Annotated in this window: 57 protein-coding genes and 1 other annotated feature (2 of these 58 running past the window's edge); of the genes, 7 read left to right on the top strand and 50 right to left on the bottom strand. The window is 42.6% G+C overall.

Features of this window, described 5'->3' with window-relative positions; genetic code table 11:
* From DFO72_RS01775 to rnz, 3 genes are all read right to left on the bottom strand, one after another.
* On the bottom strand, positions 1-464 hold the start of the coding sequence (locus DFO72_RS01775) for a sodium-dependent transporter (protein WP_113884537.1). It extends 874 nt beyond the left edge of the window; 464 of the gene's 1,338 nt are visible here — the first part of the coding sequence; the start codon lies at positions 462-464; its stop codon lies off the left edge, out of view.
* A 132-nt stretch (positions 465-596) separates the two neighbouring features.
* Positions 597-812, bottom strand: a binding site (T-box leader).
* A gap of 88 nt (positions 813-900) precedes the next feature.
* Positions 901-1,446, bottom strand: coding sequence for a histidine phosphatase family protein (locus DFO72_RS01780; RefSeq protein ID WP_113884434.1), 546 nt, complete (start codon positions 1,444-1,446; stop codon positions 901-903).
* Positions 1,447-2,385 carry a ribonuclease Z gene (rnz, locus tag DFO72_RS01785; RefSeq protein ID WP_113884433.1) on the bottom strand — a complete coding sequence of 313 codons (939 nt, stop codon included), beginning with the start codon at positions 2,383-2,385 and terminating at the stop codon, positions 1,447-1,449.
* Positions 2,386-2,751: 366 nt separating this feature from the next.
* Between rnz and zwf the strand changes: the two genes are divergently transcribed.
* Positions 2,752-4,221 (top strand): glucose-6-phosphate dehydrogenase, encoded by a 1,470-nt coding sequence (gene zwf, locus DFO72_RS01790; protein ID WP_220182007.1) that lies wholly within the window; start codon positions 2,752-2,754, stop codon positions 4,219-4,221.
* Between the two features lie 109 nt (positions 4,222-4,330).
* Here the strand turns inward: zwf and gndA are convergent, their stop codons facing one another.
* The 6 genes from gndA to mce form a co-directional block, all read right to left on the bottom strand.
* Positions 4,331-5,740 (bottom strand): NADP-dependent phosphogluconate dehydrogenase, encoded by a 1,410-nt coding sequence (gene gndA / locus DFO72_RS01795; RefSeq protein ID WP_113884431.1) that lies wholly within the window; start codon positions 5,738-5,740, stop codon positions 4,331-4,333.
* A 390-nt stretch (positions 5,741-6,130) separates the two neighbouring features.
* Entirely contained in the window at positions 6,131-7,429 is a 1,299-nt protein-coding gene (locus DFO72_RS01800; RefSeq protein WP_113884536.1) for a DNA polymerase IV, read from the bottom strand.
* A 121-nt stretch (positions 7,430-7,550) separates the two neighbouring features.
* Positions 7,551-8,027 carry a chemotaxis protein CheW gene (locus tag DFO72_RS01805; RefSeq protein WP_113884430.1) on the bottom strand — a complete coding sequence of 159 codons (477 nt, stop codon included), beginning with the start codon at positions 8,025-8,027 and terminating at the stop codon, positions 7,551-7,553.
* 139 nt (positions 8,028-8,166) lie between these two features.
* Positions 8,167-9,279: a tripeptidase T gene (locus DFO72_RS01810; protein ID WP_113884429.1), complete on the bottom strand. Its 1,113-nt coding sequence runs from the start codon at positions 9,277-9,279 to the stop codon at positions 8,167-8,169.
* A 77-nt stretch (positions 9,280-9,356) separates the two neighbouring features.
* On the bottom strand, positions 9,357-10,907 hold the full coding sequence (locus DFO72_RS01815; protein ID WP_113884428.1) for an acyl-CoA carboxylase subunit beta: 1,551 nt from the start codon (positions 10,905-10,907) through the stop codon (positions 9,357-9,359).
* A 3-nt stretch (positions 10,908-10,910) separates the two neighbouring features.
* Complete coding sequence (gene mce / locus DFO72_RS01820; protein ID WP_181782382.1) at positions 10,911-11,324, bottom strand: methylmalonyl-CoA epimerase; 414 nt, start codon at positions 11,322-11,324, stop codon at positions 10,911-10,913.
* Positions 11,325-11,500: 176 nt separating this feature from the next.
* On the opposite strand from mce, the gene prli42 reads away from it, so the two are divergent.
* Complete coding sequence (gene prli42 / locus DFO72_RS30330) at positions 11,501-11,596, top strand: stressosome-associated protein Prli42 (RefSeq protein ID WP_113884426.1); 96 nt, start codon at positions 11,501-11,503, stop codon at positions 11,594-11,596.
* Positions 11,597-11,781: 185 nt separating this feature from the next.
* Here prli42 and DFO72_RS01830 read toward each other — a convergent pair whose 3' ends face one another.
* The 17 genes from DFO72_RS01830 to DFO72_RS01910 form a co-directional block, all read right to left on the bottom strand.
* Complete coding sequence (locus DFO72_RS01830; protein WP_113884425.1) at positions 11,782-12,318, bottom strand: L,D-transpeptidase; 537 nt, start codon at positions 12,316-12,318, stop codon at positions 11,782-11,784.
* Positions 12,319-12,339: 21 nt separating this feature from the next.
* Positions 12,340-13,332, bottom strand: coding sequence for an aromatic acid exporter family protein (locus DFO72_RS01835; protein ID WP_113884424.1), 993 nt, complete (start codon positions 13,330-13,332; stop codon positions 12,340-12,342).
* 116 nt (positions 13,333-13,448) lie between these two features.
* A complete protein-coding gene (locus tag DFO72_RS01840) occupies positions 13,449-14,171 on the bottom strand; it encodes an amino acid ABC transporter ATP-binding protein (RefSeq protein WP_113884423.1) in 723 nt (240 codons plus the stop codon).
* Positions 14,164-14,823 (bottom strand): amino acid ABC transporter permease, encoded by a 660-nt coding sequence (locus DFO72_RS01845; RefSeq protein ID WP_113884422.1) that lies wholly within the window; start codon positions 14,821-14,823, stop codon positions 14,164-14,166. Before DFO72_RS01845 ends, DFO72_RS01840 begins: the two co-directional genes overlap by 8 nt.
* A 95-nt stretch (positions 14,824-14,918) precedes the next feature.
* Positions 14,919-15,710 (bottom strand): transporter substrate-binding domain-containing protein, encoded by a 792-nt coding sequence (locus DFO72_RS01850; RefSeq protein WP_113884421.1) that lies wholly within the window; start codon positions 15,708-15,710, stop codon positions 14,919-14,921.
* Positions 15,711-16,044: 334 nt separating this feature from the next.
* Complete coding sequence (locus tag DFO72_RS01855; protein WP_113884420.1) at positions 16,045-16,482, bottom strand: BrxA/BrxB family bacilliredoxin; 438 nt, start codon at positions 16,480-16,482, stop codon at positions 16,045-16,047.
* Positions 16,483-16,717: 235 nt separating this feature from the next.
* Positions 16,718-17,833 (bottom strand): methylmalonyl Co-A mutase-associated GTPase MeaB, encoded by a 1,116-nt coding sequence (meaB, locus tag DFO72_RS01860; RefSeq protein ID WP_113884419.1) that lies wholly within the window; start codon positions 17,831-17,833, stop codon positions 16,718-16,720.
* Complete coding sequence (gene scpA / locus DFO72_RS01865; RefSeq protein WP_113884418.1) at positions 17,834-20,026, bottom strand: methylmalonyl-CoA mutase; 2,193 nt, start codon at positions 20,024-20,026, stop codon at positions 17,834-17,836.
* Positions 20,016-21,878: a methylmalonyl-CoA mutase subunit beta gene (locus DFO72_RS01870; protein ID WP_113884417.1), complete on the bottom strand. Its 1,863-nt coding sequence runs from the start codon at positions 21,876-21,878 to the stop codon at positions 20,016-20,018. Before DFO72_RS01870 ends, scpA begins: the two co-directional genes overlap by 11 nt.
* A gap of 198 nt (positions 21,879-22,076) precedes the next feature.
* Positions 22,077-23,396, bottom strand: coding sequence for a dihydrolipoamide acetyltransferase family protein (locus DFO72_RS01875; protein ID WP_113884416.1), 1,320 nt, complete (start codon positions 23,394-23,396; stop codon positions 22,077-22,079).
* 126 nt (positions 23,397-23,522) lie between these two features.
* Positions 23,523-24,506 carry an alpha-ketoacid dehydrogenase subunit beta gene (locus tag DFO72_RS01880; protein WP_113884415.1) on the bottom strand — a complete coding sequence of 328 codons (984 nt, stop codon included), beginning with the start codon at positions 24,504-24,506 and terminating at the stop codon, positions 23,523-23,525.
* Positions 24,507-24,518: 12 nt separating this feature from the next.
* Complete coding sequence (locus tag DFO72_RS01885) at positions 24,519-25,514, bottom strand: thiamine pyrophosphate-dependent dehydrogenase E1 component subunit alpha (protein WP_113884414.1); 996 nt, start codon at positions 25,512-25,514, stop codon at positions 24,519-24,521.
* An 81-nt stretch (positions 25,515-25,595) separates the two neighbouring features.
* Positions 25,596-27,017: a dihydrolipoyl dehydrogenase gene (gene lpdA, locus DFO72_RS01890; protein ID WP_113884413.1), complete on the bottom strand. Its 1,422-nt coding sequence runs from the start codon at positions 27,015-27,017 to the stop codon at positions 25,596-25,598.
* 14 nt (positions 27,018-27,031) lie between these two features.
* The gene (gene buk / locus DFO72_RS01895; RefSeq protein WP_113884412.1) at positions 27,032-28,141 is read right to left on the bottom strand and encodes a butyrate kinase; all 1,110 of its coding nucleotides are present in this window, start codon (positions 28,139-28,141) and stop codon (positions 27,032-27,034) included.
* Positions 28,142-28,303: 162 nt separating this feature from the next.
* Entirely contained in the window at positions 28,304-29,398 is a 1,095-nt protein-coding gene (gene bcd / locus DFO72_RS01900) for a branched-chain amino acid dehydrogenase (protein ID WP_009332881.1), read from the bottom strand.
* Between the two features lie 106 nt (positions 29,399-29,504).
* A complete protein-coding gene (gene yqiS, locus DFO72_RS01905) occupies positions 29,505-30,407 on the bottom strand; it encodes a phosphate butyryltransferase (protein ID WP_113884411.1) in 903 nt (300 codons plus the stop codon).
* 206 nt (positions 30,408-30,613) lie between these two features.
* Positions 30,614-32,680 (bottom strand): sigma-54 interaction domain-containing protein, encoded by a 2,067-nt coding sequence (locus DFO72_RS01910; protein ID WP_113884410.1) that lies wholly within the window; start codon positions 32,678-32,680, stop codon positions 30,614-30,616.
* A 154-nt stretch (positions 32,681-32,834) separates the two neighbouring features.
* Here DFO72_RS01910 and DFO72_RS01915 point away from each other — a divergent pair, with 154 nt between their 5' ends.
* Together DFO72_RS01915 and DFO72_RS01920 are read left to right on the top strand one after the other, a co-directional pair.
* Positions 32,835-33,071: a DUF2627 domain-containing protein gene (locus DFO72_RS01915; protein ID WP_113884409.1), complete on the top strand. Its 237-nt coding sequence runs from the start codon at positions 32,835-32,837 to the stop codon at positions 33,069-33,071.
* Between the two features lie 18 nt (positions 33,072-33,089).
* Positions 33,090-33,230: a YycC family protein gene (locus tag DFO72_RS01920; RefSeq protein ID WP_113884408.1), complete on the top strand. Its 141-nt coding sequence runs from the start codon at positions 33,090-33,092 to the stop codon at positions 33,228-33,230.
* 135 nt (positions 33,231-33,365) lie between these two features.
* Here the strand turns inward: DFO72_RS01920 and spo0A are convergent, their stop codons facing one another.
* From spo0A to spoIIIAA, 22 genes are all read right to left on the bottom strand, one after another.
* Positions 33,366-34,154 (bottom strand): sporulation transcription factor Spo0A, encoded by a 789-nt coding sequence (gene spo0A, locus DFO72_RS01925; RefSeq protein ID WP_113884407.1) that lies wholly within the window; start codon positions 34,152-34,154, stop codon positions 33,366-33,368.
* 371 nt (positions 34,155-34,525) lie between these two features.
* On the bottom strand, positions 34,526-35,815 hold the full coding sequence (spoIVB, locus tag DFO72_RS01930; protein WP_113884406.1) for a SpoIVB peptidase: 1,290 nt from the start codon (positions 35,813-35,815) through the stop codon (positions 34,526-34,528).
* Positions 35,816-35,997: 182 nt separating this feature from the next.
* Complete coding sequence (gene recN / locus DFO72_RS01935; RefSeq protein WP_113884404.1) at positions 35,998-37,680, bottom strand: DNA repair protein RecN; 1,683 nt, start codon at positions 37,678-37,680, stop codon at positions 35,998-36,000.
* A gap of 81 nt (positions 37,681-37,761) precedes the next feature.
* Complete coding sequence (gene ahrC / locus DFO72_RS01940) at positions 37,762-38,211, bottom strand: transcriptional regulator AhrC/ArgR (RefSeq protein WP_009332889.1); 450 nt, start codon at positions 38,209-38,211, stop codon at positions 37,762-37,764.
* 269 nt (positions 38,212-38,480) lie between these two features.
* Entirely contained in the window at positions 38,481-39,326 is an 846-nt protein-coding gene (locus tag DFO72_RS01945; RefSeq protein WP_113884403.1) for a TlyA family RNA methyltransferase, read from the bottom strand.
* Positions 39,327-39,329: 3 nt separating this feature from the next.
* Entirely contained in the window at positions 39,330-41,222 is a 1,893-nt protein-coding gene (gene dxs, locus DFO72_RS01950; RefSeq protein ID WP_113884402.1) for a 1-deoxy-D-xylulose-5-phosphate synthase, read from the bottom strand.
* Positions 41,223-41,612: 390 nt separating this feature from the next.
* Positions 41,613-42,503 carry a polyprenyl synthetase family protein gene (locus DFO72_RS01955; RefSeq protein ID WP_113884401.1) on the bottom strand — a complete coding sequence of 297 codons (891 nt, stop codon included), beginning with the start codon at positions 42,501-42,503 and terminating at the stop codon, positions 41,613-41,615.
* Positions 42,504-42,505: 2 nt separating this feature from the next.
* Positions 42,506-42,739: an exodeoxyribonuclease VII small subunit gene (gene xseB, locus DFO72_RS01960; protein WP_113884400.1), complete on the bottom strand. Its 234-nt coding sequence runs from the start codon at positions 42,737-42,739 to the stop codon at positions 42,506-42,508.
* Positions 42,740-42,744: 5 nt separating this feature from the next.
* A complete protein-coding gene (gene xseA, locus DFO72_RS01965) occupies positions 42,745-44,085 on the bottom strand; it encodes an exodeoxyribonuclease VII large subunit (protein ID WP_113884535.1) in 1,341 nt (446 codons plus the stop codon).
* A gap of 161 nt (positions 44,086-44,246) precedes the next feature.
* Positions 44,247-45,104: a bifunctional methylenetetrahydrofolate dehydrogenase/methenyltetrahydrofolate cyclohydrolase FolD gene (gene folD / locus DFO72_RS01970; protein WP_113884399.1), complete on the bottom strand. Its 858-nt coding sequence runs from the start codon at positions 45,102-45,104 to the stop codon at positions 44,247-44,249.
* Between the two features lie 107 nt (positions 45,105-45,211).
* Positions 45,212-45,601, bottom strand: a complete 390-nt coding sequence (nusB, locus tag DFO72_RS01975; protein ID WP_113884398.1) for a transcription antitermination factor NusB — start codon at positions 45,599-45,601, stop codon at positions 45,212-45,214.
* A gap of 275 nt (positions 45,602-45,876) precedes the next feature.
* The gene (locus DFO72_RS01980; protein ID WP_009332897.1) at positions 45,877-46,284 is read right to left on the bottom strand and encodes an Asp23/Gls24 family envelope stress response protein; all 408 of its coding nucleotides are present in this window, start codon (positions 46,282-46,284) and stop codon (positions 45,877-45,879) included.
* A 21-nt stretch (positions 46,285-46,305) separates the two neighbouring features.
* On the bottom strand, positions 46,306-47,658 hold the full coding sequence (gene accC, locus DFO72_RS01985) for an acetyl-CoA carboxylase biotin carboxylase subunit (RefSeq protein ID WP_113884397.1): 1,353 nt from the start codon (positions 47,656-47,658) through the stop codon (positions 46,306-46,308).
* Positions 47,659-47,671: 13 nt separating this feature from the next.
* Positions 47,672-48,172 carry an acetyl-CoA carboxylase biotin carboxyl carrier protein gene (accB, locus tag DFO72_RS01990; RefSeq protein ID WP_113884396.1) on the bottom strand — a complete coding sequence of 167 codons (501 nt, stop codon included), beginning with the start codon at positions 48,170-48,172 and terminating at the stop codon, positions 47,672-47,674.
* Positions 48,173-48,556: 384 nt separating this feature from the next.
* Positions 48,557-49,096, bottom strand: coding sequence for a SpoIIIAH-like family protein (locus DFO72_RS01995; RefSeq protein WP_113884395.1), 540 nt, complete (start codon positions 49,094-49,096; stop codon positions 48,557-48,559).
* 3 nt (positions 49,097-49,099) lie between these two features.
* On the bottom strand, positions 49,100-49,768 hold the full coding sequence (gene spoIIIAG, locus DFO72_RS02000; RefSeq protein WP_113884394.1) for a stage III sporulation protein AG: 669 nt from the start codon (positions 49,766-49,768) through the stop codon (positions 49,100-49,102).
* Entirely contained in the window at positions 49,761-50,393 is a 633-nt protein-coding gene (spoIIIAF, locus tag DFO72_RS02005) for a stage III sporulation protein AF (protein ID WP_113884393.1), read from the bottom strand. The genes spoIIIAG and spoIIIAF overlap by 8 nt, the downstream gene beginning before the upstream one ends.
* A gap of 12 nt (positions 50,394-50,405) precedes the next feature.
* The gene (gene spoIIIAE / locus DFO72_RS02010) at positions 50,406-51,605 is read right to left on the bottom strand and encodes a stage III sporulation protein AE (protein WP_113884534.1); all 1,200 of its coding nucleotides are present in this window, start codon (positions 51,603-51,605) and stop codon (positions 50,406-50,408) included.
* 92 nt (positions 51,606-51,697) lie between these two features.
* Positions 51,698-52,087 (bottom strand): stage III sporulation protein AD, encoded by a 390-nt coding sequence (gene spoIIIAD, locus DFO72_RS02015; protein WP_172581968.1) that lies wholly within the window; start codon positions 52,085-52,087, stop codon positions 51,698-51,700.
* 15 nt (positions 52,088-52,102) lie between these two features.
* On the bottom strand, positions 52,103-52,309 hold the full coding sequence (gene spoIIIAC / locus DFO72_RS02020; protein ID WP_009332905.1) for a stage III sporulation protein AC: 207 nt from the start codon (positions 52,307-52,309) through the stop codon (positions 52,103-52,105).
* 55 nt (positions 52,310-52,364) lie between these two features.
* Positions 52,365-52,880: a stage III sporulation protein SpoIIIAB gene (gene spoIIIAB / locus DFO72_RS02025; protein ID WP_113884392.1), complete on the bottom strand. Its 516-nt coding sequence runs from the start codon at positions 52,878-52,880 to the stop codon at positions 52,365-52,367.
* The gene (spoIIIAA, locus tag DFO72_RS02030) at positions 52,881-53,804 is read right to left on the bottom strand and encodes a stage III sporulation protein AA (RefSeq protein WP_113884391.1); all 924 of its coding nucleotides are present in this window, start codon (positions 53,802-53,804) and stop codon (positions 52,881-52,883) included.
* Positions 53,805-53,995: 191 nt separating this feature from the next.
* Here spoIIIAA and DFO72_RS02035 point away from each other — a divergent pair, with 191 nt between their 5' ends.
* The 3 genes from DFO72_RS02035 to DFO72_RS29235 all read left to right on the top strand — a co-directional run bounded on the left by DFO72_RS02035 (position 53,996) and on the right by DFO72_RS29235 (position 56,391).
* Positions 53,996-55,378: an alkaline phosphatase gene (locus tag DFO72_RS02035; RefSeq protein ID WP_113884390.1), complete on the top strand. Its 1,383-nt coding sequence runs from the start codon at positions 53,996-53,998 to the stop codon at positions 55,376-55,378.
* Between the two features lie 73 nt (positions 55,379-55,451).
* A complete protein-coding gene (locus DFO72_RS02040) occupies positions 55,452-56,138 on the top strand; it encodes an SIMPL domain-containing protein (RefSeq protein ID WP_113884389.1) in 687 nt (228 codons plus the stop codon).
* Positions 56,139-56,223: 85 nt separating this feature from the next.
* Complete coding sequence (locus DFO72_RS29235) at positions 56,224-56,391, top strand: hypothetical protein (protein WP_166672405.1); 168 nt, start codon at positions 56,224-56,226, stop codon at positions 56,389-56,391.
* A gap of 36 nt (positions 56,392-56,427) precedes the next feature.
* Here DFO72_RS29235 and efp read toward each other — a convergent pair whose 3' ends face one another.
* Both efp and DFO72_RS02050 read right to left on the bottom strand, forming a co-directional pair.
* Positions 56,428-56,985, bottom strand: coding sequence for an elongation factor P (gene efp / locus DFO72_RS02045; RefSeq protein WP_113884388.1), 558 nt, complete (start codon positions 56,983-56,985; stop codon positions 56,428-56,430).
* Positions 56,986-57,010: 25 nt separating this feature from the next.
* Positions 57,011-57,671: the 3' portion of a M24 family metallopeptidase gene (locus DFO72_RS02050; protein ID WP_113884387.1), read on the bottom strand. 401 nt of this gene lie beyond the right edge of the window; 661 of the gene's 1,062 nt are visible here — the last part of the coding sequence; its start codon lies off the right edge, out of view — the gene reads right to left on this strand; it ends in the stop codon at positions 57,011-57,013.

Here is a 57,671-nt window from a genome sequence, read left to right on the forward strand (position 1 = left end):
AAAACAGTTATGAATAAAAAGAGCCCTTGTGCCGCTACAACAGACACAGAGTCTGACACGGATGTGCCAAATAGCTCTTCATAATTGCCGGCTCCATTCATAGAACCGGTAACCCCGTATACAATGTACTTCAGAATCCACCCGCCTATTACACTATAAAACGATAAAAGCAGAAAACAGGTAAATACGCCAAGGTAGCCAATCCAGTGCCATTTAGTTCCCGGAGCAATATCCTTGTATGCCGAGATTGCCTCTTTCCCCGTGCTGCGGCCGATCACAAACTCAGCCAGCAAAAGCGGAAAACCAATTAATAGGGAAAATAGCAGAAATAATAATATAAATGCTCCGCCACCGCTTGTCCCGGTAACATACGGAAGCTTCCAGATAGCTCCAAGTCCGATTGCCGAACCGGCCGAGGCTAAAATAAATCCAATCTTCGATGACCATTGCTCATTTTGCTGCATGCCTGTACCTCCATAATTTACAAAATAGATACTGCCTGGCTCCAGGCTGGCGCCTGGAGCTTTTCTTAATAGAAACCGGCCGGATTTCCATTTTAAGAACCTTTCCAAAAAAACAAAAAAGCCACATACTTCAAAAGGGACGCGAAACAGATTCACGCGGTACCACCCTTTTTGAAAGTATGTGACTTTCCACTCGAAATATAACGGATTAACCGTCTTTCCTGCTATAATGCAGAAAAGAAAAGCTCCAAGATGAAATTCACCTTATCTTTGTGCCAGTTTCCACCATCCACTGGCTCTCTATAAACAGGGAGATAAGACTTAATAGAGTCTCTTCATAGCTTTTTAATATAATGTTTTAAAGTATAAGTGTGATTATATTATGCCTGCAGGAAACCGTCAATGCCAAATTTGAAAAATTCAATTTTTCCAGACATTACTTTTCGATCCAAATCCGCCTCCATGCCGCACCCTCACTATCCGCCTTAATTTCGAAAACATCGGGATTGCTCATCTTCATAAGATGCTCAAAGCCTGCATTTTCATCAAAATAGCGAAGCAGCAAAGTGGATAAATTGCCATGACTGACCAGAACAATATGATTTTCACTAGAAGCGATTAATTCATCCAGCAGGGAAGCAGCTCGTTCCATGCCTGATGAATGGGATTCTCCTCCTTCAAAAACCAGTTCAAAATCGGAGAAGCTTTGCTTAAGCTTCTCCTGCCAATCATCAAAAAGAATGGAGGATAGCACCCTTTCCCCCAAACGGCTTTCCTCAACAATCTCAAGGTTTCTCGACTGTGCGAGCGGCCGGATAGTTTCCATCGCCCGCACAAAAGGGCTTGAGTAGATGCGATTAATTTCCTTGTCTTTAAAAAAATCAATTAATTTTAATGCCTGTTCCCTTCCGCTTTCTGTCAATTTGGCAGAAAAAGGCTGGCCCTCAGCCTTTGCATGGCGCACGATATAGAAAGTTTTCAATTAACTCACCTCTCCTTTATCAAGCGGTATATGAACTTCTTTAAAGTCCTCAGCAATTACCGTATTGGGGAAAATTGTCTGCGATTCCTTCACAAGCTGTTCCCAATCCTGGCGTTCATATCGTGAACTGATATGATTCAGGCAGAGTTTCCTTGCATTCGCCTCGCGCGCGACTTGGGCAGCCTGCAGGGTTGTGGAATGGAAATAATCGTATGCAAGCTTTTCTTCTCCTTGTGAGAAGGTTGCCTCATGAATTAATAAATCTGCATGAGCCGCTAATTCTATTGCCGCATCGCAAATCCTGGTATCTCCCAGTACCGTGATGATTCTACCCTTTTGAGCCGGGCCCAGAAAGTTTTTTGCTTCCAGTATACTCCCATTCTCAAGCTCTATGTTTTCGCCATTTTTTATTTTCTTATATATCGGACCCGGTTTGATTCCCGCTTCAGCAAGCTTATCCGCGAGCAATGTTCCCGGACGGTCCTTTTCAATAACCCGGTAGCCATATGAAGGAATCCCGTGCTCGAGCAAGCGGGCTTCCACCTTAAAATCTTTTTCATCCAATACATCGCCATCACTGATTTCAGCAACTTTCAAAGGGTATTTAAGGTATGTGCCGCTGACAGAGAGCGAGACTTTAATATATTCTTTTAGCCCTCTTGGCCCATAAAGTGTCACCTCAGTATCACCGCCCTGAAAAGAGCGGCTGGACAGCAATCCGGGCAAACCATAAATGTGATCTCCATGAAGATGGGTAATAAAGATTTTTTCAATTCTCCTCGGTTTAATGCTTGTATGTAAAATTTGGTGCTGGGTAGCCTCCCCACAGTCGAAAAGCCATATACTCCCTCTTTCATCCAGGAGCTTTAAAGCCAAGGAAGATACATTCCTCAGTTTGGCTGGAATTCCTGCACCTGTTCCCAAGAAAACAACATCCATTGAAAAAACAACCTCCTATCCTGCAGTCGGATTAAAAATCTGTCAGGCCTTGCCAGCTTTGAATATAAACAATATACCATAGCATCCGCGGAATTCATTCTAAAACAATCGTTTTTTGTTTTATTTGAGAGGATAGTTCAGGGCCTTTAGAAAGAAACTATGTTAAAAAGGGCAAACTTAATATTTGCGAAAATAGCTTTAAACAGATACAATTTTATACTTGTACAGGCGTTTTTTACGAATGCAATATAACAGCTTTTAATCAAGCTGCCGGCGGACAATGATTGTCCAGCCATACATACAGAAACTTTGTCGAAGAGAGGTTCTAGAATCGTGAAACTAAACGAAAAACCGACCGCATTAATAATGATATTTGGAGCAACGGGAGATCTGGCAAAAAGAAAACTATTTCCCTCACTTTACCGCTTGTACAAAAAGGGCAGGCTGTCTGAGCGCTTCGCGGTAATTGGGGTTGCCAGAAGGCCGCTAACGAATGATGAGTTTCAGGCAAGTGTCAAAGCCTCTGTTGAGTCAGCTATCAAAGATAGCGGAGAACTTGAGGATTTTATTTCCCATTTTTACTACCATTCGCATGATGTGACGGATTCAAGTTCATATTTGGCATTAAAGAGTATGGCCGAAAAATTAGATACTCATTATTCCCTTGAAGGCAACCGCATTTTCTACCTTGCCATGGCTCCTGAATTTTTCGGAACCATTGCAGAGCATTTAAAAGCAGATGGCCTGACGGATGTGGATGGCTTTAAGCGTCTTGTCATTGAGAAGCCTTTTGGCCATGATTTGGAATCAGCGAAGCAGCTTAATAAGCAAATTCGAAAAGCTTTTTCAGAAAATGAGATTTACCGGATTGACCACTACTTAGGGAAAGATATGGTGCAAAATATTGAAGTTATCCGTTTTGCCAATGCCATTTTCGAACCTTTATGGAACAATCGCTACATCTCAAATATCCAGGTTACATCAAGCGAAGTACTGGGTGTAGAAGAACGCGGCCGTTACTATGAAAAAAGCGGCGCCCTTCGTGATATGGTTCAAAACCATATGCTGCAAATGGTTGCCCTCCTGGCAATGGAGCCGCCAATCCGCCTGACAACAGATGAAATCAGATCTGAAAAAGTGAAGGTACTAAGGGCCATGCGTCCGCTTGAAGGGGACCAGGTGAAAGAATACTTTGTCCGCGGCCAGTATGGAAAAGGCATATTAAATGAAAAGGAAGTCCCAGCGTATAATGAAGAGCCGATGGTGGATGAAGAATCAAACACCGAAACTTATGTAGCAGGCAAGCTGATGATTGACAATTTCCGCTGGGCAGGTGTGCCAATCTATATTCGTACAGGAAAAAGAATGGCTGCAAAATCAACGAAAATTGTTATCCAGTTCAAGGATATTCCGATGAACTTGTATTATCAGACTGAGCAAACGTTAAATCCAAACCTGCTGGTCATCCATATTCAGCCTGAAGAAGGCATCACCCTATATTTGAATGCCCAAAAATCAGGACAAAACATGGAAGCCACACCGGTAAAATTGAACTTTGCCAACAAAGGCATCGATGACATGAATACGCCTGAAGCTTATGAAAGGCTTTTATATGATTGCATGCGCGGAGACGCAACCAACTTTACCCATTGGGATGAAGTGGCCCTTTCCTGGAGCTTTGTCGACAAAATTTCTGACGTATGGGAAAACAAAAAAGAAGAAGGCTTCCCTAACTACGAATCCGGTTCAATGGGTCCAAAAGAAGCAGACCTGCTGCTTGAAAAAGATGGCTTCTTCTGGTGGCCCGTAACTGACCTTGATGTTGAACAGTGTTAAATAATTTTCGAACCCCCCTGCAGCGGCAGGGGGTTTTCGTTTAGGGAATGCCATGATCCGGCTTCCTGCAATTACAAAAAAACAGCGCCTTTTGAGCGCTGTTTTTATATTATTCCATCCAATTTGTATGAAAGATGCCTTCTTTATCAGTACGCTGATAAGTGTGTGCTCCAAAGTAGTCACGCTGTGCCTGAAGTAGGTTAGCAGGCAATGTTTCAGTGCGGTAGCTGTCGTAATAGGACAGCGCAGCAGAGAAGCATGGTACAGGGATTCCGTTCTTCACAGCTGTACTGATAATTTCACGGGTAGCATCCTGGTAGCTTTCCACAATTTCCTGAAAATACGGATCAAGAAGCAGGTTCTTTAAACCAGGCTCACGGTCATATGCTTCCTTAATTTTTTGGAGGAATTGGGCACGGATAATGCATCCTCCGCGGAAAATCATCGCAATATCGCCGTATTTAAGATCCCATCCATATTCTTCGGATGCTGCTCTCATTTGAGCAAAACCTTGTGCGTATGAGCAGATTTTGCTCATGTAAAGGGCTTTGCGGACACTTTCGATAAAGGCTTTTTTATCGCCGGTGAATTCCGATGCAGCTGGCCCGCGAAGAACTTTGCTTGCGTTGACACGCTCTTCTTTCATGGCAGAGATGAATCGGGCAAATACGGATTCAGTAATGATTGGAAGCGGTACGCCAAGATCAAGCGCACTTTGGCTTGTCCATTTGCCGGTTCCCTTTTGGCCGGCTGTGTCCAGGATGACATCTACCAGCGGCATGCCGGTTTCATCATCTTTTTTCGTGAAGATATCAGCCGTGATTTCAATTAGATAGCTGTCAAGCTCACCTTTATTCCAATCGGCAAATACTTCATGAAGCTCTTCAGCAGTCAAACCAAGCACATTTTTCAACAGAAAATAAGATTCGGAAATAAGCTGCATATCGCCGTATTCAATGCCGTTGTGGACCATTTTCACATAATGGCCTGCCCCATCCGGACCGATGTAAGTTGTGCATGCTTCGCCATTAACCTTTGCCGCGATATCTTGAAAAATAGGGGCAACCAGCTCGTAGGCTTCCTTTTGGCCGCCAGGCATAATGGAAGGACCTTTTAACGCGCCTTCTTCACCGCCGGATACCCCAGTACCGATGAAGTGGATGCCCAGCTCACTTAATTCCTTATTGCGGCGCTGTGTGTCCACAAAGAAGGTATTTCCGCCATCAATCAAAATATCCCCTTTATCCAATAAAGGCTTTAACTGCTCGATTGTCGCATCTGTCGGGCCGCCTGCTTTAACCATAAGCATGATTTTGCGCGGTTTTTCCAGGGAATCAACAAACTCCTCAATTGTATATGTACCTTTAAAATTTCTTCCTTCGACTTCTTTAAGCATCTCATCCGTTTTTTCGCGTGACCGGTTAAAAAGGGATACTGAGTAGCCTCTGCTTTCAATATTCATGGCAAGATTTTTGCCCATTACGGCTAAGCCGATAACACCAAACTGTGATTTCGTCATCTTTTATTACTTCCCTTCTAGCCTTTAAGCGTGTAATTGCTTGTTCAAAAAGAAGATCTTATTAAGATTTTTTGAACATTATCCAATAAGTGAAACTTCAATCAGCAGGGGGATGCCTTTTCCCCCACTGATTGTTAGTTGAGGCCCACAGGAGGCGGGTCACAAAGGCGCTGCCACAGGACGTGGCGTTCTTAGTCTTTGTTCTGCTTTTCGGGCTTTTCGGGAAGTTTGATCCCCGCTTCCGCTTATCCTAAATTGATTCATATGAGTCTTAAAATAGGGATCTTACTGCCCGTTAGCCTGCGGTAAAAGAATCCACTTTACTTTAGCAAGATTCCTATTCTTATTCAACTTTCCTGTCTTAGTTTAGCTTATAGCCGCCTGAAAAACTCATGAAATATCATCTTTTTCTTTTTTATTGCCCCTTCCAGGCCTGCTATGCAAAAAATCTTTATTAAAGCTGGTATCTGTGCCGATTTTGGGGCGGGTCAATTTCATTTCCGAAAGTGCACCGGCATTGTCGATTATTTTAGCCCCATATTTCTTTCGCAAAAGATCCATTGTCTGAAATAAAGGCTCCTTTTTGGCATCTTTTTCAAAACTGAATAAATCCAGCTGTTTAACCGCCTGTTCGGGTTCGACAAGGTCTGTTCCTGTAATGCCAAGCAGCCGTACTGCGTTTCCATTCCAATGTTTTATAAAAAGCTCTTTTGCCATTTTATAAATTTCTTCATCCTGCTGAATAGGATTCTTCAGTTTGCGGCTTCTGGTAATGGTTCTTCTGTCCTTATACCTGATGGTAATCCCCAAAGAAACCGCCATTACCTTTTTTCTTTTCAGTCTGGAAGAAACCTGTAAAGCCAATTTTTCAAATACCTGAAGCAGCTCTCTTTGATTTGAAACATCCCTTGGCAGTGTGGTTGAATTTCCCACACTTTTAAATTCAGATGCCGATTCCGGATCAACCTTTCTAAGATCTTGGCCATTGGCTTTTTGTTTCAATCTCGGGCCATTGATCCCCAGAGCTGCTTTTAATACAATTTCATCCGCTTTTGCCAATTCACCGATTGTGGCGATGTTCAGATATCTCAGCTTTTCCCCGGTTTTCCTGCCGACTCCGTGCATTTCTTCCACTTGCATCGGCCATAAAATATGGGGTACATCTCTTTTTCTGAGAACTGTAATCCCCATTGGTTTTTTCATGTCAGAAGCCATCTTGGCTAGAAATTTGTTGGGAGCAACACCGATGCTGCAGGGCAAATCAAGCTGCTGGAAAATCTGCTTCTGTATCGTTTCAGCAATTTCTATTGGGCTCCCAAACTCATAGCTGTCTGTAATGTCAACATATCCTTCATCAATGGATACAGGTTCAACAAGGGATGAATATTCGTGCAATATATCAAACATTCCCATAGAAGCTGCACGATATCTCTCAAAATTCGGCTTCATAATAATCAGCTGTGGACAGAGCTTTTTAGCCTCCCATAGAGGCATGGTGGTTTTTACCCCGAAGCTCCTTGCCTCATAGCTGCAAGTCACGATTATTCCGCGCCTCTCCTCCGGATTGCCTGCGATCGCTAAAGGCTTGCCCTTTAATGTGGGATCAAAGGCCATCTCAACCGAAGCATAAAAACTATTCATATCAACATGGAGGATAACTCTCCCGTTTTTTGGATACATTTGCTTCATGCCGGCACTTCCCTGTAAAATCATTCACCTCTATTTTAGCAGATATTTTTCTTTTCTTTAATTAGGAGGATTATAAAAGTAAAAACAGAGAATATTGCTCCTCTGTTTTTGAATTCGCTCGCTATGCTGTTGTATGCTGTGTTTTCATATACTCTTTTATTTCCCTTATTCCTTCCAGAGATCCCACCAGCTTTGAAGGATCGATTATGGTAATCAGCCTATGATCAAAATTGGCTACCCCTGTAAAATAATTGGTTTTTTGATAGGCAATCAAACCTGGCTGTTTCAGGCAGTCTGCTGGAATATCAAGAATTTCCTTGGCTTCAGTCACCAGCACTGCGAATGATAGCTCTTCTGTCTGCAGCACGATCATCCTTGCCGAGTCGCTATCGGGCAGTGTACGGCTGTAAAGAATTTCTTCAAAATCAACAACAGGAATTAGCTCTCCTCTGACTTTGACAATTCCTCTTACATAACTGGGCAAATGAGGAATCGGTGTTATGCCTTCCATTTTCTCAATGGAGATAACAAAGGGAATAGGCGTGGCATATTCCTCATTTCCTGCCCGGAAAACGACAGCTTTATTATTTTCAGTCATTCCATTTCCTCCTCGGAAACTCTCATGTATAGAACTAATATACCATAGGCATTATTTTCTAACTAGTGAGGAATTTAATTGAATTCAGTAATATAAAAAAGAGAACCGCATCGGGTTCCCTTTCTGTCAGGCTTAGGCTTTAGACTTCTTCAATAATGGCAATGACCATTTCAGCCAGTTTATTTAATTCTTCAATAGGCATACGCTCATTGGTTGTATGAATTTCTTCGTAGCCAACAGCAAGGTTGACTGTTGGTATGCCTAATCCGGCAATCACGTTCGCATCACTTCCGCCGCCGCTGTGAAGAAGCTCGGAGCTCCTGCCAATCTTTGCAGCCGCTTTGCGGGCTACTTCAACGACATGGTCGCCTTCGCCAAATTTAAAGCCAGGGTACATAACCTGAACATCCACTTCAGCTTTGCCTCCCATTTCTTCGGCAGCACTTTCAAAAGCTTCTTTCATTTTAGCAACCTGCTGTTCCATTTTTTCAGGAATTAATGAACGTGCTTCTGCTAAAATAGCAACATGGTCACACACGATATTGGTCTGCTGTCCGCCTTCAAAACGGCCAATGTTAGCCGTTGTTTCTTCATCTATGCGGCCCAGCGGCATTCTTGAGATCGCTTTCGCTGCCATAGTGATAGCCGAAATGCCTTTCTCAGGGGCTACACCAGCATGTGCTGTTTTCCCTAAAATAGCTGCTTTAACTTTAGCTTGTGTCGGGGCGGCAACGATAATATTTCCGACTTTGCCGTCACTGTCCAGTGCGTAGCCAAACTTCGCTTTAACAAGTGAAGGATCGAGAACCTTCGCTCCGACCAGTCCGGATTCTTCACCAACTGTGATAATGAACTGGATAGTTCCATGAGCAATATTCTGCTCTTTCAGGACTTTAACAACTTCAAGCATAACGGCAAGTCCTGCCTTGTCGTCGGCACCCAGGATCGTTGTTCCATCGGTTACAACATAGCCGTCCTTGATGGAAGGTTTAATTCCTTTTCCAGGAACAACCGTATCCATGTGAGAAGTGAAATAAATTGTATCTGTTCCTTCTTTAGTTCCCTGAAGAGTGCAGATGAGGTTGCCTGCACCGTGTCCGGTCTGTGCAGTTGTATCGTCTTCATACACCTCAACCCCAAGATCCCTGAATTTTTTCTTCAGCACTTTTGCAATTTGAGCTTCATACTTTGTTTCAGAATCAATTTGCACCAGTTCCAGAAATTCGTTTAATAAGCGTTCCTCATTAATCATTTATGTACAAACCTCCAAATTTAAGCTTACTAAGCAAGTATAACTCCAATATTTTAGCACAGCAAATCAGGAATCCATTATAGCGGGATATTTCCATGCTTTTTATGAGGCCTGCTTTCTTTTTTATTGCGCAGCATGTCAAGCGCCTGAATGATCTTGATTCTGGTTTCTCGCGGATCGATGACATCATCCACCATGCCTCGGCTTGCCGCCACATATGGATTGGCGAACTTTTCTCTGTACTCCTCGATTTTTTGTGCCCTGGTAGCTTCGGGATCTTCACTATTTTGAATTTCCCTTGCAAAAATAATGTTGGCTGCACCTTGAGGACCCATTACGGCAACTTCCGCATTTGGCCAGGCAAATACAAGATCTGCGCCAATAGATTTACTGTTCAGAGCAACGTATGCTCCCCCGAATGCTTTTCTTAAAATAACAGTAAGCTTTGGCACTGTTGCTTCTGAGTAAGCATAGAGAATCTTTGCGCCATGCCGTATGATCCCGCCATGTTCCTGTTTAACACCTGGGAAAAAGCCTGTAACGTCCTCAAATGTAATAAGGGGAATATTAAAGGAGTCACAGAACCGGATAAACCTTGAAGCCTTATCGGAAGAATCAATATCAAGGCCTCCTGCCATTACCTTCGGCTGATTGCAGACAAGTCCCACCGTCTCACCCTTGATTCGGGCAAGCCCGACTACAATATTTTTAGCAAAGTCACGCTGTACCTCCATAAAAGTATCTTTATCCACTACCTGTCCAATGACTTTTCGGACGTCATATGGACGAAGGGCATCGAAAGGAATGGCGTCTGTCAGATCCGGACGGTAATCATCGTCCTCATCCCGTTCTGACATTGGCGGTTTTTCCTCATTATTCTGCGGAAGGTAGCTTAACAGACTTCGTACCTGCTCAATAACTTCCTCTTCGGACTCGCCTCTAAAGTGTGCGTTTCCGCTGATTGTGTTATGCACACGGGCACCGCCCAGATCCTCCGGTGAAATTTTTTCCCCAGTCACCGTTTCGATTACTTTTGGGCCAGTTATGAACATCTGGCTCGTTTTTTCCACCATGAAGACAAAATCCGTGATCGCTGGAGAATAAACCGCTCCACCTGCACAAGGCCCCATAATGACAGAGATCTGCGGAATCACTCCTGAATAAATCGAATTCCGGTAGAAAATATGGCCGTACCCATCAAGGGAAACAACCCCTTCCTGAATTCTGGCACCGCCGGAATCATTCAAGCCTACAAATGGAGCCCCATTTTCAGCTGCCAAATCCATTACATTGGCAATTTTTTTTGCATGCATTTCCCCAAGGGCGCCGCCAAAAACAGTAAAATCCTGGGAAAACAAGAAGATAGGTCTTCCGTTGACTTTACCATAGCCAGTTACAACGCCATCGCCAGGGCCTTTTTGGTTTTCCAATCCAAAATCCGTGCTGCGGTGCTCAATAAATGGATTCAGCTCTACGAATGTGCCCGGGTCAACTAATAAATCGATTCGTTCACGGGCAGTCAGCTTTCCTTTTTCATGCTGTTTTTGTATACGCTCATCCCCTCCGCCCAGTTCGACTTCCCTGCGGCGGTCGTATAACTCATTTATTTTCTCATAAATGTCTGCCATACTTTATTTCAATCCTTTCTTTTCACAAAATTCATATAATATGCCGCCTGTTGATTTTGGGTGCATAAAGGCTACCTGGGCACCGCCAGCCCCAATCTTCGGTTCATCCTGCAGCATCCTGATGCCCTGTTCCTTCATTTGATTAATACGTTCCTGTATGCTGTCAACACCTAATGCTACATGATGAAGACCTTCGCCTCGCTTCTCTATAAACTTGGCAATTGGGCTTTCTTCACTTGTCGGCTCAAGAAGCTCAAGTTTCGTTTCCCCTGCTTTAATAAAAGCAACCTTTACTCCTTGACTGTCCACTTCCTCAATTCCGAGAAATTCAAGCTGAAGCACTTCAACATAAAATGGAAGCGCTTTATCTAGAGACCTGACAGCAATACCTATATGGTCCACCTTCTTGATCATCATTTTTCCTCCTCATGGATGTCGGAAATTATCAAATTCCCTCAGAATGCAGGCATATTTTGAAGCTATTATTTAAATATTCGTTAAAGATGTCGAAAATCCTTTTAAAAATTGAGCGGTTGTTCAATTTGAAGATTCTTAGTAAAATGATAGTAAGAATTGGGACGAGGAGGAATAGAATGTCAAATAAGAAAATGACAAAAATAGTTGTTTATTTAATGATATTTGCAATGCTTGCATCTACCCTCATTATGGGGATGTCGATGTTTTTATAACAGGAACTATGTGGATTTTTTCAGCTGCTGCGGAGGGCAATTCCGGGCAGTTTTTTTATGTTCTATTTTTTAATTAAGCCTATTCTCAATTCACCTAACATGTATTCCATTTTATTTTACTTCTTAAACGCTTTGCAAGGAGGGGCCATTGCATTGAAAAACTGCATCCATTCAGATGCAGCTGATTATTCTTTCAAATGATTATTTTTTATTGCGCCGTACTCTCTTCCAAGTTCATCAAAATTTCTGGGGGAGGTGACAACTAAAATTTTCGTACCAACCGGTACAGATTCATATAGCGACTCGACTGCTTCATTCTGCAATCTAATACATCCATTGGAGACGTACCTGCCGATCGATGCAGGGTCGTTCGTCCCGTGAATGCCATAAATTCTTCCATCTGTATCCTCTGCGTCAAATCCAATCCATCTTGTCCCGAGAGGATTACGGGGGTCACCGCCTTTAATGTCCTTTTTCCTATAATAAGGATCAGCTGCCTTAACAGTAACAGTAAACATCCCTTCAGGTGTAAGGTCATCCGTTCTCCCGGTTGCAGCTGTGATTACACTTTGTACTTTTTGATCATGAATAAACGCAACTTCATTTGTCCGTTTATTGACAATTAAAAATGGATCTCCAGGCAGCGGGTTGGGTCCCAAAGGCCAGATTGGGGAAAATGAAAAAAACATGATGGCCGCTGCAGCAAACTTCAGCATGATCATTCACGCTCCAATTCCTTTTCCTTAGTTTGCTTCTGCTGTCCGGTCTTGATTCATTTCCCTCTCCTTTAATCCTTTAAAAGAGCTTTTTATAATTAAATACTGTTCCATTTCTTTTACAAAGTGAAGCAGCGCAGCCCGTGCCTCAAATTCCTCTCTTGTCTTGGGGAGCTCCATATTTTCAAAAGAAACTCTCATTCGGTATAATTTCTCCAAAAATTGAATGGCCGTATTCCCTGGATGAATGTGGTCCGATAACTCCTCAATAAAATCAGCAATCATCTCCCCCTGTTCAACAGGCAGTGCAATGGACGTTACACTTGGAAGAACACGCTCAATAATCTCGAATTGTTTTTCCCTCATTTTAAAATAGTGATAATATAAATTATCATTCCTTCGGAAGTGGTTTTCGACATCTCTGAAGGCCAATGTCTTTGCCTTATCGATTAGTTCCATCGTTTCAGTGATTTCCCTGCCATCCCAGCTGCTTTCATGTGTGCGCAAATACTTCACGATTTCATCAAAGATAATCTTAAAGTTATCTTCTATCTCGAGCCTATACTCCTTAAGCTTCGATTCCAGACTGGGCATATAGAGGTTTGCGATGAGGGCCACACCAATTCCGACAGTAATAATGCCCAGCTCATTCAGCAGGAGTTCCTTTGAAACTTCCCCTGCCGAATAAATATGCAGAATAATAACGGAGCTTGTCACAATCCCATCGCTGGCCCTTACCATGACAGCTGCGGGAATAAAAAACAAAAGCAGCAGTCCAATTACAAGCGGATGATAGGCAATACCCTCAAAAAACAAGGAAGAAAATACCATTGCCATTAAGCAGGCAAAAAAACGGTCCCATGAAGCTCGCAGAGACTTTTTCTTCGTTACTTTTATGCATAAAATAGTCAATATTCCTGCAGAGACAAAATTGTCAAGCTGCAGCATCTGTGCAATCATGATGCTAATGGAAGTTCCCACGGCAGTCTTGATTGTCCGGTAGCCAATTCTATATTTCATTTAGTCAAACTCCTATATTCATTTGCCCGCATCTAAGTTTAAAGAAGGCTTTTGTTTTGAGAAAAACGAAAGAGAAGATGATCCTTTTGACCATCTTCTCCCATAGCATATATCGATTATAGCATTTTTTGCAAGAAATCCCTTGCACGTTCACTCTTAGGTTTAGAGAAAAATTCTTTAGGGGAAGAATCCTCTACAAGCACGCCGCCATCCAGGAAAAGCACCCTGTCTGCCACTTCACGGGCAAACCCCATTTCATGGGTAACAATCGCCATTGTCATGCCTGTATGGGCTAAATTTTTCATAACGTCCAGCACTTCTTTCACCATTTCCGGGTCAAGAGCGGATGTAGGTTCATCAAACAGCATAACATCGGGATTCATAGCAAGAGCTCTGGCAATCGCAACCCTTTGCTTCTGCCCCCCCGATAACCGATTTGGATATTCGTATGCTTTGGCTGATAATCCGACCTTCTCCAAAAGCTCGAGCCCTGTTTTCTCAGCTTCCGATTTCGAAACTCCCTTTACCTTCATTGGTGCATAGGTCAGGTTTTGCAGGACTGTTTTGTGCGGAAATAAATGGAAATGCTGAAAAACCATTCCTACATCTTGGCGCACTTTCATAATGTTCGTGCCCTTATCCGTAATGTCCTGCCCGTTAATCATAATCCTGCCGTCTGTAGGCACTTCCAGGAGATTGATGCAGCGCAGCAATGTTGACTTGCCGGAACCTGATGGACCAATAATAGCTACTACTTCGCCATCTTGAATATTAGTTGAAATTCCTTTAAGAACTTCAAGTTTACCGAAATTTTTATGCAAATTTTCCAGTTTAATCACTGCGTCTCATTCTCCTTTCAATCCCTTTTCCAAGCACAGTCAGGATCATTACCATAATGTAATAGATAAGCCCCGCAATCAGTATTGGCTCGAAGTAGGAAAACTTTTCGCCTCCCACGATGTAAGCGCGGCGCATCACGTCTGTTACCCCAATAACCGTTACGATTGCAGATTCTTTTGTAAGGGTAATAAACTCGTTCATTAAAGCAGGCAAAATGTTTTTCATTGCCTGCGGGAGAATAATATCCATCATGGCAGGCCTGTATGGGACACCTAAAGCCATGGCCGCCTCACTTTGGCCCTTATCAACAGCAAGGATGCCGGCCCGGATAATCTCAGAAATATAGGCAGCTGAGTTTAGTCCAAATGACAGGACGGCAGCTGTTGATGGATCAATTTTATACCCGATCAGCTGGGGCGATCCATAATAAATGAGCATCAACTGAAGAACAAGAGGTGTTCCTCTAAAAACGGATGTATAGGCATCTGCTATCCACCCAAGAAGTTTAAATCTGCTGATTTTAAAGAATGATAGAATAATGCCTAATACAAAACCCAATATTCCTGCCATAAAAACTATTTGAAGCGTAACGCCAATGCCTTTAAGTATATATGGAAGGGAGGGAATGAACTGCTGAAAATCGAGATTCACTGTCTTTCCATCCTCTCTATAAATAGTCTATCAGTTTCCGGGAAGAATAAAGCGTCCAAAGGAAAATATGCCTTGGACGCCAATTCCCAGCGGAATTATTTGCTATCAAACCATTCTACGATCAGTTCTTCCAATTCACCGTTTTCTTTCATCTTCACAAGCTCTGCATTAAATTTCTCAGTTAATTCACTGCCCTTTGGAAAAGCAATGGCAGAACCCGCCTCAGCTTCTGCTTCTTCGATTGTAAAACCGGCAAGATCTTCATTCTTTTCAAAGTATCCTTTTGCAACAGTGTCTTCAATCATGGCAGCATCAAAACGGCCTGCCATAATTTCCTGAATCAATTCAGGGATGCGGTTGCGGTTTTCCACAGTCATATCAACTGTCTCACCAATTTCTTCTGCTTTATCAGCCTGAATTGAGGCAAGCTGCACACCTAAAGTTTTCCCGTCCAAATCTTCTAAAGACTCAATTCCGCTTCCTTTTTTCGAAACGATCATGTGACTCGCTGTATAATATACATCACTGAAATCAACGTTTTGTTTGCGCTCTTCAGTAGGTGTCATACCAGCCAGAACAAAATCAACCTGGCTCGTTTCCAATGCAGGAATCAATCCGTTAAAGTCCATATCTTTCACTTGTATCTCATAACCCAATTTTTCAGCGATCGCTTTGGCCAAATCCACGTCAAAACCGATAATTTCTTCCCCTTTTGCGGAATCTACATATTCAAATGGCGGATAATCCGCTGATGTACCCATAGTTAATACTTTTTTATCTGAGTTTTCCCCTGAGCCGCTTCCAGTGCTGGCTTCTTCACTTGTGCCGCATGCAGCTAATACGCCAACTAAAAGTATGCTTAAAGCAATCATGATGACTTTTTTCATTTTAGTTTCCCCCTATAAAATATGAATAATTTCTGCATAACTATTAATAAATATTCACTAAAATGAATTTTAACAGATTTTTATATTTATGCAATAAGATTTTTAAATATTTATCTAAAGTTTAATTATTCTGATAAATAGACACAAAAAAAAGTCCCTTAATTCGGGACCTTTCCTGGTAAAATAAAAAAGAAACTTTGAACATCGAAATCTGTCTAGTTCCACAAGGAATGCTTCGGCAGCTTTATCCTCTCACCACTAACAGCGCTGGCTTTTAGGAGGAGCGTCTGCCCCCTAGAGGTGTCGGGGGGCAGGCGCTTCCGCTTTTCCCTGTTTAAAGCTCTTCGCAATATTTCTCAAAGGTATCCTGCAGTTTTTGAACAACAGCCATTGGCTCATGGCCTTCAATTTCATGGCGCTCGATCATCGTGCATAATTCTCCGTCTTTAAGAAGAGCAAAAGATGGTGATGATGGCGGATAGCCGGTAAAATAAGACCTTGCTTTTTCTGTCGCTTCTTTGTCCTGGCCGGCAAATACAGTAACCAAATTGTCAGGGCGCTTATCATAATGCAGGGAATGCATGGCCGCAGGGCGGGCAATTCCGCCTGCACATCCGCAGACTGAGTTCACCATTACAAGTGTGGTGCCTTTTTTATTTAGGGCTTCATCCACTTCTTCCGGTGTCGTTAATTCTGTATAGCCGGCATGCACGATTTCCTGCCGTGCCTGCCTTACAACATCATTCATAAATAAATTAAAATCCATATTCATAGATCATCGCTCCTCTGCTGATTAATCTTTTTCACTATATACATAATACCAATACAAGAACAAAATTTACAATCAAGTCATTTCTTTGAATAAAAAAGTTTAGCTTCCGGGTAATGGGGGAAAGATAAAACTACAGCTAGATCCATACCCCTAAACTCCCTAGATTCGCCAGTGCTCAAAAGGCACTGGCCATTTTTTTTGCTTTCAGAAAAAGCTGCCCTTTTGAAGGACAGCTTCATTTAGAATAGATATTAAATAATTCTTCCACTGCAGATGTGACCGTCCTGTTTCCCGCAATGACCTCGTTTTCAATTTTCGGAAGGAGCGGCTTTATATCAGGATGATAGAAAAAGCTGAATTGAAGCTGATCCAGGATCATGGAATGGATCCATTGTTTTGTCTGGAGTCTTCTTCTTTCCTCAAACACGCCTGAGGCTTTTGCAGTGTCTTCAAACATTTTGATCACTTTCCATATCTCCGGGATGCCCTGATTAAAAACAGAAGAGCAGGTATAGGCTCTGGTTTGCCATCCTTTTGTAGCAGGCTGGAGAAAATGAAGAATACGGTTATACTCTGCTTTTGTTTTCTCGGCCAATTTTTTATTGCTTCCATCGGCTTTGTTGACAATTACCGCATCTGCCAGTTCCATAATGCCTTTTTTCATTCCCTGCAATTCATCTCCCGCCCCTGTCAGCGTTAATAGCATAAAAAAGTCCACCATGTCCCTGACAATGACTTCACTTTGTCCCACGCCGACTGTTTCAACCAGAATTACATCAAAGCCTGCCGCTTCACACAGGAGCACAGTTTCTCTTGTTTTCCGGTGGACTCCTCCCAGTTTCCCTGCTGAAGGAGAAGGTCTTATGAATGCATTTGGGTTTCTGGAGAGCTGCTCCATTCTCGTTTTATCGCCAAGGATGCTGCCACCGCTCAAGCTGGAGCTCGGATCAACGGCAAGCACAGCTACTTTTAATCCTGCGTCACACAGGTATGTCCCAAACGATTCAATGAATGTGCTCTTTCCTGCTCCCGGCACTCCTGTTATCCCGATCCTAAGCGATTGTCCTGAATGGGGCAAAAGTTTGTGCAGGATTTCCTGTGCATGGCGAAAATGATGTTCTGCGTTACTTTCAATCAGAGTAATCGCTCTGGCAAGCACACCTCTCTTGCCATTTAAAATACCATCTTCAAGAACGTTTAGATCAGGCAGGGAGGCAGTTCTTTTTTGAAACCTGCCTTTTTTCTCAAATTTCAGCCCCGGCTCACCTGTATCCACACCACCGCGAACAATGCTTGTAAAATTATCTGCTTTTTCTTCATCAAACCATTCCGGTTTCTTATCCTCAGTCATTTACTGGGTCACTTCCTCATACCCGAGACGGCTGTAGATCTCCCTGATGACTTTTTGGGCTGCCACTGGAATGACGGTGCCTGGGCCAAAAATGGCAGAAGCACCATGCTCATATAAATACTGATAATCCTGTGCCGGAATAACCCCGCCAATGACGACAATAATATCTTCCCTGTCCAGTTTCTTCAGCTCGGCGGCAAGCTGCGGAAGAAGGGTTTTATGTCCGGCAGCAAGTGAACTGATGCCTATGACATGAACGTCATTTTCCACCGCCTGCATGGCTGTTTCTTCAGGTGTCTGGAAGAGAGGGCCTATATCCACATCAAAACCGAGATCGGCAAAGGCAGTTGAAATGACTTTTGCTCCCCTGTCATGTCCATCCTGCCCCATCTTGGCAATCAAAATCCGAGGTCGCCTTCCTTCGTTTTCAAGGAATTCATCTGTCATCTGCTTTACTTCAGCAATTTCTTCTTCGTTGGAAAAAGCAGAACTGTACACGCCGCTGATAGAACGGATAATTGCTTTATGGCGACTGGCCACTTTTTCAATCGCTTCAGAAATTTCACCGAGAGTGGCTCTCACCCTCGCTGCATTTACTGCAAGCTCAAGAAGGTTGCCTTCCCCTGTATCTGCAGCTCTAGTAATAGCTTCCAAGGCTTCAGCAACTTTCTCATTATCGCGTGAAGCCTTTAACTGCTCCAGCTTTTCGATCTGCTTTAAACGGACAGCTGTGTTATCAATATCGAGGATATCAATCGGCTCTTCTTTTTCCAGCCGGTACTTATTCACTCCAATAATGGTTTCTTTTCCGGAATCAATTTGTGCCTGTCGTCTGGCAGCCGCTTCTTCAATTCTCATTTTTGGCAATCCTGTTTCAATTGCCTTGGCCATTCCGCCAAGATTTTCGATTTCTTCAATATGCTCCCAGGCTCGCTTAATTAATTGATCTGTTAAAGCTTCTACATAATATGAGCCTCCCCATGGATCGATCACATTCGTGACCCCTGTCTCCTCCTGCAGGTACAGCTGCGTATTTCTCGCTATACGGGCAGAAAAGTCTGTCGGCAATGCAATGGCTTCATCCAGTGCATTCGTATGAAGGGATTGTGTATGTCCCATCGCTGCCGCATGCGCCTCAATGAGTGTTCTTGTTACATTATTGAAGGGATCCTGCTCGGTTAAGCTCCAGCCAGACGTTTGAGAATGCGTTCTAAGCGCCATTGATTTCGAATTCCGAGGTTCGAATGTCTTCATCATTTTTGCCCAGATGTAGCGGGCTGCCCTCATTTTTGCCACTTCCATAAAGTAGTTCATGCCGATGGCCCAGAAAAACGAAAGCCTTGGTGCAAATGAGTCGATATCGATTCCAGCTTTAAGGCCGGTTCTTACATATTCGAGTCCATCTGCAAGGGTATAGGCAAGTTCAATATCAGCAGGAGCTCCCGCTTCCTGCATATGATAGCCTGAAATGCTGATGCTATTGAACTTCGGCATATATTTTGATGTATATTCAAATATATCTGCAATGATTTTCATGGACATTTCCGGAGGATATATATATGTGTTGCGCACCATGTATTCTTTTAAGATATCATTCTGGATCGTTCCAGAAAGTTTCTCTTGGCTTACTCCCTGCTCTTCCGCTGTAACAATATAAAAAGCCATGACAGGCAAAACCGCTCCATTCATCGTCATGGATACAGACATTTGATCTAAAGGTATCCCATCAAACAGTGTCTTCATATCCAGGATGGAATCAATGGCCACGCCAGCTTTCCCGACATCTCCCTCGACTCTTGGATGATCTGAATCATAGCCTCTATGAGTAGCAAGATCGAAAGCAACTGATAAGCCCTTTTGACCCATCGCAAGATTTCGCCGGTAAAAAGCATTACTTTCCTCTGCAGTAGAAAAACCGGCATATTGACGGACAGTCCATGGCCTGTTCACATACATGGTTGAATATGGTCCTCTTGTATATGGAGGAAGCCCCGGTTTATCGTTTAGGTGCTCCATGTCTTTAAGGTCTTCATATGTGTACAGTGGCTTTACTTTTATTTGCTCATTTGTTTCAAAGAGAAGATGATCAATGGATGAATTGATTTCTTCCTCCGCTTTTCTTTTCCAGTCATCTTTGTCTGATTGTTTTGCTTCAAGAATATCCAGGCTTTTAAAATCAGGTTTATTGGCCATTGCTTGCCGCCTCCATCTCGTTCAGCATATTTAAGAGAGTTCCATAGCAATCGCTTTTTACATGAATGTATCCGCCGATGCCAGCGTTCTTATATTCATCCTTTTTCCCCTCTTCGGGAAGACCGGCTAAATAGATTTCAGCTGACGGGAAAGCTTCTTTCAATTGTTTAATTAAAGGTACAGCCATGCTTTCGTATTGTTCATTTGATCCGCAAATAAAATAATGCCTGCAATTTGTTTTTTGAATAAATGCTTCAGCATCTTCAGGATTATTTACCGAACCGCTATTAACTGCACCAACCCCGCCAGGAGCCAGGAAGCCTGAAATAAAATCAGCACGCGCTTTATGGTCTTTCAATGCTCCCAAACAGATAAGGCCTGCTTCAGGTCGAATGCCCTTTCCTTTTAATCTTTCAGATAAATTCCGCAAACCCTCGAAGGACTCAGAAAGGCGGACCTGCGGGATAGTCTTGAGATCACTCTTGCTGTTCTGGACGGTTTCCATTTCTGCCTGAAGCGGCTTTTCATCAAGATTTGCATATATATTCGTTCCGATGATACTTTGTTTTCTTGTATGAACATCTTTCTTCTTCTTTTCAAGAACTTGGGTAATCTGATCCTGAATCCATCCTGTTTGAAGGGCATCCGCCATTCCTCCCTGCTCTTCTATCTCAAGGAAAAGTTCCCAGGATTTGGAGCACAGTTCATTTGTCAGATGCTCAATATACCAGGAGCCGCCTGCTGGATCAGAGACCTTTAGTAAATGCGCCTCTTCCCTTAAAATCAACTGAGTATTGCGGGCAATCCGTTCTGAAAAAGGAGATTTGGCTCTTTCCGGGTCATTATATGGACTGACATGAAGGTATTGTATTCCTCCCAATACTGCTGCGAACGCTTCATTCCCCGCTCTCAGCATATTTACATAGGAATCATAGGCAGACTTAGTAAAGAAGGACGTCTCTGCAGAAATGACCATTTTTTTACTGTCACCCTCAGCTCCGAATGCTTCCGCCACATTGCCCCATAATACTCTTGCAGCACGAAGCTTGGCAATTTCCATGAAAAAGTTTGAGCCAACAGCAAACTTAAAGACCATTTTGGATAATATTTGTTCGAGGCTTTTGCCTTTATCAAGAAGATATTGCAGGTGATTTACCCCTGTTGCAAGAGCAAGTGCAAGTTCCTGGACGGCATTTGCACCGCTATTATGGTAAACCGCTGAATTCACCATGATGGTTTTCAGGCTGGGCAGATTTATTGCTGCATCACTCATCGTTTGATTCAAAGTTTCGTATAGTTCATCGATTGAGCGGTCGTTCAATGTATCGGCAGCAGCAATAGCAAGCGGATCTGCTGCAACATATCCAGAGACTTTTTCTCTTTCTTTTACTTTTCCAAGTCCTGCCATTATTAAATGCTGATTTCGTCCGGCATCAACACTGAAAGGGTACCTTTCATAAAGTTCACCAACAGCCAGGCTAATCTTCTCTGGATTCTTTAACTGTTCCGGCTCAAACGCAAGAGCTGTCTGCCCTGTCTTTATGGCAGCAAGAAGTTTATCTGACAGCTCTTCGGAAGAGGAAGCACTAATTTTCTGTGCAACCTTCCATTCTTCCGACAGGTATCCGGCTGCATAGGAACCTCTTCTAAAGTCTTCTGCGCCCGGAAACTGTGATAATGCACCTGTTTCCAGGTCTTCTCTGGAATAAAGCGGTTTCAATTTTATGTTTTCATATGTATTTCGTGATAATGTTTCTAAGGATTTCCCTTTAAGAGCTTTTTCCGCACTTTGTTCCCAATCTTCATTTGTCTGCTGCGGGAATTTTTCTTCAATCATTTTCTTTAATGACATAATTTGCTGTCCTTGTAGCTGACAGCGTTCCCTCCCCTCATGCGGCAGCGGACCCGTTTCATATAAGAAACAATGCCGCAAGAAAATTATAATAAAATTCTAAATTCTCCATATACCTATTTTAGTATACAAAAGAGAAACAAGCAATGAACAATAAGAAACCGCCGCCCCAAAGCAGGGCAGCGGTAATTTTACTTATTAATAAATAGTTGTATTTTCTTTAGATGTGTTCTCCAGAATTTCCTTCACACGCTGCAGGAAGCGGCCGCAAACCAGGCCGTCTAATACACGGTGATCAAGCGACATACAAAGGTTAACCATATCACGGACAGCAATCATGCCATTGTTCATTACTACAGGACGCTTCACAATGGATTCAACCTGAAGAATTGCAGCCTGAGGATAATTGATAATGCCCATTGACTGGACAGAACCGAATGAACCGGTATTATTTACAGTGAAAGTCCCACCCTGCATTTCAGCGGAAGTCAATTTACCAGTACGTACTTTTAATGCAAGATCATTGATTTCACGGGCAATACCCTTAATCGTTTTTTCATCAGCTGCTTTGATGACCGGAACGAATAACGCGTCATCTGTTGCAACTGCAATGGAGATGTTGATATCCTTCTTCTGGATAATCTTATCTCCTGCCCACATGGAATTAATCTGCGGGAATTCCTTAAGGGCCTGCGCAACAGCTTTTACGAAGAAAGCAAAGAATGTAAGGTTGAAGCCCTCTTTTTGCTTAAACTCACCTTTGATGCTGTTGCGGTATTCAACAAGATTTGTAACATCTACTTCCATCATTGTCCAGGCATGCGGGGCTTCATGTTTGCTGCGAAGCATGTTGGCTGCAATCGCTTTACGCACTCCAGTAACAGGGATTTCAACATCACCCGGCATTACTGGAATATTTGGTGCTGGCGCTGCCTGTTTCGGCGCTGCAGGCTGGGCAGGTGCTGGAGCCGGCGCTTCTGTCTTTTCCGGTGCTGGTGCTGAAGCAGCTGCCGCTGTAGGAATATTTCCGGACTCAATGATTTTCATAAGGTCTTTACGGGTAATGCGTCCGCCTCCCCCTGTACCTGTCACCTGATTTAAGTCAATGCCATGCTCTTGAGAAAGCTTTAAAACGGCAGGTGAGTAGCGGACTCCTTTTGGTGCATCTGCCTGAACAGGTGCTGCTGGTGCAGTAGGCGTTGCCCCTGAAGGTGCAGCTTGAGCTTTGTCCTCTGCTTTAGATTCTGATGGAGCTTCCTGAGCAGCTTCTCCGCCGCCTTCAGTTTCAATTGTCAGAATAACCTGGCCAACTTCATAAGTTTCGCCTTCCTCTGCAACCAACTCTTTGATTACACCAGAGAAAGAAGATGGGACCTCAGCATTTACTTTGTCTGTCATTACTTCAGCAAGCGGATCATATTTATTTACTTTATCTCCAACAGAAACCAGCCATTTGCTGATTGTCCCTTCAGTAACACTTTCCCCAAGCTGGGGCATTTTAATTTGTTCAATAGCCATTGGGTAACCTCCTTCTAGCTGCCCGCATTTGCGGGCCTTACAGCCAGTGCAGCTGATCCGGAATGAATTCCAGCCGGAGAGATGCACCATCTGCGCTTTCCATTTTTATTAACTAAGATGCCCTAATTAAAATTCAGCCAATTCACGCATTGCTTTTTCTACTTTATCAGGGTTAACCATAAAGTATTTTTCCATAGTCGGGGCATAAGGCATTGCTGGCACATCAGGACCGGCAAGGCGTTTGATTGGTGCATCCAATTCAAACAGGCAGTTCTCTGCAATAATGGCAGAGACTTCGCTCATAATGCTGCCTTCTTTATTATCTTCAGTAAGAAGAAGCACTTTTCCTGTTTTTGAAGCAGCTTCGATAATTGCTTCTTTATCTAACGGATAAACCGTCCTTAAATCAAGGATGTGCGCTGAGATGCCATCTTTGGCAAGTCTTTCAGCAGCCTGAAGAGCGAAATGAACGCATAGGCCATAAGTGATCACCGTAATATCTTCACCCTCGCGTTTTACATCCGCTTTTCCGATTGGCAGCACATAATCATCATCAGGAACCTCGCCCTTAATCAGGCGGTATGCACGCTTATGCTCAAAGAACAGCACAGGATCCTCATCACGGATTGCCGCTTTCAATAAACCCTTAACATCATAAGGCGTAGAAGGCATAACAATCTTAAGTCCCGGCTGATTCGCAAACACTGCTTCGACAGATTGGGAATGGTAAAGTGCTCCATGTACACCGCCGCCATATGGTGCACGAACAACTATCGGACAGCTCCAGTCATTGTTGGAACGATAGCGGACGCGTGCTGCTTCTGAAATGATCTGGTTAACCGCCGGCATGATGAAGTCGGCAAATTGCATTTCAGCAATCGGGCGCATTCCATACATCGCTGCACCGATTCCAACCCCTGCAATTGCTGATTCAGCAAGCGGAGTATCAATTACGCGGTCTTCGCCAAATTTATCATACAGTCCTTGTGTCGCTTTAAACACGCCACCTTTTTTACCTACGTCTTCACCTAAAACAAATACCTTTGGATCTCTTTCCATTTCCTCGCGGATTGCCATAGTTACCGCATCGATATAAGAAATTACAGCCATATTCTCTCCCCCTTACTGGTCAGCATAGACATGCTTTAAAGCAGATTCCGCTTCTGCATATGGAGCGTTTTCAGCATAATCAGTTGCTTCGTTTACCAATTTCATAATCCGGTCATTAATTTCCTTTTCAATCGCATCATCCATTACGCCATTTTCTTTCAGGTATGCGCCAAAAGTAATAATTGGATCTTTTGTTTTCGCTTCAGCCACTTCATCAGGAGCACGGTAGCTTCGGTCATCATCATCAGATGAGTGTGGAGTTAAACGGTATGAAATCGTTTCGACCAATGTCGGCCCTTCTCCGCGGCGGCCTCTGTCCGCTGCTTCTTTCACAGCTTTATAAACTTCAAGCGGATCATTTCCATCAACTGTTATGCCCGGCATACCGTAGCCGATAGCTCTGTCAGATACGTTTTCACAAGCAAGCTGCTTTTCAATCGGTACAGAGATTGCATATTTATTATTCTCACACATAAAGATAACAGGCAGCTTATGAACACCGGCAAAATTCGCACCTTCATGGAAGTCCCCCTGGTTTGAAGAACCTTCACCAAACGTTACAAAGGTTACCAGATCTTTTCCTTCCAGCTTTCCGCCAAGAGCAACCCCAACAGCGTGAGGCACCTGTGTAGTAACAGGTGAAGAGCCTGTTACGATACGGTTTTTCTTTTGGCCGAAATGTCCTGGCATTTGGCGGCCGCCTGAATTTGGATCTTCGGCTTTAGCAAACCCTGACAGCATTAATTCCTTGGCTGTCATGCCGAACGTAAGGACTACTCCCATGTCGCGATAGTATGGCAGTACATAGTCCTTCTCGCGATCAAGTGCAAATGCAGCACCTACCTGAGCAGCTTCCTGTCCCTGACAAGAAATAACGAAAGGGATTTTTCCAGCGCGGTTTAAAAGCCACATACGCTCATCAATACGGCGAGCTAATAGCATCGTCTCATACATTTCAAGAACTTTCTCATCACTTAAACCTAAATCTTTATGACGGTTTTCAGCCATTTATACAACCTCCTAAGCTAATATGTATCACCGGGCTCCAAATGTGAGCCTGGACTTTTTCTATTTTATATAATTGGAACTTTATCCGTGGATAGCTTTTCCATCAACTGCAAGGGCAGCTTCACCGATTGCTTCAGATAACGTCGGATGAGGATGGATGGTATGTGCTACTTCCCATGGAGTTGCATCAAGAACACGGGCCAGGCCAGCTTCTGAGATCATGTCTGTTACGTGCGGGCCTATCATATGGACACCCAGGATATCATCGGTATCCTTATCTGCTACAATTTTCACAAAGCCGTCGGATTCACCAAATACTAGTGCCTTTCCGATTGCCCGGAATGAGAACTTGCCCGTTTTGACATTATGGCCTTTTTCTTTTGCTTCATCCTCTGTTAATCCTACACTTGCCGCTTCAGGTGAACTATAAATGCATTTAGAAACCAGGCTATAGTCAATTGGAGAAGGATTCTTGCCGGCAATGTGCTCCACGGCAACGATTCCTTCATGAGAAGCAACATGGGCCAGCTGAAGGCCGCCAATGACGTCACCAATTGCATAGATATGGGATTCCTTTGTCTGGAAGTATTCATTTGCTAAAATAAATCCCTTTTCAATCTGAATGTCAGTGTTTTCAATGCCGATGCCCTCTGTATTTGCCTGACGCCCCACAGAAACAAGCAATTTCTCGGCGGAGAATTCCTGCTGAGATCCTTTCACTTCAGCTGAAATCGTAACTCCTTCGCCTTTCTGAAGGGTTTCAGGAAGCACTTTTGCTCCTGTTACAATTTTGACTCCCTTTTTCTTCATAAGGCGCTGCATTTCTTTTGAAATTTCTTTATCTTCCGTAGGTACAATGCGGTCAGCATATTCGATTACTGTTACATCAGCACCAAAGTCTGATAACATCGATGCCCACTCGATCCCGATGACTCCGCCGCCAACAATTATAATGGAGCTTGGCACTTCTTCCAAAGCTAAAGCCTCATCCGAAGTCATTACAAGTTGTCCATCAATGTCCAATCCTGGCAGGGTACGAGGACGAGATCCAGTTGCCACAATAACATTTTTAGGGATCAGCATTTCATTTTCGTCCCCATTGTTCATTTCAACAGAAATTGTCCCCGGCATCGGAGAGAAAATAGATGGTCCAAGTATGCGGCCAGTTCCTTCGAAAACATCAATCTTGCCTTGCTTCATCAAGTGCTGAACACCTTTATGAAGCTGATCAACGATTTTATTTTTTCTTTCCTGTACCTTACTAAAATTGATGGACACATCACTTGTCACTACGCCAAAATCTTCACTGTGCTTAGCGGTAGCAAACACTTCAGCACTTCTTAATAAAGCCTTGCTTGGGATACAGCCTTTATGGAGGCAAGTCCCTCCAAGTTTTCCTTTTTCAACGATTGCCGTTTTTAAACCAAGCTGTGAAGCACGAATGGCAGCTACATAACCGCCTGTGCCTCCGCCTAAAATCACCAAATCATATTCCTGTGCCAAGTTGCTTCCTCCTTCTATTTCAACGCTGCTTTGTCAGCTTTTTTTCCAGGATATTCTTTTTCAGTCTCTTCACCGCGGAGGACTCGAAGAGCGCCTTCTGCGAGTGCCTGCAGTTCATTTTCACCAGGCTGTACCATAACATCTGCAATCCAGTTAATCCGTTCACTGATTTCGTTTACAAAGTCCTTGCCATAGGCAAGACCGCCTGTAAGGATGATGGCATCAACCTTTCCGCCGAGCACTGCACTGGCAGATCCGATTTCCTTAGCCACCTGATAAGCCATTGCGGAGTAGACAAGCTTTGCTTTCTCATCTCCGCCTTCAATCATCTTTTCAACCTTTACTGCATCATTTGTTCCCAGGTAACCAACGAGACCGCCTTGTCCAACAAGCTTCTTCATCACTTCTTCACGATAAAAGCTGCCGGAGTAGCAAAGTCCCACCAAATCACCGGCAGGTACAGTACCTGCCCGTTCCGGACTGAATGGCCCGTCTCCATGAAGTCCGTTATTAACATCAACTACTCTGCCTTTTTTATGAGCGCCTACAGTTATACCTCCGCCCATATGCGTAACAATCAGGTTAAGCTCCTCGTACTTTTTGCCAAGTTCTTTGGCTACTCTCCGGGCAACAGCTTTCTGATTCAAGGCATGGAAAATACTTTTTCTTTCTATCATTGAAAAGCCTGAAATACGGGCAATTGGATCCAATTCATCAACTACAACCGGATCGACAATGAACGAAGGAATATTCAAACCCGAAGCAATCTCATATGCCAGTATTCCGCCAAGGTTAGAAGCATGCTGACCAGCAAAACCGGCACGAAGATCCTCAAGCATTACCTCATTAACTGAATATGTGCCCCCTTCAATCGGTCGAAGCAATCCCCCGCGCCCGCACACTGCACTTAATTTGGAGATATTGATTCCCTCATGATCCAGTGTTTCCAGAATGGTCTGCTTGCGGAATTCATATTGATCGATAATACTTTCATAAGAGTTAATGACATCTGCATCATGGCGCAATGTCTTCTCCAGGACAGAGATCTCATTATCGAAAACTCCAATCTTAGTTGAAGTGGATCCCGGATTGATGACGAGAATTCGATGTTCTTGTTCTAGCACGTTTAAACCTCCATAAAGAGCGGAAATCTCCCTTGTAAAAGCATACTCTTACTCAGGTACAATTAACTGCCGCTGCATTTTTTCTACTCTGTTTTTAAAGGCAAAGACGCTGAATATTCAATTCAGCGCTTTGTATTTCTAGAAAGAAGTCCTCCCTATAGCTTATCTGCGGCTTAGAATATGATGGCCATTTTGGAGGAATTGTCCGCGTGAATTACGCATTCTTTCAATTCTTTCCTCAACCATGCGGTCAGCCGCTTTATATGTCGGAATTCCATCCCTTTTAGCAATCTCAATAACTTTTTCAATATTATTGTATACTGTTTCAACTTTTTTCATTGCTCTTTCGCGGTTGTATCCGTACAGTTCATCCGCAACATTAATTACTCCGCCTGCATTAATTACATAGTCTGGAGCATAAACGATGCCCATCTCATGAATTAAATCACCGTGGCGTGTTTCTTTAAGCTGATTGTTGGCAGCTCCAGCGATTACTTTTGCTTTCAGCTGCGGAATTGTATCATCATTAACTGTCGCACCTAAAGCACAAGGAGCATAAATATCACATTCAACTCCATAAATTTCATTTGGTTCAACTGCTTTAGCACCGAACTCTTCAACTGCACGCTGAACTGCTTCTTTATTAATATCTGTAACAATCAGCTGTGCACCTTCTTCATGCAGATGGCGGCAAAGATTGAACGCAACGTTTCCAACACCCTGAACAGCAATTGTTTTGCCTTCAAGAGAATCAGTTCCGAAAGCCGCCTTTGCTGCAGCCTTCATACCTCTGTATACGCCATAAGCTGTAACTGGTGAAGGGTTGCCGGAAGAGCCGAAAGCAGGTGAAATTCCTGTTACATAGTCTGTTTCCTCATGGATCAGGTCCATATCAGCTACTGTAGTACCCACGTCCTCAGCAGTAATGTAACGTCCATTTAAACCTTGGATATAGCGTCCGAATGCACGGAACATTTCTTCGTTTTTATCTTTGCGCGGATCGCCGATAATAACTGTTTTACCTCCTCCAAGATTTAAACCAGCTGCTGCATTCTTATATGTCATGCCGCGTGCAAGACGCAATGCATCCTCAATAGCTGCTTCTTCAGATTCATAAGTCCACATGCGTGTCCCGCCTAGTGCCGGGCCTAAAGTAGTATCATGAATAGCAATAATAGCTTTTAAGCCTGATTGTTTGTCCTGGCAAAACACCACTTGTTCGTAATCGTATGTTTCTAGGTATTTGAAGATTTCCATGTTATATTTCCTCCCCGGAATTTTTAAAAGTAATATGTTCGTTTTGTTAATAAATTTTTCATTTCGATTTAAAAACACTGAATGAATTAATTTCTATCAGAGCCCATTACTTTGCTGAGCATATCGCTAAAGCCAAGGAATAAACCTTACTTTCTGCCGAATCTGCTCTTGAAGTAAGAACGATCGGCGCTTTGGCACCTGCGATAACAGCTCCTACTTTGGCTTTTGCAAAGTAGACAAGTGATTTATATAAAGTATTCCCAACTTCTATAGTCGGCACCAATAAAATATCTGCCTGTCCTGCAACTTCACTTTTGATTCCCTTATGTTCAGCCGCTTCAAAAGAAATTGCATTATCCAAAGCCAGAGGACCGTCGACAAGACAATCTTTTATCTGGCCCCTTTGGTTCATAAGAGTTAATGCTGAGGCATCCAGAGTTGCCTGCATAGCAGGGTTAACAACCTCTACTGCAGCAATCGGGGCTGCAAGAGGCTTTTCTATTCCTATGCTCCTTGCAATTTCAACCGCATTTTTTAGGATTTGTGCTTTTTGATTGAGATCCGGTGCAATATTCATTGCTGCATCAGTGACAATCGTAAATCGTTCAAAACCTGGAACCTCAAATACGGCCACATGTGATAAAACATTTCCTGTTCTTAAGCCGAATTCTTTATTTAAGACAGCTTTCAAAATACCTGCCGTCGGGATATTTCCCTTCATAAGCACATTGGCTTTCTGCTCTTTTACAGCCCTTACTGCCAATTCTGCAGCATATGCAGACGATTCTGCATGAATGATTTCAAGCTTAGGGCTTTCAGCTGCTTCGCTATGGTTCCGATTTATGATTTCGCGGATTTTTACCTGATCCCCGAATAATAAAAAGCTTGCTAAGTTCAGCTTAATTGCTTCAGCAACTGCTTCGAGAACTTCTTCGTCTTCCGCTGCGGCTACGGCTACAGTTTTCTCACCATATTGGGTTGCTTTCGTTAGAAGCGAATCCAATTTCATCTGTTCAACCCCCTTACTAGAAAAGCGCGCGCCTCGCCCTCCCTCGACACCTCGTGAGGCAGGCTCCTTGTGCTAGCAATTATCGGCGCCTTTTTCTTGATGTCCATCCGTTTATTACACTTGCAAGAAGTGTGCCAACTCAAAAACACTGTGAAAACGCTTTATTCACCGAACTAAAGCGCGCAATTAATTGCACACTATGAAATTTATTGCATGCCATCTTTTGCAATATTGTATTTCTCCAATTTATAGTAAAGATTCCTGACAGAGAGTCCGAGCGATTTAGCTGCCTTGGTTTTATTTCCATCCAACTTGTGAAGTGTTTGTCTAATCATTTTTGCCTCATATTGCTCTACCAGCTGAGTTAATGTTTTAGTTTGAGCTTCTTCACTTATTTCAACATTTGGAGACGGCTTATTGGCACCTATTAAATCCGGAATATGCCGTTCCTCTATTTCCGTTTCGTTGTAATTCATAAAAATAATGGCTCTGCCGAGGATATTATCAAGTTCTCTCACATTTCCCGGCCAATCATAAGCCATTAGTTTATTAACAGCTTGGTCTGTTACACCTTCTACATTCCGTCCATATTCCTGGTTGATCTTTTGAATAAGCCTGCTGCATAGAAGAGGAATATCCTCCTTTCTGCGTCTTAATGAAGGAATATGTATGGGCATTCGATTCAGCCTGTAGTATAAGTCTTCCCTGAAAGTGCCGTCTGCAATTCCTTTTTCTAAATTCACATTGGTCGCAGCAATAATTCGAACATCAATTGAAATAGGCTTGGTCCCTCCCACTCTTGTAATTTCATGTTCTTGAAGAACCCTGAGAAGTTTCGCTTGAGTGTTAGCTGTCAGCTCGCCAATTTCATCCAGAAAGATACTGCCTTTATCAGCTTCCTCAAACAAACCTCGTTTGCCGCCTCTTTTTGCTCCTGAGAACGCCCCCTCTTCATAGCCGAATAATTCGCTTTCCAGAAGAGACTCTGATAATGCGGCACAATTAACCCTGATAAACTTGTTATATTTTCGGTCGCTGGCATTATGTATAGCGTGAGCGAACAATTCTTTGCCTGTCCCTGACTCTCCTCTAAGCAAAACGGTAGCTGGAGTTTTAGCCCCGAGTCTTGCCTGTTCAATTGCAAGCTTCATCTCTTCAGATGTTCCAATAATATCCTCGAATGAATATTTCGCTTCCAATGTACGGATAATCTGTCTTGCCCGGCTTAATTCACGATTCAGATTCTGAATTTCCGATACGTCGTGAATAACTCCCACACTTCCTTTTAACTTTCCATCAACAATGACAGGCGCAACATTTACAATAACATCCTTTCTTTTCGGTCCGACCCTCATGGCCACACCCCTCATTGCCCTTCTCGTTTGAAGAACCTTCATATGAACACTTTCACCTTCGGAAATATCGGCTGTTGCAGGCTTCCCGATCACCTTTTCTTCGGCCAGGCCTGTTAGCCTGGAATATGCCGGATTGATCAAAATTCCTTTCCCATTTTCATCAACCACAGAAATGGCTTCCTCACTTGATTGAATAATCGCCTGAAGCATTGTCTGTATCTCTTTCAAATTCGTAATTTCTTCCGCAAGCGAGACTACTTCTGTTATATCCTTAAAAACAGCAAATGCACCCATTAATTCGTTATTTTCTCCAAGCATTGGTATTCTTGTCGTAATAATTTTCAGGCCATTTGCCAAAGTCATTTCCTGATTCGCTTCAATTCTCCTTGTTGCCATTACTCTGGGAAGCATGCTGTCTGTAATGACTTCATTAACTTTTTTTCCTAAAGCGTCTTTCCTCTTAATTCCTGTCATTCTCTCCGCACTTCGATTAAAGACTGTAATCTCACTAAAGTTGTTGATTACAATCATACCGTCATCAGTCGAATTAAAAATCAAGTCATGCTTATACGTTTCATTCCTGAATTTTGAAATCAGTTCTTCCTTTTCTTCAAGTAATTTCGCGATTAGGAAAGCTACACTTCCAGGAATCAGGACCGTATTTTTGCTCCTGGCTTCCCTGATGTCGATAAATACCTGTTCATTTCCGGTAACTTCAATAATGATATCAATATCTTGATCCATAAAATGACGCCAATCAGCGCTAACCGGGATGCCGCTTTTTTTGGCAATCTGAAGTCCCTCAGCATCCGGATTGATGTCCACCATTGCTTTTACATCCAGAACTGCCGTCTCTTTTATAATTTTAAGGATGGCCGTACCGCCTTTACCTGCACCGACAATCATTACAGTTTGCATTGTTCTACCTGCTTTCATTGAAAATTCTTGCACGTTTGACATTATTCCGTGCAACATTCTTCATGAATTTATTTTAGCATAGCAGCGGTACTTGACAAATTTATTTAATGATTTATGATTTCGGTAGGTAATTCGATTTGAAGGGAATTTTTTTATGATTAGACTAATTGCTTTATTAATTTTACTTCTGCCAGGCATATTGGCTGTCTATGGGATAAAATTAATGAGAGATATGGTCTTTGGCATCCTGCAAAGCCCATTTCCATATTTATGGCTTCAATTTGTTTCAGGTTTCCTTTTCTTAATCATAGGTCTTGGCTTTATCGCAGGATTTATTCTTTATCGCGATCGAAAGAGAAACAAAGTTCAGGATCGATTTAAAACCAAATAAGTTAGTGGGGGATAAAAAGTGAAGCCGCTACAAATATCACCGGAAACAGCATTAAAGCTTGCTGAAAAACTAAATCTTCCTCTTGAGCAAATCATGCACATGCCTCAGCACATCTTGATTCAAAAGATGATGGAGCTTGAGAAAGAAGAAAAGAAATAAATTAATAAGTTCAGTTTGAAAAAAATTTTCAAACTGAACTTATTTGTTTCCGCTGAGTTTTGAGGGACAATAAAAAACGCCCCATAAGGAGCGCAGCATAGCAAATAAATTATTTTGTTATAAGTCCTTACCCTTTCAAGAAGCTTTGTGCTCCAGACGCAGCTTATCTGCAACCATTGCAATGAATTCTGAGTTGGTTGGCTTTGCTTTTGTCATGCTGACTGTATATCCGAAAAGAGATGAAATGGAATCAATATTACCGCGGCTCCACGCAACTTCAATCGCATGGCGGATTGCACGCTCCACACGGCTTGCAGTAGTATTAAACTTCTTAGCAATATCAGGGTAAAGCACTTTTGTAATGGAACCGAGAAGTTCTATATCATTGTACACCATTGAAATGGCTTCACGGAGATATAAGTATCCTTTAATATGGGCAGGAACGCCAATTTCATGGATGATGCTGGTGATGCTGGCATCCAGGTTCTTAGGCTTTGCTTCTGCCTGAGGACGGTAAGATGGAGCTGGCTTGCGGAGAAAAGAATTTGATTTTCCGCTGACCTGACGTATATGACTTGCCAAATTGTCCATGTCAAATGGTTTGAGGATAAAGTATGAAGCTCCCAAATCCACCGCCTTCTTGGTAACATCTTCCTGTCCGAATGCGGTGAGCATGATTACATTAGGGAGTGTTTTCAAATTTAAATCTCTCATTTTTTCGAGTACAGCAAGTCCATCCAAGTGAGGCATGATAATATCCAATACTAGAACGTCGGGCTGTGTCTGCTCTAATATTTCGAGGCAATCCTGTCCATTATGTGCCACACCGGCAACTTCCATGTCTTCCTGGGAAGATATATATTCCTCTAAAAGTCCGACCAGTTCCCTATTATCATCCACAACACAAACTTTTATTTTTTTCACTTACTTTCCTCCTCGGTCCAATTATGGTCTCTTTAACAAATGTTCATTTTCGAACACGCTCTTTTTAATATCTATTTTCTATTCTAAATGAGAAATTCGACAATGCAACAAAAATTCCTCTACTTTTTTGAAATTTTCTTAAAAAACCAACTATATCTCATTTATTCTTTGTTTTTCTTCTGTTTTCGACTGATTTCGCCACACTCTTTATAATTCGTGTATTTTTGTCGAAAAATCTTTATTTTCATTTTAACATAACTATAGCTGTTTTCTTTATAGTTTTTGTTAGGCCTATAATGTGGCCTGTAAACAGCACAAGAACAGACAAAAAAAAGACGGGTTTTACCCGCCTTTTTCAAGACCATTCAGTATTAGGATGCTTTCTCTTCTGCTTTTTCATATATATCAATACCTGCTTCATTTAACATCCATTCAATATGAACACCATATCCTGAAGTAGGGTCGTTTACAAATACATGGGTCACTGCTCCAATAATCTTGCCATCCTGGATAATCGGGCTTCCGCTCATCCCCTGGACTATGCCGCCTGTTTTATCAAGCAGCTTCTGATCCGTCACTTTTATGACCATTCCTTTTGTTGCCGGAAACTTCTGCGGAATCGTACTGACAATTTCAATATCGAACAATTGCACTTCATCATTGTCGACCACAGTTAAAATTTGGGCAGCTCCCTCTTTCACTTGATGAGATAAGGCTATAGGCATCGGTTTGTCAAAAATTCCGTTCTTCATATCCCGGTTTAATTCCCCAAATATTCCGAATGGACTGTTCCTGACAATATTCCCGATTATTTCTTTATCTGAAGAAAATCGTGCCAGTTTTTCACCGGGGTTGCCATTGCTGCCTTTTTCAATTGAAGTAACAGTCGATCTGACAATTTGCCCGTCTTCAACCACAATTGGCTTCTTTGTATCCATATCGGAAATAACATGGCCGAGTGCTCCATATTTTTTTGATTCCGGGTGATAGAAAGTCATCGTCCCAATGCCTGCTGCAGAGTCACGTATATATAATCCAAGCTTATAGGTTTCTTCCCCGTTTTCTTTCAAGGGAGTCAGTTCTGTTTTCACCTTTCCGCTCTCACGGCTTACGATGATTTGGAGCGGATTGCCGCTTTTGCCTGCTTCTTGAACAAAGGGAGCAACATCTGACATTTTTTCTATTTTCTTTCCATTGATTTCTGTAATGATATCTCCAATCTTTATGCCGGCCGTTTCGCCCGGCGAAGCTTTTCCTTCAGCCGTATTAACCTGATGGTGTCCAACTACTAACACGCCTACTGTATTCAGTTTAACCCCGATCGATTGGCCTCCTGGAATTACTTTAAAATCTTTTAAGACATTAACGTCAACTTTCTTTATCGGAAAACCCGCCAGTTCGAGAAGCATTTCATTTTTTCCATTTTCTTTTGCATGAAGAGAAATCGAATGGTTATCTTCATTAAGTGAAACACTTTTATTATCTATGGACAGTCCGGCCGACACTGCTTCTGCCTTTGCAATGTCCAGCTGCTGCCCTTCAAAAAGAGTAATATTTGCAGGTATTTGCAAATATTCCTGAACAGGCTTGGAAAAACCTAAAGCAATTAATGAAACAAGGAGAATTCCACCAATTATTTTGCGCAAAACATCATATGTCAAATTTTTCACTCTCCTCGCTTCTAGTCCATCCACGTCAAATGGCTACATCTTTAATTTTGCCTGCATCGGAGGCATTTATAACAGCCATTCACATAAAAAAAGCTATCCTGCTTTGGATAGCTTTTCAAGGTATTAGATCTGATAGCGCATCTGGTGGGAACAGACCTTATAATTGATCAAAATTACTTTAGCTGATTAGCCAGATGCAGCAGCTCTTTCGCATGCTCTTTTGTTAAATCAGTAATTTCCACTCCTGAAATCATACGGCCGATTTCTTTGACTTTCTCATCTTCGGTCAGCGGTTTTACTGTTGTTTTCGTACGCCCATCCTTTGTGTTTTTAGCAATGAATAAATGAGTATCTGCCATGGCCGCAACCTGCGGAAGATGAGAGATGCACAGCACTTGTGAATCCACGGAAACATGATGGATCTTCTCCGCAATGGCTTGCGCAACCCTGCCGCTCACGCCTGTGTCCACCTCATCGAAAATAATACTTGTGACACCCTGATGTTTTGAGAAAATGCTCTTTAAAGCAAGCATGATTCGGGACAATTCACCGCCTGACGCTATTTTAGACAGCGGCTTGAGCGGTTCTCCCGGATTGGTGGAAATATAGAACTCCGCCCTGTCAATCCCGTTCTTCAGGAAGACTTCGGAATCGGAAAAGAATCTGACCTCAAAAACTGTCTTTTCCATATATAATTCCTTAAGCTCTTTGTGAATTAACTTGGTAAGTTTAAGAGCAGATCTCCTGCGCAGCTTGCTCAATTCTTCTCCTTCAACCAGAAGGTCTTTTTTCAGGGCAGCAACTTCCTTTTGCAGTTTATCAATATGGGTTTCTTTATTTTGCAGGGTTTCAATTTCTTCTTCTATCTGTGCAGCGTATTCCAGCACTTCTTCAACCGTTTTTCCATATTTTCTTTTTAGCCCATTAATTTCATTCAATCTGCTTTCTATTTCATTAAGTCTATGGGAATCATATTCCATGAAGTCCATTTCATTGCGGAGTGATCTGGCTGCATCTTCAAGCAAATAAAAACTGTTTGTCACATTTTCCGCTATTTCTTTATAGGCGGGGTCCAGTTCCGCGGCATCATTCATATAGCCCATAACCATCCCGATCCAATCAAGCCCTTTTTGTTCTCCTTGAAGGGCATTATAGCCTGACTGAAGAGAATCAAAAATACGTTCATAATTGGAAAGCTTTCTTTTTTCTTCAATCAAATCTTCATCTTCGTTCAATTTCAGCTGAGCCGACTGAATTTCATCCAGCTGAAATTGAATTAAATCAAGCCGGTGCGCCATTTGCTGTTCATTCTCACTTAAATTCTTCAGCTTTTTCAGTGTGCTTTCAAATAACCTGTAGATATCCTGGTATTCAGTTAAAGCAGCGGATATTTTGGATCCCCCAAACTGATCGAGGAGAGGAAGATGAAAGGTTTCATCCATTAATTCCTGATGTTCGTGCTGTCCATGTATATCAATAAGGGAACTTCCGATTTCTCTCAATACAGAAATAGTGACAAGTTTTCCGTTCACTCTGCAGACGCTTTTCCCTGTCTTTGATATATCCCTGCGGAGAACAATCATTCCATCTTCAATCTCTATCCCAAATTCAGCAGACCGTTTATAGCAAGGATGTTTAGGATCATCCAGGATAAAAAGCCCCTCAATTTCAGCCTTATCCTCACCATGGCGGACAAATTCTGCAGATCCCCTGCCTCCGGCCAGCAAGTGAATGGCATCGATTATGATAGACTTTCCTGCCCCTGTTTCACCAGTTAAAACAGTTAAGCCCTTTTCAAATGAGACAGAAAGGGCTTCGATTATGGCAAAATTTCGTATGGATATTTCGTTTAACAATCATATCACCTCATAAGAAAAGCGATGAACGCCAGCCTATCGGCTTAAGACCGAAGCGATGGCGCCCGGAGCTTGAATTATCTACAGCATTTCAAGAAAACGGTTTGAAATTGCTTCTGTATCTTCTGGGGTTTTACATATGATCAGGCATGTGTCGTCCCCGCAGATTGTCCCCAGAATCTCTTCCCAGTCAAGATTATCAATAAGTGCGCCAATAGCCATGGCATTACCGGGGAGAGTCTTCATTACAAGGAGATGTCCTGCAGTATCCACTCTGACAAAGGCATCCATTAAATTTCTTTTAAGCTTTTGCAGCGGATTGAACCGCTGGTCCGCTGGAAGACTGTATTTGTATCTTCCGTCCATTAAAGGAACTTTCACAAGGTGAAGCTCTTTAATATCTCTTGAAACAGTCGCCTGGGTTACATTAAACCCGGCGTTTTTCAATTCATCCACCAGGTCATCCTGTGTTTCAATATCGTTATTTGTAATAATCTCTCGGATTTTAATATGTCTTTGCCCTTTATTCATTTTTTCACCTCTATAATCAGCCGCTTGAAAGCGGGCAGAAAAAAATTAATTTAAAGTATTTTGTACTCTAATGTTAGCTGATTTTCTCATTAAAGTACAATTTTTCCCGTATATTAATTATTATAATTCGTTAAAACTCGACAAATTCCTTTTAGAAAAGCGTAAGGGCCTGCCCGCCCCCAACACCTCGAATGTGCAGGCTGCTTGCACTAGACAGTTCTCGAAGCAGACATTATATACCCTTTTTAAAAAAAGGAACAGGCATCAGCCTATTCCTCTTCTTTAACCTGTTTCGTTTTCAATTCGGCGTGGGCTTCTTTTACAACCTCATCTGTCTGGGCTCTAAGAAGGTTTTCTCCTTCTTCTTTGACGCCTGACCAATACAGATGGAGGAGAAATTCTATGTTGCCGTCTCCGCCTGTAATGGGTGAATAGGAAACGTCCTTGACATCATAACCGAGACTTAGTGCAAATTCGATAATTTTATCAAGCACTGCTTCATGTACTTTAGGATCTCTGACAATCCCCTTTTTCCCAACCTGTTCCCGTCCAGCTTCAAACTGAGGTTTCACTAGGGCAACTGTGTCACTACCCGGTACCAGCAGCGTTTTTAATACAGGCAATATAAGCTTTAGAGAGATGAACGAAACATCAATGGAAGCAAAATCAGGCATACCGGCTGAAAGATCGGCCGGGGTTACATACCGGAAATTGGTCCTTTCCATTACAACTACCCGTTCATCCTGCCTTAATTTCCACGCAAGCTGATTATAGCCGACATCTAATGCATAAGACAATTTGGCGCCATTCTGCAGGGCACAATCTGTGAAGCCCCCTGTTGAGGATCCAATGTCAAGGAGGATCTTGCTTTCAACTTCTAAATCAAAAACTTTTAGAGCTTTCTCAAGCTTTAAGCCTCCACGGCTGACATAAGGCATGACCTTCCCCTTTAAAGTAAGCGGAATGTCTGCACTAACCTTCTCGCCCGGCTTATCCAGCCTGCTTTCATTGCTGAACACCAGGCCGGCCATAACTGCTCTTTTCGCTTTTTCTCTAGTCTCAGCAAGACCTCTTTCAACTAATAAAACGTCTAATCGTTCTTTCTTTGTTTTCATTCTTTAAGCCCTTTTTTGTTTTTTTCTTGCCAGTTTTCCCATTCTCTCAACAACATCTTCTGCAGTCATTCCAATTTCTCCCATTAGCTCATTTACACTGCCATGCTCAATAAATTTATCAGGTATCCCCATACGGTCGATTTCCGCTTGATGGAAGCCATGATCATGAGCATATTCAAGAATTGCACTGCCAAAGCCACCCTGCAGCACAGCTTCTTCTATAGTGAGAATAGGCATATTGTCTGCGAACAACTCATGCAGCATCTTTTCATCAAGCGGCTTAATAAACCTTGCATTAATGACTTTAATGGAGTGTCCCTGTTTCTCCAGGATTTGAGCTGCCTTCAAAGCCATTGGAATGGTTGTCCCAAAGGTTAAGATTGCTCCGTCATTGCCATCGCGCAGAACTTCCCATGTTCCAATAGGAATTGGCTTAAGTTCTGTATCCATAGGCACTCCTATGCCATTTCCGCGGGGGAAACGCATAGCGATAGGGCCATCATTATATTCTATAGCTGTTTTTACCATATGCTGGCCTTCATTTTCATCTTTTGGCATCATCAATACCATATTCGGCAAATGCCTTAAAAAGGCAATATCGAATACACCCTGATGGGTTTCACCATCTGCACCCACAAGTCCTGCCCGGTCTATTCCGATAAATACATTTAAGTTCTGGCGAGCAATATCGTGTACCAGCTGGTCATAAGCACGCTGCAGGAATGTAGAATAAATCGCAAGAAATGGCTTCATGTTTTGGGTTGCCAGCCCGGCAGCTACCGTTGCTGCGTGCTGTTCAGCAATACCAACATCATACATCCGATCCGGAAATTCACTTGCAAAGCCTTCAAGCTTCGAGCCAACAGGCATTGCAGGAGTAATTGCAACGATTCTTTCATCTTCTCTCGCAAGCTCCCTGACGGTTTCGGAGACAAGCTTGCTCCATGCTGGCGGTGTACTTACAGGTTTCACAAAGTCGCCTGTCTCCATTTTATAAGGGCCTGTACCATGCCATGTGCCAATCCGGTCGCTTTCAGCAGGGTGATAGCCTTTTCCTTTTTTCGTTATAACATGGAGGAGCACCGGGCCTTCTGTTTTCTTTGCATAGGCAAGGTTCTCGAATAAGGCTTCATAGTTATGCCCATCGACAGGTCCCAAATAGGTAAAACCTAATTCTTCAAAGAACATGCCTGACACAAATAGATACTTTAGGCTATCTTTCAGTCTTTCAGCAGTTGAGGCCAGCTTTCCGCCGACTGCCGGAACCTTTTTTAATAAATATTCAAGTTCATCTTTCACCCAATTATACTTGCCTGCAGTCCTTAATCTTCCAAGTACATTGTGAAGAGCACCAACATTAGGGGCAATTGACATTTCATTATCATTTAATATGACAATCATGTCTTTTTTTTCATGACCGATATGATTTAAGGCTTCTAAAGCCATTCCGCCTGTTAATGCACCATCCCCAATTACTGGAATGACATAATTATTCTCTTTTTTCAAGTCTCTGGCAATAGCCATTCCCATCGCTGCAGATAAAGAAGTGGAGCTATGCCCCGTTTCCCATACATCATGCTCGCTTTCAATCATTTTTGGAAATCCGCAAAGACCTTTATATTGTCTTAAAGTATCGAATTGACACGCACGGCCCGTAAGAATTTTATGGACGTATGACTGATGTCCGACATCCCAGATAATTTTATCCTTCGGACTGTCAAAACATTTATGCAATGCGACAGTCAGCTCAACAACTCCAAGATTAGGCCCAATATGCCCGCCTGTGCCTGAAAGCTTTTCTATTAGGAAAGTGCGGATATCCTGACTCAAACTTTCCAATTCTTTATTCGAGAGCCCTTTTAAAAAGGAAGGGTCTTTAATTGATAACAGATCCATACAGCGGACCACTCACTTTCATTTCTTATTCGTCCCTTTTCTTTTCACATTATGTTAGGCAGTGTTGGTATAAGCCTTAACAAAGCCTATTTATTACAGCGTCTAGCCTGTCTAAAAGATAGTAACTTAAGATTACCTTATTACAAGAGATTTTCCAAATGCTTTTCATATTAAACAGCTTCAGAATATACTTTCTTGATGGTGTCTCTTCCGCCTGCTAATGCATCCACAGGAAAAAAAGGTGCAAGTTTCCCCGGCAGCAATTCCTATGATACCAAAATATACACATTGAAGACCATCATTTTATTAAACAGCAAATGCCGCTGATACAAAAGTACAGCGGCAAGACCATCGTTTTTCTAATTCATTTTTGGTACCCTGACTTCCGATTTAGTGATCCCTGTTTGCAATTAAATCTGTTATTTCTTCGAGCAGCTCTGTTTGAAGGCCTGTTTCCCTCAGCTTTTCTTTTGCAGATCTGATATGATTTTCAAGCGCCTCTTTCGCCCCGCTCATTGAAAGAAGAGATGGATAAGTGCTTTTATTTTTTGATTCATCACTGCCTACAGGCTTTCCAATTATCTCCTCTGTCCCTTCAAGGTCGAGGATATCATCCCTGATTTGAAAAGCCAGTCCCAGGTGATAGGCAAATTTAGATAGAGCCTGAATCGTTTCCTGACTGGCGTTTGCCAAAATTGCTCCTGATACAACACTGCATTCCAGCAGTTTGCCCGTTTTGTGCACGTGGATGTACTCTAGATCCTCTAAGCCCAGCTGCTTTCCTTCCCCTTTAATGTCTGCAGCCTGGCCGCCTACCATCCCCTCAGCACCCGATGCTTTCGACAGCTCCTTAATTAAAGAAAGCTTTGTTTCAGCAGAAGCAAATTCGTCAGGCGTTTCCGCAACTGTTTGGAAGCTGTAAGTAAGCAGGGCATCGCCTGCCAGGATGGCGAATGCTTCTCCAAATACTTTATGGTTGGTCGGTTTGCCTCTTCTTAAATCATCATTGTCCATGCTTGGCAAGTCATCGTGAATGAGCGAATAAGTATGGACCATTTCAATCGCCGCCGCAGTCCACAACCCTTTCGACGTATCCTCGCCAAAAGCAGCCAATGAAGCAAATAACAGCATTGGTCTTATCCGCTTTCCTCCGGCTTCCAGTGAATACAGCATCGATTCCTTGATCTCAGAAGGAGCGTTTAATTTATGTACGTAATCCTTTAAATGAATTTCCAGTTTCTGTTTATGTAGTTCAGAGAAAGAACTTAAGGATTGCTGCAAGATTATTCCTCCTCCGGAATGGCGAAGTTCGATTTACGGCCATCCTCCGTCAGTATTTCCGTAAGCTGTGATTCCACGTTTTTAAGCTTATCATGACATAATTTTGAAAGCTCCATGCCTTTTTTATAAATATTTATAGCCTCTTCAAGGGGAACATCTCCCTCTTCAAGCTTTTCTACAATAACTTCAAGTTCTTCCATTGCTTGTTCAAATGAAAGTTGTTTTTCTTCCGCCATGCCATTCACTCCTCAATATCCGTTACCTTGCATTCAATGGTTCCATCAGACACCTTCAATTTTATCATATCATCCGCTTTAACTTGGGACACGGTCTTTATTAGTGTTTCCTTTTCTGAATAAGCAAGACTATAGCCCCTATCCATAATTTTAAGTGGACTGAGTGCCTCGAGTGTTGAAATAACTCTCGCAAAGTCCTTTTCTTTTGCAGCCAGGATGTTTGCCATTGTTCTGTTTAAAAGTTTATGAAGCCGATCATTGTTTTCTTTCGCCTGATCCTTCAGCTGTCCTGGATGACTCCGAACCAGCCTTTTTTGCAGGGTTTCTGCCTGCTCCAGCTTTAAATCGTGCAGCCTTCTTGAGCCTCTCATTAGCTGTTCGGTCACTTTATCCAGCTGTTCCATTTTTTGCTCATACAATTTTTGCGGGTACCGGAAAGCGTATGATTTCTGCACCCTTAGAAGCCGTTCATTTTGCAGTGCAGCTTGTTCTTTCATCGCTCTTATAAGCCGTGACTTCCTGTTGAAAAGCCTTTCCATCAAGTCATCGATATGCGGAACAGCCAATTCTGCGGCTCCTGTTGGGGTTGGGGCCCTTAAATCTGCAACAAAATCTGCTATTGTAAAATCCGTTTCATGGCCGACAGCTGAAATTATAGGTATTTCAGACTTGAATATTGCCCTGGCTACGGCTTCTTCATTAAAGGCCCAAAGCTCTTCAATGGATCCTCCGCCCCGGCCGATGATTAAGACATCTGCATCCCTGGAGGTATTAGCTTCCGTTATCGCTTTCACAATTGACGTAGCTGCCTGGTTTCCCTGAACAAGCGCAGGGTATATAAGGATGTTCGCAATTGGATAGCGCCTTTTGAGCGTTGTCAAAATATCTCTGATTGCAGCTCCAGTAGGGGATGTGATAACCGCAACTGTTCTTGGATAACGCGGTATATCTTTTTTATGCGCAGGTGAAAAGAATCCTTCTTTCTCAAGTCTTTCTTTGAGCTGTTCATAAGCCAGATAAAGTTCACCAATACCGTCGGGCTGCATTTCCTGTACGTATATTTGATATTGCCCGCTGGATTCATAAACGGATATGGCTCCGCGAACTAAGATTTTCATGCCATTTTCCGGCCTAAATTTCATTGTCCTCGCATTTCCTGCAAACATTACGGCTAAAATTCGGGCTTTCTCATCCTTTAAAGTGAAGTACATATGGCCGCTTGAATGCTGTTTAAAGTTTGAGATTTCCCCCTTAACCAAAATATTTTGCAAATGAGGGTCGGCATCAAATTTTCTTTTTATGTATTTGGTCAGTGAGTTTACTGTCAGATACTGCTGTTCCTTCATAACAATCTCCTTTATGCTGAAGCTGCATTGCATCTCCCGCTGAGCAATAACGCAAAAAAACTGTCCTTCCATTCAGCCCGCATGCTTATACCTGCATGACAGGTTTCCTAAATACAGGATAATGGAAATGGACAGAGTTTGCATCTATGGCGGCCATTACTTTAAATTTTGCTTATGGAAAGCTTTGCTGCTTTTAGCGTATTATGCATTAACATGGTAATTGTCATAGGTCCCACTCCGCCTGGAACAGGAGTAATAAATCCTGCTTTGTGCTTAACTGCCTCGAAATCAACGTCACCGCAAAGCTTTCCTTCCTCATTTCGATTCATGCCGACATCTATCACGATTGCGCCATTTTTAACATGGTCTTTCGTGATTAATTTCGTTTTCCCTGCTGCTGCCACCAGTATATCCGCCCGCTTTGTATATTCCTTCAGATCAGCCGTTTTCGAATGGCAGTATGTGACAGTAGCGTCTTCATTAAGGAACAGCTGCCCTGCGGGCTTTCCTACAATGTTGCTTCTCCCAATTACCACTACATGCTTTCCGGAAATGTCTGCGCCAATGCTATTTAGCATTTCAACTATCCCTGCGGGAGTACAGGGGATAAATGCATCCTGAGCTGTCATCATCCTGCCAATATTTATGGGATGAAACCCATCTACATCTTTGTCAGGAGAAATGATCTCGATGATGGCTTTTTCATTAATATGGCTTGGAAGCGGCAGCTGGACAAGGATTCCATGGATATCTTCACTTTCGTTTAACTCATTGATTTTTCTGATAAGCTCTTGCTCGGTGACGCTTTCGGGAAGTTCAATAAGCATAGAATTCATTCCCAGCTTATCGCAGGTTTTCTGCTTGTTTTTCACATATGTTCTGGATGCCTGATTATTCCCCGCTAAAATAACAGCCAGGCCTGGTGTGATCCCTTCCGCCTTCAGCTTTTGCACTTCTGAACCGATATGAGCCTGTTTCTTTCTTGCAATTTCTTTTCCATCTATTAATTCTGCAGCCATTTTCATCCCCCTATCAGGAACCCGGAAGCACCTATGATAAGGACTGCCGGCTCGCTTGCATCTAGAAAGTGCCAGCACATCCAGTGTGAGTCAGAATTCTATTGTATTTAAAGCTTTTCTTTTACCTTTGATAAAACACCATTAATAAACTTGCTGGATTGATCATCACCGTAAAGTTTGGCAATTTCAATTGCTTCATCGATCACCACATTGGCCGGCACTTCCTCCGCTAAATAAAGCAGCTCAAAAACGGATAAGCGCAGAAGATTGCGGTCTACGGTAGCAAGCCTCTCCAGCGTCCATTTTTCAAGAAATCCTTTGATTTCTCCATCAATTGTTTCTTTATGCTGGAGGACACCTGATACTAGTTTGTTTAGGTACTCATCGCTTTTTTCACCTTCTAAAACATGTTCGATGGCGATCTCCGGTTCTGTCTGACTGACATCAATTTGAAATAAAGCCTGCAATGCTTTTTCTCTGGCTGTTCTTCTCTTCATCTTTATAAAACCCCTTTATGGCTAACATAGTAATTTTCATTTTTGAGCATTTGCACGTCCAAAAATTGCATAAGAAGATAATAGCATAAGTAAGGAATCTTCGCACTACAACAAGAGCATTATGTTTGGACAGAAACACGATTTCAGGCTGGAAACTTATAAATTTAATTTTCCCTTTAAAAACTCCTTTATAACGTCTTAAGGAGTGAATGATGAAGAGAATGAACCATGAGAAAAGCCAAAGACGGGTTTTATGTCTTTGGCTTGATGGTGAGTTACATTTCCTGTTCGTATTCAACCTCATGCTTTTGGTTTTCAAACATGATTCCTACTACGTGAATGTTTACTTCCTGGGCGTCCAGGGCAGTCATATTCAGGAGGGCCTGACGGATGTTATCCTGAATTTTTTGGGCAACGCTTGGAATGGAGACGCCGAATTTCATAAGACAATATACATCAACTTTGATGCCTTCTTCTGTTAATTCGACTTTTACGCCTTTGCCATGGTTCTTTTTACCGAGCCTTTCAACCACTCCTGTAGCAAAGTTTCCGCGCATTTGCGCTACGCCTTCTACTTCTGAAGCAGCAATGCCGGCAATAACCTCAATAACTTCCGGTGCAATTTCCACCTTGCCAAGGCCAGAATTTTCAGGGCTCATTTCGAGAATATTATTTTCGCTCATTTTTAGCACCTCCACAAGTCTTTAAGAATTCATTACATCATGCAATTCAAGAAATTTCGTATTAAACTGCCCTTCCACAAATTTTTCGTGGCTTAGGAGCTTGAGGTGGAATGGGATTGTTGTATGTACCCCTTCCACTACAAACTCACTTAATGCCCTTTTCATTCGGGAAATGGCTTCTTCTCTAGTATTGCCGTATGTGATCACTTTTGCAATCATTGAATCGTAATATGGAGGAATCACATAGCCAGGGTAGGCAGCAGAGTCCACTCTGACACCCAGCCCGCCAGGAGGCAGATACATATTGATCTTTCCTGCTGATGGCATAAAGTTCTTCTCCGGGTTTTCCGCATTAATTCTGCATTCGATCGACCAGCCGCTAAATGTAACATCACTCTGTGTGAAATTAAGCTTTTCACCTGAGGCAACCTTAATTTGCTCCTTGATTAAATCGACCCCTGTAACCATTTCTGTAACTGGATGCTCCACTTGAATACGTGTGTTCATTTCCATGAAATAGAATTTGCGATTTTGATAATCGTATATAAATTCTATCGTGCCAGCGCCTGTATAATCAACCGCTTTTGCTGCTTTAACAGCTGCATTTCCCATTTCTTCACGTGTTTCCCCGTCAAGGGCTGGTGAAGGCGTTTCCTCCAGCAGCTTTTGCAGACGCCTTTGAATGGAGCAATCCCTTTCCCCCAGATGAACGGTGTTCCCATAATTATCTGCAAGAACCTGGATCTCCACATGGCGGAAGTCCTCAATATATTTTTCAATATAAACGCCAGGATTTCCGAACGCCGTTAATGCTTCCTGCTGAGTGATGGTAATTCCTTTAATAAGCTCTTGCTCAGTGCGGGCTACACGGATTCCTTTCCCGCCTCCGCCGGCAGTCGCTTTAATAATTACCGGATATTCAATCTTTTCAGCAAGCTGAATAGCATCTTCTGTATCCTTTATGATTCCGTTGGAGCCAGGAACAATCGGTACTCCTGCTTCCTTCATGGTTTCCCTTGCAATATCCTTTGTGCCCATTTTACTGATGGCTTCTGGAGTCGGGCCGACAAATATAATATTGCATTCTCTGCACAGTTCAGCAAAGTCTGCATTTTCAGCAAGGAATCCATAACCTGGATGGATGGCGTCACAGCCTGTAAGCTTAGCGACACTAATTATATTGGTGAAATTCAAATAGCTGTCCTTAGACGCTTTTGGGCCAATGCAGTAAGCCTCATCGGCCAGCTGAACATGGAGTGCTTCCCTGTCAGCCTCTGAAAATACAGCTACAGATTCTATCCCCATCTCGCGGGCTGCCCTAATGATACGCACCGCTATTTCTCCTCTATTGGCAATCAAGAGTTTTTTGATCATCTGTAACCGCTCCTTATTCAGGCTTTACTAAAAATAGTGGCTGGCCATATTCTACTAACTGACCGTCCTTTACAAGCACTTCTACAATTTCGCCATTAACTTCTGCTTCAATTTCATTAAATAACTTCATTGCTTCTACAATGCAGACAATGGAATCTTTTGTAACCTTAGAGCCGGCTTTTACATATGCATCGGCATCAGGTGAAGATGATTGATAAAAGGTCCCTACCATTGGTGAGACAATCTTATGTAAATCTTCCGCGGCATCAGCCTGCGGTGCCGGTACTTGCGCTGGCGCTTCTGCTTTTGGCTCTTCCACAGCTGCTGACTGGACTGGCTGCGGAGCAGGAGCTGACGCTTGAACAACCGCCGGCTGAATTTGCTGAACAACCGCTGCTTCATTGCCCTTTTTCTTCATCTTAATTTTTGAACCTTCATGCTCATATACAAATTCATCAATATTTGACTGATCAACCAATTTAATCAGTTCACGGATTTCTTGTACTTTTAACATTTTGGCACCCCTTGTTTTCTCACTGCATGACAATCCCTTTAATCCGTATACTTACTTTTATGCATAGAATAGAATAAGAACATACGGCAGGAATGTTCTGCATGATATAATTATGACTAGATACTAATATCATACGATAAGACCTTATAAAACTTCAACATCCTATTATGTACTCGATAATAATTTCTCTTTCCATCCTTTGTTCCATTTTAATATTTTTCTAATCCTTTGTGAAATATTTCAGGGAATTCACATGAAATTCAGCCAGATTTCTATAGTAAACAGGACTTTTATATCATGCACATATAGGAAAAGTTTACCGAACATAATATAAACTGATAAAAAGGAGCCCGCAGGAATTTATGCAGGCTCCCTCTATATTATTTATTTCTCAACCTGGAATTCAACGGCTACTGCCTCAAGCTGTCCAATTTCGTTCCTTACTTCCTGAATGATATTGTTTGCAGCAGAAGCTGAATGATCTTTTGCCTTAACCGTAATTTGAACCTTCTTGCCATCAGCACGAACAAGTACATCTTCATAATCCATCGCTCTGATTAATGTTTCTAGCATCGCTTCTTTTTGAGCGATTTCATTTAATTCATCAATTTGATCTTTTGCCTTCATTCTTTCTTCAGCCGGAAGATCTGTTTGACCGAGGACCTCTGTAAGATCCTCTTTCATGCGGCTGCGCTCATCGTCAAGCTGAAGGCGCAAAGTTTCAAACATTTCATCACTGGCAGTGTTTGTAATGATCGCCTTGCCATCTTCACTTTCAACTGATTCCATTTCACCCTTTGCCTTCTCTTCCATAGCAGCCAGATCACTGCCTTTTTGCTCCGGAGATGTTACATAATATACAGATAATACAACCACCAAACTCAGCATTGTTAACAGCCAGACTGTTTGTTTCTTTAAAAGCATCTATTATTCCCCCTTAGTTTTTTTAGGCATTACGGATACTCTATGACTTGGAACATCGAGTGCCCTTGTTACTGCCTCAATAATCCATTTTTTCACTTGTATATTTTCTGCCCCTTTTGCCACGACCAGCACTCCCCTTATTTCAGGTTTCTTGGTTTCTATGACAATCGGAACCTCTTTTTCTCCATTTCGGACAATCACAAGCTGTTCTTCCTGTGACTGATCCTCAACCTTCCTTTTGCCGCCTTCCCGATCTGTTTCATCGGTTTTCTGTGTTTGGGTCGTTTTGTTTTTTTCAAGGACTTTCTTCTCTGTGGCATCCACATTTACCACAACTGTTGCATCTTCAACCCCTACGATTGCATCAAGGGCCTCTTTTATTTGAGATTCATATGCCTTTTCGTAATTGGAGATTGTATCATTTCCCCCAGATTTCTGCTGGCCGAATGCCGGCACCTCTTCTTCCTGCTTCACTTCTTCCCCATTTTTAAAAACTGACAAATCCTCGGTGGAGCTGTCTTCTTGAAACAGTGTATTGCTGATCAGCATGATCGCTGCTCCAAAAAGGAGAACAAGAAGCAAATAATGGAATTTCCCAGGTTTCTTGTCAGACTGCCCGTCTTTAGAAATTATCTTTTTTATCCACGTAAAAGGTCCTTTTTCATTATCCATCCTTATCCATATTCCCCCCTTCTGCCAGAACTTCGATTGAGTTTGCGTCTACATTCCATTTTTGTGCGAGAAAAGAAGCGATTCCTTTTGCGTCTTCATGATCGGGTCCGCTGGATGGAAGAGGTTCCCCGGTATTGATTTCCACTGTTTTAACCACTTCTACAGCTTCAGCTTCTGCATCTTCTGCTTTAAGTTGGATCATGACCTTTTGCAGGTTATCCGGGAAGGCTTGATCACTGCTTTCATCTAGTAAAATATCAATGTTCGCAATTTCCAGACCGTACTTTTCCATCAACTCCTCTTCTGCGTCCTTTTCCATTTGGACAGCCATTTGTTCTAAAATATATGCATCACTTGAGGCTTGTATTTCTTTTTTCTTCATTTCTATTAAATTTTCCATGTTTTTTTCACCAGATGCCTCAAAAACTGGCACTGAAACAAGAGCCTCTTCAAAATCACTTGATATAATTCTTAAAATCGGTGTAAGAATAATCGCAATCAGCAGCAGCCCCGTCACCATTTTTGTGTATTTCTGAAGCTTGGAATTGGGGAGGAGCATATCTATGACAGTGGCAAGCAGAACAAATAATATGATGTTCGTTACCCATTCTTTTATGAAATCCACTTCATTTCCTCCCTACCTGACCATCATGGTCAAATTACCGGCTGCTATTATAACCGTAATACTAAGGAAAAACATCAGGGAGACGATGGCCAGAGCAGCAAAAACATAGATGATGCTTTTGCTGATTATATCCAGGCAGGATATGATCGGCCCTCCCCCCAGCGGCTGCAAAATAGCTGCCGCGAATTTATATATAAACGCAATCATTAAAATCTTGATTGCAGGAAAAGCTGCGATAATAAGAAGAATAGCGACCCCTGCTATCCCAACAGTATTTTTCAATAGCACTGAAGCGCTAATTACTGTATCGGTCGCATCTGTAAACATCCTTCCAATGACCGGAATGAAATTTCCAGTAATAAATTTTGCTGTACGTATGGTAATTCCATCGGTAACCGCTGCTGAGGCTCCCTGAACTGAAATGACTCCCAAAAAGACTGTCAGGAACATTCCGAGAAGTCCTATGCTCCAATTCCGCAGCAGATTGGCAAGCTGGGTTACCTTGTAATGCTCTGACAATGTACTGACGATGCTTAACAGAGCGGATAAAAATAAGAGAGGAAGGATGACATACTGGATAAATAATCCACTGACATTCATCAGAAATAAAATCACCGGGTGGAAAAAAGCAGCGGATACCACACCTCCCGAAGAAGCAATCAGTGCAAGCAGCAGCGGTATTAGAGCCATTATGAATGACACCATGGTTGAAATGGTTTCCTGTGTGTAAGTGATCGCAACATGAAAGCTATTCAGTGCAATAATTATTAAAACCATGAAAACGATTGAATATGCCGCTTTACTTACAGTGCTTTTTTCAAATGAATTCTGCAGGGTCTGGAGGAACATGCTAAATACCGTCAGCAATATTAAGGTTCCCAGCAGTTTTCCATTTACAATAAACTCATGGAACACAAACTTCATTGCGCCGGCAGCCCACTCTTTTAGTGAGAATTCCTTGTCTCCCTTTATAAATTCATAGAGACTCCCCTTTTGGCTTTCAGGCAAAAAGCCTCCATACTCTGTTGTGATTTCTTCCCAAAACCCTTTCAATTCATTAATATCTAACTTCTCCACCTGTGATTCCACTAAATCCTGGGGGGATATCGTTTCCTCCGCTTCGCCGGTCTTAGGTGAGGCTTGTACAATTGGTGCCAGGAAAAAGAATAGAATTAAACTTAACCATAAAGTTTTCTGCATCCTTTGCTTCATTTTTTTCACCTCTTCTAAAGGACCCTGTCTATTGCCCAGCAATATGTGCTTGTCCATTCCGGCGGCCTGCCTATTCAGCAGGCCGGCGCAAGCTAGCTCGGAATCATGCGAATGATGGTTTCGATTAATACAGTAAGGATCGGGATAGCCATGGCGAGGATAAGTATTTTCCCGCCCATCTCAATTTTTGCTGCAATGGCCCCCTGTCCTGCATCTTTCGTAATCTGGGCTGCAAATTCAGCAATATAGGCTATTCCGATTATTTTTAAAATGGTTTCAACATATACGATATTCACCTTTGCATTGACGGCAATTTTTTCAATCATATGGATAATGGCATAAATTTGGTCGACCAGAAAAAGAAAGATGGCACAGCCGACAAAAACAATCAGTAAAAAGGCAAAATTGGGTTTTTGCTCCTTAACAATCAGCGCCAGGAAAGTAGCTACAAGCGAAAATCCGACTATCTGCAGAATTTCAATGGCTGAGCCCCCCTTTTAACCCTGAAACAAAAAAACAGATTTTATTTTTTGGAATAGGTTATCTACAATGGAAGCAACCATGAATAAGATATATATAAATCCGAACAGCGTCACCCATTGCGCGTATTCCTTTTTGCCCACCTGATCAAGAATAGTATGCAAAAAGGCTACCACAATTCCGACACCAGCAATCTTAAATATGATATCTACCTCTAGGCCCATCTTTTCTCCCCCTAAGCTCTGATCAGCGTCCGGCAATTCAGGCTGCCGGCGTTTCCTACATTAGTAAAATGATTAAGAGCAATCCGGATAAAAAACCCAGACTTTTGACCATTCTCTCGTATTTCACTTGTCTGTCATGTGCATCTGCTTCTTCACGTTCCAGGTGGGAAAGGGTCAGCATGATCTGCTTTTGCTGGGAAAGACGGTCATGTCTGCCAAGTGTTTCGCCAAATTGCTTCATGATCTCGAATTCCCCTTGTTTAAAAGCCGTCATTTTCCATATTTCCTTCAAACTTTCTTCCCAGGCGTCCTTTACGGTCGTCTCGGAATCAGTCAATTTCTTTGCAAAGGATTCAAAGAACCAGGATAACGGCTTGGAAAGCTGAGCAGAAAGTCTTCTGGCTGCTTCATGAAGTGGCGTATGGCCATACATAATTTCAGCCTCCAGCGACTGCAGTGCCGATTTAAGCTGACGAAGCTGGCGCGGCCGTTCGGTCAGATGCCTCGAAGCTTCAAATCCTGCCCACGTTGTAGCAATGATGATCAAAACTGCTCCAATAACCTTCATCATTTACATCACGCCCGCTTTATGCGGATATCCCGCACCGTCTGAGTTTCTAATGCACACAATGCTGCCTGGCCCTTCTTTCCTGCCCAGTTCAATAAACCGCTGAAAAATGCCCATTTCCAATATGGCTTGTAAAGTGGGGCGCTTTTTAATTTCCTCCAGAGAATTTCCATGTGTAGTCATAATCAGCTTTATTCCGGCATTTACAGCCTCCATTATGGCCTCTGCATCTTCATGCCTGCCAATTTCATCAACAACCAGAACCTCGGGGCTCATGGAACGAATCATCATCATCATGCCTTCAGCCTTTGGGCAGGCATCAAGGACATCAATTCTATTCCCAAATGTCATTTGCGGGATCCCGTTCACACATCCTGCTATTTCGGAGCGTTCATCCACAATCCCAACCTTGCTGGCAGGAAAGTCATCATTGGGATGACCAGATGAAATGATTCTTGCAATGTCGCGCAGCAAGGTTGTTTTACCAGTCTGCGGCGGACCAATAATCATGGTATGCAGCCACCCATCCCTGTAAATTCTGGGAATCAGATTCTGGGCAATGCCAATTTTCTCCCTGGCAATTCTAATGTTAAAAGAGGAAATATCCCTGATTGCCTTAACTTTCCCTTGATCAAGAATGACCTTTCCTGCCAGTCCTACCCTATGGCCGCCTTCAATTGTGATATAACCTCTCTTCAGTTCTTCCTCCAGTGTGTAAATAGAAAAGTGGCTTATTTTATTCAGCAAATGCACGGCATCCTCTGACTCAACTATATAAGGGAGATAATGCGGCATCCCCCTTGATGTCAGCTCAATGGGCCTGGAAATACGGACCCTGATTTCCTCCAGATCCTCTAAGATTTGCGGAGGGATTCTCTGTATTTGTTCGGCAATTTTTTTCGGCAAAAAGGCTATAATCGTTTCCATGTCTGCTCCTCCATTCATCATCTGATTTCGGACTAGCTTCTCATTATTTAAAATGTATGCCTGAGGCAAAACAATATGACTTAGATTTGCAAGCTTCACATTTATTTAGGACAAGCTTTTCGCTGAGTAAAAAAAGTCTTTTTTTCAAAAAATAATCCAATAAAAACGTTGTAAAAGGCTGGTGTCAATTTATGAAAGCTAAATGCACTTACATTCTGGTTATTTTTCTTCTTTTAGTCCTTGGCATCTTCCCTGCAGAAGGAATGGCTCATCAGGGAAATACAAAAGGACCGCGAAATGTCATTCTGATGATTGGAGATGGAATGGGAATAGGCCAGATTGAGATAGCAAGAAAATTGGAATATGGAAAGGATGGGCGGCTGTTCCTGGAGTCTCTTCCCCATACGGCATTGGTTCATACCGAATCTGCCAATAATTTCGTTACAGATTCAGCTGCTGGCGGCACTGCACTTGCAATTGGAAAAAAAACGAATAATGAGATGATCGGAGTCACTCCTGATGGGAAGGAAACAGACAGCATTCTGGATTTATTCAAGAAAAACGGAAAAAAGGCGGGGGTTATCTCTACAAATACAGTTACAGATGCAACACCTGCCGCCTTTACAGCAAGTGTTTCAAATAGATGGTCTGGACAGGAGGAAATCGCACGCCAGCAGCTGAATAATGAGGTGGATGTGTTAATGGGAGGCGGGAGAGCCTATTTCAGCCCGGAAAAGCAAAACGGGAAGGATTTAATTAACGAGGCCAGGATGAAAGGGTATGACTATGCAGCCAACCGGGAGGAAATGCAGAATGCCAAAGGAGAAAAACTTCTCGGATTGTTCAATAAAGGATATATGAACTTTAAACTGGACCGTCCTCTAAAAAACAGCAAAGAACCAAGCTTAAAAGAAATGACGGAAAAAGCAATCAGTGTACTCTCAAAAGGAAAACAGGGATTTTTTCTTATGGCAGAAGGCGCAAGGATTGACCATGCTTCTCATGCAGGCGATATTACAAGCATCTGGAAAGAAACCATTGAATTTGATGAAGCTGTAAAATATGCAGTTGAATGGGCAAAAAAGGACAAAGAGACACTGGTATTGGTTGCCGCTGATCATGAAACAATGGGAATATCAGCATCAGAACCGCTGGATATACAGCAGTTAAAAGAAATCAAGGCGACCCCGCAGTATATGGTCAGCCAATTTGCAAAAGGTGAAAATAGAGGTACTTACCGGTCAGAAAGCGTGAAGGATGTTTTAAAAAAGTATGCAAATATTGATTTGAACGAGCAGGAAATTAAAGCATTTAATGACAAGCTGGTGACTACTGACAGCCAAGTTTATCCCCAATATATAGCAGCATGGGAAATAGGAAGCCTGATTGCAGAAAAATATCATGGGGGCATTTTAACGAATAAAGTAAGATCTCTCAGCTCAACCGGCGGACATACAGGCAATATGATCCCTTTATTTGCTTATGGCAATGGGAGCGAAACTTTTACAGGAGTGATGGAGAATACAGATATCCCAAAGAGAATTGCGCAGCTGATGAATTACAGCTGGGATTAATTAAGTAGCATTTTATCTCTTTCCCCCGCGTAATTCTAGAATGATACCTCAATGAAAGCGGGGAATGAAATTCATGTATTATTATCAGCCCTTTGTCCGCAATTCTGTGCACACAGGTAGCCATTCCAGATCAAACAGAAATATTTTAAGGGTTTCAGGTGAGGGAAAGCTAGCTGTACAGCCTGACCAGGCTAACATAAAGCTGGGAGTTTTAACAGAAGACAAGGAGCTTCTGCAGGCACAGAAACAGAATGCAGCTGCCATTTCAAGTGTCAAAAAGGCTCTTAATGCTATTGGAATAACAGATCAGCAGATTCAAACTTCCGATTTCACCATTTTTCCGCAGTACGATTTTGTGGATGGCAAGCAAATTTTCCGAGGATACAGGGTTGAGCATATACTAGGCATTACTGTCGATGAGATAGAAAATACGGGACTTATTGTGGATACAGCAGTCAATAATGGTGCAAACACTATCAGAGGAATTCATTTCGAAGCTGAAAATCAGTCTGAATTGTACCAGCAGGCATTAAGTCTGGCCGTAATGGATGCTTACAAAAAGGCAGAAACAATTGCCTCTGCACTAAGAGTACAATTAATCAGCACCCCGTTATCCGTTGCGGAAGGAACTTTAGGCATGGAGCAGCCTGTTTCGCTTCAATCCTCCACTTTTGTTAAAAGTGCCGTCAGCACGCCTATCCAGCCGGGAACCATAGACATAGAAAGCCAAATCACAGCAGAGTTCACATATTATAGCTAAAAGATCTTCGTCTTATAATCATGAGGAAAAAGCTAATACTAATAATGTCTCACTGAGTAACTTACCAAAGAAATGAGGTTTAAGAATGAATGAGAACTTGGGTGAATTTTTAAAATATCAAAAAAAAGGCGACAGGGCTTATCTTGGCGGAACACGAGATAACAGAAATACTCCCGCATCTGACCCTGATTATAATAATCGCAATGATACTGACATATCCCCTGGAGCTGAAGGCAGGAAATATAAAGGATAAAAAAAAATCCCGAGAAGTCGGGATTTTTTTATCAAATTATGCACGGGACACGTAAGAACCATCAGTTGTATTGATGATCAGCTTATCCCCTTCATTAACAAAGAAAGGAACTTGTACAGTCAGGCCAGTTTCAAGTGTAGCAGGTTTCGTTCCGCCGGAAGCAGTATCCCCTTTAATGCCTGGTTCTGTTTCTGTCACTGTCAGCTCAACAGAGTTAGGAAGCTCGATTCCAAGAGACTCTCCCTGGTAAAGCATAATAGCAACTTCCATGTTTTCTTTTAAAAACTTTAATTCATACTCAATTGTTGATGCAGGCAGCTCGATTTGCTCATAAGACTCATTGTCCATGAAAACATGCTGATCTCCATTTGCATAAAGGTATTGCATTTTGCGGTTATCAATTTGCGCCTTCCCTACTTTCTCACCTGCACGGAAGGTTTTTTCCTGAATAGCACCTGTGCGAAGGTTGCGCAATTTGGAACGTACGAATGCCGCTCCTTTTCCCGGTTTAACGTGCTGGAAATCCATTACACGCCAAATGCCGTTATCAACTTCAATCGTCAATCCCGTACGAAAATCGTTTACAGAAATCATGAGTTAGTCCTCCTATTGTGTACAATTAAAGAATGATCAATTCTTTAGTAGAATGAGTAAGCGTTTCGTTGTGATCCTTTGTAATGACTGTATCATCCTCAATGCGGACACCGCCGAGGCCCGGTATATAAATGCCCGGCTCCACCGTTACAACCATTCCAGGTTCTAGGATAACATCAGACTTAAATGACAATGCAGGCCCTTCATGCACTTCAAGCCCGATGCCATGTCCGGTAGAATGGCCAAAATATTCTCCATAACCTTTACCGGAAATATAATCACGAGTTAAGGCATCTGCTTCTTTGCCGCTCATTCCCGGTTTGATGCCTTCCATCCCCCGCTCCTGAGCTTCCTGCACAATTGTATAGATTTCTTTCAGCTTATCTTCGGGTTCTCCAACAGCAACCGTGCGGGTAATATCTGAAACATAGCCCTTATAATAAGCGCCGAAGTCCAGTGTGACAAAATCGCCTTTTTCAATAACCTTATCACTGGCGACTCCATGCGGAAGAGCAGAACGGTATCCGGATGCTACGATGATATCAAACGATGATGAAACTGCACCCGCTTTTCTCATAAAAAATTCTAATTCATTCGATACTTCCAGTTCGGTAATTCCCGGCCGAATGACATCAAGAATATGTTTAAACGCAGCATCTGCAATGTCAGCTGCCACCTTTATTATC

This window comes from Cytobacillus oceanisediminis, from assembly GCF_004366035.1.
GTDB lineage: Bacteria > Bacillota > Bacilli > Bacillales > Cytobacillaceae > Cytobacillus > Cytobacillus oceanisediminis_C.

Bases quoted from the DNA above. Each gene is read 5' to 3' on its own strand.
- rnz (WP_113884433.1), bottom strand. From the start codon at position 2,385: ATGGATGTTGTTTTCTTGGGAACAGGTGCAGGAATTCCAGCCAAACTG.
- zwf (WP_220182007.1), top strand. From the start codon at position 2,752: ATGATATTTGGAGCAACGGGAGATCTGGCAAAAAGAAAACTATTTCCC.
- gndA (WP_113884431.1), bottom strand. From the start codon at position 5,740: ATGACGAAATCACAGTTTGGTGTTATCGGCTTAGCCGTAATGGGCAAA.
- DFO72_RS01800 (WP_113884536.1), bottom strand. From the start codon at position 7,429: ATGAAGCAAATGTATCCAAAAAACGGGAGAGTTATCCTCCATGTTGAT.
- DFO72_RS01805 (WP_113884430.1), bottom strand. From the start codon at position 8,027: ATGACTGAAAATAATAAAGCTGTCGTTTTCCGGGCAGGAAATGAGGAA.
- DFO72_RS01810 (WP_113884429.1), bottom strand. From the start codon at position 9,279: ATGATTAATGAGGAACGCTTATTAAACGAATTTCTGGAACTGGTGCAA.
- DFO72_RS01815 (WP_113884428.1), bottom strand. From the start codon at position 10,907: ATGGCAGACATTTATGAGAAAATAAATGAGTTATACGACCGCCGCAGG.
- mce (WP_181782382.1), bottom strand. From the start codon at position 11,324: ATGATGATCAAGAAGGTGGACCATATAGGTATTGCTGTCAGGTCTCTA.
- prli42 (WP_113884426.1), top strand. From the start codon at position 11,501: ATGTCAAATAAGAAAATGACAAAAATAGTTGTTTATTTAATGATATTT.
- DFO72_RS01830 (WP_113884425.1), bottom strand. From the start codon at position 12,318: ATGATCATGCTGAAGTTTGCTGCAGCGGCCATCATGTTTTTTTCATTT.
- DFO72_RS01835 (WP_113884424.1), bottom strand. From the start codon at position 13,332: ATGAAATATAGAATTGGCTACCGGACAATCAAGACTGCCGTGGGAACT.
- DFO72_RS01850 (WP_113884421.1), bottom strand. From the start codon at position 15,710: ATGAAAAAAGTCATCATGATTGCTTTAAGCATACTTTTAGTTGGCGTA.
- DFO72_RS01855 (WP_113884420.1), bottom strand. From the start codon at position 16,482: ATGAATATGGATTTTAATTTATTTATGAATGATGTTGTAAGGCAGGCA.
- meaB (WP_113884419.1), bottom strand. From the start codon at position 17,833: ATGACTGAGGATAAGAAACCGGAATGGTTTGATGAAGAAAAAGCAGAT.
- scpA (WP_113884418.1), bottom strand. From the start codon at position 20,026: ATGGCCAATAAACCTGATTTTAAAAGCCTGGATATTCTTGAAGCAAAA.
- DFO72_RS01870 (WP_113884417.1), bottom strand. From the start codon at position 21,878: ATGTCATTAAAGAAAATGATTGAAGAAAAATTCCCGCAGCAGACAAAT.
- DFO72_RS01875 (WP_113884416.1), bottom strand. From the start codon at position 23,396: ATGGCTATTGAACAAATTAAAATGCCCCAGCTTGGGGAAAGTGTTACT.
- DFO72_RS01880 (WP_113884415.1), bottom strand. From the start codon at position 24,506: ATGGCTGTAATTTCTTATATCGATGCGGTAACTATGGCAATCCGCGAG.
- DFO72_RS01885 (WP_113884414.1), bottom strand. From the start codon at position 25,514: ATGGCTGAAAACCGTCATAAAGATTTAGGTTTAAGTGATGAGAAAGTT.
- bcd (WP_009332881.1), bottom strand. From the start codon at position 29,398: ATGGAAATCTTCAAATACCTAGAAACATACGATTACGAACAAGTGGTG.
- yqiS (WP_113884411.1), bottom strand. From the start codon at position 30,407: ATGAAATTGGATTCGCTTCTAACGAAAGCAACCCAATATGGTGAGAAA.
- DFO72_RS01910 (WP_113884410.1), bottom strand. From the start codon at position 32,680: ATGCAAACTGTAATGATTGTCGGTGCAGGTAAAGGCGGTACGGCCATC.
- DFO72_RS01915 (WP_113884409.1), top strand. From the start codon at position 32,835: ATGATTAGACTAATTGCTTTATTAATTTTACTTCTGCCAGGCATATTG.
- ahrC (WP_009332889.1), bottom strand. From the start codon at position 38,211: ATGAATAAAGGGCAAAGACATATTAAAATCCGAGAGATTATTACAAAT.
- DFO72_RS01945 (WP_113884403.1), bottom strand. From the start codon at position 39,326: ATGAAAACAAAGAAAGAACGATTAGACGTTTTATTAGTTGAAAGAGGT.
- dxs (WP_113884402.1), bottom strand. From the start codon at position 41,222: ATGGATCTGTTATCAATTAAAGACCCTTCCTTTTTAAAAGGGCTCTCG.
- xseB (WP_113884400.1), bottom strand. From the start codon at position 42,739: ATGGCGGAAGAAAAACAACTTTCATTTGAACAAGCAATGGAAGAACTT.
- xseA (WP_113884535.1), bottom strand. From the start codon at position 44,085: ATGAAGGAACAGCAGTATCTGACAGTAAACTCACTGACCAAATACATA.
- folD (WP_113884399.1), bottom strand. From the start codon at position 45,104: ATGGCTGCAGAATTAATAGATGGAAAAGAAATTGCAAGAAAGAAACAG.
- nusB (WP_113884398.1), bottom strand. From the start codon at position 45,601: ATGAAGAGAAGAACAGCCAGAGAAAAAGCATTGCAGGCTTTATTTCAA.
- DFO72_RS01980 (WP_009332897.1), bottom strand. From the start codon at position 46,284: ATGAGCGAAAATAATATTCTCGAAATGAGCCCTGAAAATTCTGGCCTT.
- accC (WP_113884397.1), bottom strand. From the start codon at position 47,658: ATGATCAAAAAACTCTTGATTGCCAATAGAGGAGAAATAGCGGTGCGT.
- accB (WP_113884396.1), bottom strand. From the start codon at position 48,172: ATGTTAAAAGTACAAGAAATCCGTGAACTGATTAAATTGGTTGATCAG.
- DFO72_RS01995 (WP_113884395.1), bottom strand. From the start codon at position 49,096: ATGCTTTTAAAGAAACAAACAGTCTGGCTGTTAACAATGCTGAGTTTG.
- spoIIIAG (WP_113884394.1), bottom strand. From the start codon at position 49,768: ATGGATAATGAAAAAGGACCTTTTACGTGGATAAAAAAGATAATTTCT.
- spoIIIAE (WP_113884534.1), bottom strand. From the start codon at position 51,605: ATGAAGCAAAGGATGCAGAAAACTTTATGGTTAAGTTTAATTCTATTC.
- spoIIIAC (WP_009332905.1), bottom strand. From the start codon at position 52,309: ATGGGCCTAGAGGTAGATATCATATTTAAGATTGCTGGTGTCGGAATT.
- spoIIIAB (WP_113884392.1), bottom strand. From the start codon at position 52,880: ATGATGAAGGTTATTGGAGCAGTTTTGATCATCATTGCTACAACGTGG.
- spoIIIAA (WP_113884391.1), bottom strand. From the start codon at position 53,804: ATGGAAACGATTATAGCCTTTTTGCCGAAAAAAATTGCCGAACAAATA.
- DFO72_RS02035 (WP_113884390.1), top strand. From the start codon at position 53,996: ATGAAAGCTAAATGCACTTACATTCTGGTTATTTTTCTTCTTTTAGTC.
- DFO72_RS02040 (WP_113884389.1), top strand. From the start codon at position 55,452: ATGTATTATTATCAGCCCTTTGTCCGCAATTCTGTGCACACAGGTAGC.
- DFO72_RS29235 (WP_166672405.1), top strand. From the start codon at position 56,224: ATGAATGAGAACTTGGGTGAATTTTTAAAATATCAAAAAAAAGGCGAC.
- efp (WP_113884388.1), bottom strand. From the start codon at position 56,985: ATGATTTCTGTAAACGATTTTCGTACGGGATTGACGATTGAAGTTGAT.